Raw genomic sequence first — 56,074 nt, 5'->3', positions numbered from 1 at the left:
CTTCGCCGGAGAGGTGCGCCACGATGTAGCCCTCGGGATCCACCACCACCAAGGTGGGCCAGGCGCGCGCCGAATAGGCCTGCCACGTGATCAGTTCCGGGTCGTCCAGGACGGGGTGGGTGATTTCGTAGCGCTCCACGGCGGCGGCGAGGGCCACGGGATCGGCCTCATGTTCAAACTTCGGCGAATGTACACCCACCGTGACCAGCACGTCCTTGTATTCCTGTTCCAGCGGCCGCAGCTCGTCCAGCACGTGCAGGCAGTTGATGCAGCAGAACGTCCAGAAATCGAGGATCACAATTTTGCCGCGCAGCTTCTCCAGGTCCAAGTCTGCGCCTCCGGTGTTCAGCCAGCCACGGCCCTCCAGTTCGGAGGCGCGGATGCGGACGGTCGAGGCGGTGTTTGTTGCGGACTCCACTAGTGCTTTTCTCCTTGTGAACCGGATGGTGAATCAGGCTGCGTGGCGGTCGCCTGGACGGCCCCGCTGGCAGCGGGCGGCTTGCCGTTGTGCAGGTGCGGCAGGGGCGGCCCGCTGTGTGCCGGATCCGTCGTGGCATCGCGTGCCGCCAGCTGGGCAAACATGTCATTGTAAGCGTTGAGGTCCGCGTAGTTATTCCGGACGGCGGCACGGTCCTTGCGCTTGGTTTCCCGGGCGTCCGACTTCGCCCACATGTAGGCGACGCCCATGGCGATGGCCAGGGTGGGGATCTCCCCGACGCCCCAGGCGATGCCCCCGGCCGTTTGCTGGTCGACCAGGGCGGAGTCGCCCCAGGGGCGGCCCATGTTGCCGAAGTATTCGCCGGAGAGCAGGTTGGTGGCCATCATCAAGGACACCCCGAAGAACGCGTGGAACGCCATGGTGGCCAGCAGCAGGAGGAGCCGCATCGCGTAGGGGAAGCGGAACGGGAGGGGGTCCGTGCCGATCATGCTCATGATGAAGATGTAGCCGGTCAGCGTGAAGTGCACAATCATCAGCTCATGGCCCACATGGTAGCGCATGGCCAGGTTGAACAAGGGCGAGTAGTAGAAGATGATCAGGCTGCCGGCGAAGTTGGCTGCCGCAAACAGCGGGTGCGTGATCAGCTGCGAGAAGCGGGAGTGCACCAGCACCAGGATCCACTCGCGGATGCCTCGGCTGCCGTCCCGACGCGGGGTCAGGGCCTGCAGCGCCAGGGACACGGGCGAGCCCAGCGCCAGAAATAGCGGGGCGATGACCATCAGCGACATGTGCTCCACCATGTGGGCGCTGAAGAGGACCTGGCCGTAGACGGCAGTGCCGCCGGAGGTGATGTAGACCAGTGAAAGCAGCCCCGTGAACCAGGAGACGGTGCGCAGCACCGACCATTTGTCGCCGCGGCGGCGCAGCTTGACCAGGCCGGAGAGGTAGGCGGCGCCGGCGGCGACGGCGAAGGCCACCCACAGCCAGTCCATCCGCCACTCGGTGAACCAGCGGGCGAAGGTCAACTCGGGGGGCAGGGGGTAGTCCGTGAGAATTTGGGCAGGGGTCAGCGCCGCCTGCACCAGCTCCCGGGACTGCGGCGGTGCCGAGCGGCTCAGGCCCACGGCGATGCCGCTCGTGACTCCCATGATCAGGAGCTCACCAAAGACCAGCTGCCAGAGCAGGCGGCGGGTGCGTGCCGCCGTCGTACTTTTTTGGCCCCCCGCCAGGCGCGGAATGATCCAGGTGCGGTGCATCCAGCCGATCACGCCCAGCACGATGGTGGCGGCGGACTTGGCCAGGATCAATTGGCCATAGGTGGAGTGGAAGAGGTCGTGCCAGTTGGTGATGCGGATGGCGGCGTTGACCACTCCGGAGCCGGCCACGCCGGCAAAGGCAAAGATGGCCAGGGCGGAGAAGCGCTGCAGCGTTTGGGCGGTGATGGAGCCCAGCACTCCTGAAACGACCACGAGGACAACGATTCCTCCGACCCACAGCGAGACGCTGGTGATATGCAGGAAGAGCGAGTTCACGGCGCCAACGTGGTCGGCGCTGGAGGCGGAGTGGCCGATCAGGGCCTGCGGCACGAAGGAAAGCATGGCCACGACGAGGGGCACGGCCAGGGCGCTGATATTCCTCAGGCCGAACACCATGGTGGTGGTGACGGCGGCGCAGATGACCACCATGAGCCAGGCCTGTCCCACGGGCAGCTCCGTCATGTAGAACACCAGCTGGTTGGTGTAATCGCTGCTGCCCGACACGGCCAGACCGGAAATGCTGGAATAGGTCAGCACCAGGACGGCGATGGCCGCCACGGTCCACACCCCGCCAGCCACCGCGGCCAGCGTCATGACCCTCGTGAAGGCGGGGTGCTCTGGGGCATGGGCGTGACTGGCCGAGTCAAGCTTTTGCTTGCCGGTACGGGGGCGGCGCGGCTTGGCGTCCTTGGGCAGAATGACAATGGCAAAGACGAGTGCCCCAACCACCGTGGCCAATGCCATGTTGTGGATGGTGGTGGCCAGGGGCAGGCCCCAGCGGGTGAAGGACCCGGGATCACCCAGCTGTTGCACCCCGGCGGCGCCGGTCCACAGGAGGGCACCCACGACGCCGGCCACGGCGGCTGCGAGGCCCAGCCACCACCAGGGGCCGCGCACGCCGCCGGCGAAGGTGTCCTGCCGGACGGCACGTGGCGCGGTGGTGTCCGGGCGAGGGCTGGCGGCGGGGGCTGATTCTACGGGTGGCACCCTTCCATTGTCTTGCACCATGCCGCGATAGGGCGAATCGGGGAGTTCCCAGATTGGATTGCGCGCCACGCAGGGACGGTTCCCTGGCCGAGCCGGGCCCACGGCCGCAGGGCTCCGGGGTCGCGGGGAGCGCGGTTGGGAACCAGGCTCCGGCTTAAACAGCGGAGGCGGCCGGCAGGTGCCGGCCGCCTCCGCTGCGAAGCGTGGTGACTACTTCTTGTTGGAGACCGCAGCCTTCAGCTTGGAGCCGGCGGACAGCTTGACGCTGTGGCCCGCGGCAATCTGGATGGTCTCGCCGGTCTGCGGGTTGCGGCCGGTGCGAGCTGCACGGTCGGTGCGCTCGATGGAGAGCCAGCCCGGGATGGTGATCTTTTCGCCGGCGGCAACGGAGCTCTCGAACACCGAGAACAGTGCGTCCAGGACGCCGTTCACTGCGGTCTGGCTCGTCTCAGCCTTTGCAGCAACTTCAGCTACCAGTTCGCTACGATTCTTAGCCATGTTTGTCCTCCTGGACGTCAAGATTGTTAATTCCACGCGGTTGCGTGTCAACCACTGCTAGCGAACTTACCAGTTCTTCCGCGGGATTCCGGCAATTTTGGGCGTTTTTCGCGGATTTTTGGGCCGATTGGCCCGGATTTGGCTGTGGTTTTCGCTCTCAGCCGAGCGGCGGGGCCTCCGCGTCGACTGAAAACCGCCCAGACGGGGCCAACTCGCGAGAAAGGTGGGAAGGGCGAGTTCTCGCGACTTCGCCCCGTGTCGCTTGCCGGCGGGATGGGACCACCTGTTCGCCCGTCCCCCACAAACCGGAAAGGGCACCAAAAAAAAGGGCGGCGACCCGAAGGTCGCCGCCCTAATTACAGCCGGGAATTACCAGCTGGACTTCTTGATGCCGGGCAGCTCGCCGGCGTGCGCCATCTTGCGGAAGCGGACACGGGAGATGCCGAACTTCTGGAGCGTTCCACGCGGACGGCCGTCGATGGCGTCGCGGTTGCGGACGCGCACGGGCGATGCGTTGCGGGGGAGCTTCTGCAGGCCCAGGCGGGCAGCTTCGCGCTCTTCCGGGGTGGAAGCGGGGTTAACGAGGGCCTTCTTCAGTTCGAGCCGCTTCTCAGCGTAACGCTCGACGATGACCTTGCGCTTCTCGTTCTTGGCGATCATGGACTTCTTGGCCATAGTCTTAGCGCTCCTCTCGGAATTCAACGTGCTGACGGATCTTGGGATCGTACTTCTTCAGGACCAGGCGGTCCGGGGTGTTGCGGCGGTTCTTGCGGGTCACATACGTGAAACCGGTACCTGCCGTGCTCTTGAGCTTGATGATGGGACGTACGTCCTTGTCCTTTGCCATTAGAGCTTCACCCCTCGTGCCAGAATCTGTGCAACAACGGCGTCAATTCCGCGTACATCGATGACCTTGATCCCCTTGGCAGATACCTGCAGGGTGACGTTGCGTCGCAGGGACGGAACCCAGTAGCGCTTCTTCTGGATGTTCGGATCGAACCGGCGCTTGTTGCGGCGGTGCGAGTGCGAAATGCTATGCCCAAAGCCCGGCTCGGCTCCGGTCACCTGGCAGTGTGCTGCCATGATCACTCCTAGTAAATGTATGGAAACGGTCCGCTGGTGCGAGCCGTGCGGTTAGGCAGCGTCCGCCCTTGGACAGCATGGCCCCCAGCCATCTTTTTCAAGCTGATGGGAACCGGTTGCTGGTCCGGCAAATACTTCGAGTGCACGCAACTTGAGCCCCTAACTACCGGCCCACGGGAGGATATTCACCGTAAACCGGAGCAATTGCACACGCTCCGCGCCACCTAGCGCCTACCTAGTCTAGATGCTGGCCGCCGTTAATGGCTAATCGCCCATATCACGGACCACCTCAAGAGGGAAGTTTCGCGCGAACCGCGTCGCCCCCCCCACAGGCCACCTCCTCGCGTTGGGTGCCGGCTGGCAGCCAACCCTCCCGGATTGCCTGAACCGCGGCAGCGCGGTCCCGCGGCAGCCAAAAGTCGGGCCAGCGCAACCCTTGGCCCGGCCAGCCGACATTTTCGGTCCGGCCGGTCACGTACAGCCCAAGGTCAGGCCGCAGCCCCTCCGGAGGCGGACATTTCAGGCCCGGCCACGCCCCAGGCGGCCGGAAGGCAGCCGCTGGAGTCCCGGCGTCGTGCGGTCCCGTCGTGCGGTCCCAAGGGGCGCCCACGGCGCCTCAGTTCCGGACCGCCGGCGAACGCAGCACCGGCCAGCGCGCGGAAAGCTTGTCCCCGGAGGACACGCCGCGCAGCCGGCGCCCGATCCACGGGCCCACGTATTCCTTGGTCCAGGCGGCGTTGTCCTTGAGGGTTTCGGCCGTCGTCCGGACAGGGACGGGCGGCAGTTCGGGCACGGGGATGCGGACCGTCTCGCCCAGTCGCTCCAGGACCCTGTTCGCCATGTTGATGTGGCCAGGGGTGGACATGTGCATGCGGTCCACGCCCCACAGCCGCCAGTCGTTGTATTCGCGGAAGCGCCAGTAGTCCACTATTTCCGCGCCGCGCACCTCCGCCGCCTCGCGCAGCAGCTCGTTGTACACGGCCGTGCGGCCGCGGATGCCGGCAAAGACCTTCGAGCTGCTGGCGTCAAAGCCCGTGAAGACGAGCACGCGGGCACCCGTGTCCGTCAGCTTGGCCAAGCCCAGGGAATAGGCGGCCAGCATGGCGTCGATGTCCACCTTGGGGCGCAGGATGTCGTTGATGCCGGCGTAGATGGTGACGAGCGTGGGGTTCATGGCCACGGCGGCGTCCACCTGTCCGCTGAGGATCTGCTTCATCATCTTGCCGCGGATGGCCAGGTTGGCGTACCCGAACGATTCCTCCGCGTGGGCCATGGCCAGCTGCTCGGCCGTGCGGTCGGCCCAGCCGCGGACCTGGTTGGGCAGCCCCGGCGCGGTGTCGCCCAGCCCCTCGGTGAACGAGTCGCCCAGCGCCACGTACCGTTGTGAAAATTCCACGCCTGTCTCCTTGTTGCGCCTTCGTTAATTAGGCTAATCCTATGTCCGAGACCCCATGCCGCCGGCAGTGAGCGCGCCCGCTTCGATCTGGGCGGCCCAATACCGCAGCGCCACCGTGGGATTCTTTGGCCTGGCCTTCATGGTGGCCTATTCGTCGGCCGCCATCACAACGGCCATGCCGCGCGCCGCCAACGAACTCCACGGCCTCCCCCTTTACGGCCTGGCCTTCGGCGTCACGATGGCCACGTCGGTGGTGTCGATGACCCTTGCAGCCCTGTGGATTGACCGGGCCGGCCCGCAAAAGCCGCTGCTGACCGGGGTCGCCATTTACGTGGCGGGACTGGCACTGGCCGCCGCGGCGCCCACCATGGAATGGCTGGTCGCGGCCCGCGCCGTGCAGGGCCTGGGCACCGGGCTCGACGGCGTCGCCCTCTACGTGGCCATCGCCCGGGTGTTCCCGGCCCACCTCCGTCCCAAAATGTTCGGGGCGCTGGCCGCCGCCTGGCTGCTGCCCTCCATTGTGGGGCCCGCACTGAGCGGGGTCATCACCGACCACTTTGGCTGGCGCTGGGTGTTCGCCACCGTCCCCCTCCTGGCAGCCGCGGCGGCCGCCGTGATTTACCGGGGCACCCAGGGCACCGGGATGAACCAGGGGACGGTTCCGCCGGGCGGCCTTGATCCCGGATCCCGACCCGTTCGATCAGCGGAAGGGGCTCGCCCGCCGAAGCTGTGGCGGGCTCCTGCCTGGGCGGTCGCGGCCTCCGTCTCCGTCCTGGCCCTGGGCGACGCCAGCGCACGCACCCAAGGATGGTGGCCGGTGGAACTGGGGGCCGCCGTCGTACTGCTGTGTGTTGCGGTCGGCAAGCTGCTGCCGCGGGGCACGTGGCGGATGGTGCGCGGGCTGCCGTCGCTGGTCCTGATGCGGGGACTGATGGGCACGGCGTTCACCATTGCGGACGTTTACCTGCCCCTGTACATGATCGACCAGCGGGGACTGCCTGCGTGGCTGGCCGGGCTGTCGCTGACGGTGGGGGGCGTGACGTGGGCCCTCGGCGCCTGGCTTGCGGCGCGGGGGATGGCGCCGGCGCGGCAGTCGCTGCGCCTCGGCGCGGCGTTCATGCTGGCGGGGATGGCTGTGTCCGCGCTGGTCCTGGTGCCGGGCTGGCCCGTGTGGATCGCCTGGGCGGGTTGGGCCTCCGCCGGGCTCGGCATCGGCATGGCGTACCCCACGCAGTCCGTGTTGGTGCTCCAGGATTCGGCGCCGCACGAGCAGGGCGCCAACTCCTCGGCCCTGCAGCTGAGTGAAACACTGACGACGGCGGCCGCCCTCGCCGTGGTGGGCGCCGTCTTCGCCGCGCTGCTGGGCCTGGGCGGTGCCGGCTATGTCATGGCGTTTGGGGCGGGCATCCTGCTGGCCGCCGGGGCGCTGCTGGTGTCGCGCCGGGCGGCATAGCGGGTGTCGTCGGGCCCGCCAGCCCGGTTTAGCGGTAGCACTGGGCGTAGCCGTTACAACTGGGTTGGCAACGCCCAATCTGTGGCTGACCCCAGCTGAAACGTCAACGGTCCGGTCAGTTGACGCCATCCTGCCCGATGTCGGGGGATCCCCAGCTCCCGGCCTCCTACGCGGCCGGCTCCAGTTGCTCGTCCGCCGCCAGGAGGGCTGCGTAGGCTCCCCCGGCGTCCCGCAGCCGGGCCGGCGTGCCGCGTTCCACCAGTTCGCCGCCGGCCAGGACAGCCAGCTGGTCCGCATCCTCGATCGTGGAGAGCCGGTGGGCAATGGTCAGCGTGGTGCGTCCGACGGCGAGGTGGTCCAGCGCCGCCTGCACCTGCGCCTCCGTGGTGTTGTCCAGCGCGGAGGTGGCCTCGTCAAGGATGAGCACGCGCGGGTTGCGCAGGATGGTCCGGGCAATGGCCAGGCGCTGCTGCTCGCCGCCGGAGAAGCGGTGGCCGCGGGCGCCCACCAGCGTGTCCAGGCCATCAGGCAGCCCTGCCACGAGGTCGGCTATCCGTGCCGCACCCAGAGCCTGCCAGAGTTCCGCGTCGCCGGCGTCCGGTGCTGCGAGCTGCAGGTTTTCGCGGATCGACGCGTGGATCAGGTACGTCTCCTGGGACACCACGCCGACTATCCGGGCGAGAACCTCGGGGGCAATGTCCCTGACATCCACGCCGTCTATGGTGACCCGGCCGGCGGTGGTGTCATGCAGCCGAGGCAGCAGCGCGCCCAATGTCGACTTTCCGGAGCCCGTGGGGCCAACCACGGCCGTGGCGGACCCGGCGGGAAGCGCAAGGTCGATGCCGCGCAAAACATCCGGGCCGCCGTCGTAGGCAAAATGGACGTTTTCAAAGCGGACCTCGCCGCGGACGGCGGCCGGGTCCAGTGGGACGGGGCGGGCGGGGGCGGTGATGTCCGGGACCAGGTCGAGGTATTCAAAGATGCGGCTGAACAGCGCCATGGCCGTGACCCACTGGACGCCGAGGTTCAGCAGGCCCATGATGGGGCGGAAGATGGCGGCCTGCAGCGCCGTGAACGCCACGATCGTGCCGATGCTCATGGTGCTTCCGGGCAGCCCGCCGGCGAAGTAAATCAGCGCCGGGATGGCCGAGAAGATGATGCCCATGGTGGCCATCCGCCAGCGGCCGGCCAACTGCGAGCGCAGTTCCAGGCCGATGAGCCGCTGGGAGCTTTCGGTGTAGCGGGCGGCGTCGCGGCCGGTGGTGCCGAGGGTTTTGGCCAGGCGCACGCCGGAGACGCTCAGGCCCTCCTCCACGTAGGTGTTCATGGTGGCGAGCTCGGCCTGCATGGAGGAGGTGACGTCGCGCCGCAGCAGGGCCACGCGGCGGGAGAACCAGACGGCCGGCGGGATGACGATCAGCGACATCAGGGAGAGCCGGGGCGAAAGCGCCACCATGGCCACGGCCGTGCCAACCGCCGTGGTCAGGTTCGACGCGACGCCGGTGGCCGTGGACGTGATGACCGACTGCATGCCGGAAATGTCGTTGTTCAGGCGCGATTGCACCTCGCCGCTGCGGGTTGTGGTGAAGAACGCGAGCGACTGCCTTTGCAGATGCATGAACAGCCGGGTGCGCAGCGTGTGCATGATTTCCTGGCCCATGGCGGTGGCCATCCACGTCTGGACCACGCCAATCGCAGCGGTGGCGGCGGCGACGGCGATCATGGCGCCGGCCAGCCAGCCAAGCAGCGGCAGGTTCCTGTCCGGCAGGGCCGAGTCGATGATGCCGCGGACCAGGAACGGCTGGGCCAGGCTGATGACGCTCGATGCGGTAATGAGTAGTACGACGACGGTGATGGTCACCTTGTGCGGGGCAAACAATGCCGCGATGCGCTTGAGGCTTACGGGATGTGCCTTGATTTGTTTCTTGTCTGCGGGGTTGACGCGGCCGGGGCCGCGGTCACCGCGTGAAGGGGTTGCGGCGGGTCGGCCTTGGCTGCCGTGGGAGGAAGTCTTCATCTCCGTCATGGGCTGCACCTCCAGAAGGTGTGCGGGGTGCGGGAGTCGCATCAATCAATACAGAGGTTACCTCACTATGTGGTTGCCAGTCAACTTCGGTAGACTGTTGTCATGACACGTCCCCGCGACACTTCTGCAGATCTCGGCGAGCTGTTCCACGGCGCCTTCCGGGGGCTGCGGCGCACCTGGGCCGAACAGCTGGCCCCGTGGGAACTGACCCCGCACCAGTGGCGGGCGCTCATGACACTCATGCGCGCCTGTGCCCCGGGCGGGGGCGCCCCCGACGTGGCGGGTGTCCGCCTGAAGGACCTGTCAGAGCGCCTGCGCATTGCCCCGCGCTCGGCCACCGAGGTGGTGGACCAGCTGGAGTCCAAGGGCCTGGTGCGGCGAGGCCCCGATCCGACCGACCGTCGCGCCACCCTGGTGGTGGCCACGGCAGCCGGCCGGCAGCTTTTTGCCGACATCTCGGCCGGGCGCCGCGACAGCGCCAACGAGTACTTCGCCCGGCTGTCGGCGGACGATCGCGCCGAGCTGGCCAGGATCCTGGGCCTGCTCGGCAGCTAGCGCCCCAGGTCCGTGAGGGCGCCCGAGTGCCGGCATGGGGGCCCGCCAACGATCAGCGCATGCGTGGCGGGCAGCGACGGGGCGGTGGCGGGTCAGGCCTGCGGGATCCCGGCGATATTGACCATCCAGGGGATGCCGAAGGCGTCGACGCACATGCCGAAGGTGTCGCCCCACGGGGCCTTGGCCAGCGGCACGGTGACCGTGCCGGCGGCGGAGAGCTTGTCCCAGTAGCCGCGGAGTTCGCCCTCATCCTCGCCGGTGAGCGAGACCTGGTGGTTGGTGCCGGGCTTGAATTCCATGTGGCTGGGCGTGTCCGCACCCATAAGGGAGAGGCCACCGTCGGTGAGCAGCGCGCCGTGCATGATCTGGTCCAGCTCGGAGTCCTCCACCCCGCCGCCGGATTCGCGGAACGTGCTCAGCGACAGCTCGCCGCCGAATACGGTCTGGTAAAACTCCATGGCCTCCTTCGCGTTGCCGCGGAAGCCAAGGTAAGGGTTAAGGCGTGTGGTCATGCCGGCTCTCCTTCAAAGATGACGGGTGGAGAGAATTATGCCCCCAATAAAACCAGCTCTCAATAGCTGCACGGCAATCCTGCAATTTCGCGATGGTCACACAGCCATTCGGACCCGGTTGCATCAGGAAGGCAGGGCCTGGTCCGTTCGCCACGCAGACAGGCCGTCTCCGGGCCTGTATTCCGTGGCTTCCCACAGGACCGCGGCGGCCAGCGGTCCACATGAAAGCCCCAGTCCGCGCGTGCTCACGGCGCCGGGGTGCGCAGGATCCAGTGGTTGGCGTCCATGCCGCGCATGAGCTTGCGGCCGATCCGGGCCAGGTCGGCCACATCCCTCTCGTCGAGCCGGTCAAAGACCAGTTTTCTGACGGATTCCACGTGGACTGGCGCGATTTTTCCCACCAGCGCCAAGCCCTCGCCCGTGATGGTGGTCGAGGTGACGCGGGCGTCGTCGGCATGGATGGCGCGTTTCACCAGGCCGCGGGCCTGCAGCTTCTTCGCCACATGGGACAGCCGTGACAGCGAGGCACTGGTCCGTGCCGCCAGTTCGCTCATGGGCAGCGCACCGGTGGGCGCCTCGGAGAGCATGGCCAATACATTGTAGTCAAACAGTGACAGCTTGGCCGCCTGCTGCAGCGGCGCTTCGAGCGCCCCCGGCAGCAGGGTGGTGGTGGACAGCAGCGCCAGCCATGCGGCGCGCTCGTCAGCGCTCAGCCAGCGCGGCCCCGGTTCACTCATGGGCACCATCTTTCCATGGTTGCCCGGCGCCGGGCGGCACCGGGCCGCTTTTTACTTGACACGTCAACTAAATGCAACTATATTTAGTTGCAGCTTCAAGTAAACACTTCCAGCGAACCCCCTTGGAAAGTAGGATCACCATGAGCACCATCACCATTGTTGGCACCGGAAACATGGCCCGCGGCATCGCCGCACGCGCCCTCGCAGCCGGGCGGAACGTGGAAGTCCTCAACCGCGACGCCCAAAAGGCCCAGGCCTTCGCCGCGGAGCTGGGCGGCAACGTCACCGCCGGCACCGTCGGCCAGCCTCCCGCGGGGGAGATTGTCGCGTTGGCCGTGCCGTTCGAGGCAGCCAAGGAAGTGGTGTCCGCCTACGGAGACGGTCTGGCCGGCAAGACCGTCATCGACATCACCAACCCGGTGAACTTCGAGACGTTTGACTCGCTGGTCGTTGCCCCGGGCACATCCGCCGCCGAGGAAATCGCAGCCCTGACCCCGGCAAACGTGGTCAAGGCCTTCAACACGACCTTCGCGGGTGCACTGGCCGCAGGCGAAACCAGCGGGCAGGCCCTGGACGTGTTCATCGCCGCCGACAACGCCGACGCGGCCGCGGCCGTCTCCTCGCTGGTGTCCGACGGCGGCATGCGCCCCATCGTTGCCGGGCCGCTCAAGCGGGCCCGCGAACTCGAAGGCTTCCAATTCCTGGTCATGACCCTGCAGGCCAACCCGGCCTTCGAGACGTTCAACTGGAACACGGGCCTGAAGATCGTCGACTAATCCTCACGCCCCCGGGTTTCGACAGGCTCAACCACCGGAACCATCCGGGTTTCGACAGGCTCAACCACCGGAACCATCCGGGTTTCGACAGGCTCAACCACCGGAACCATCCGGACCCGTTACGCGTCAACCGGCCTGGTGGGCGGGGTCCCGTCACCAAACGGGCGCCCGCCGAGCACTTCGCGCCCGTGCGGGGTCGTCCAGCCGGACTCGTCCGGGCCCTTGGGGACGATCTGCGTGGGGTTCAGGTCCTCGTGGACGATGTAGTAGTGCGCCTTGATCTGCTCGAAGTTGACGGTGTCGCCAAATCCCGGGGTCTGGTACAGATCGCGGGCGTAGGCCCACAGCGCCGGCATTTCAATGAGCTTGTTGCGGTTGCACTTGAAGTGCCCGTGGTAGACGGCGTCGAAGCGGACCAGCGTGGTGAACAGGCGGACGTCCGCCTCGGTGATGGTGTCCCCCACCAGGTAGCGCTGCGTCGCCAGGCGTTCCTCCAGCCAGTCCAGCGCCGTGAACAGGCGGTCGTAGGCGGCGTCGTACGCTTCCTGGCTGCCCGCAAAGCCGCAGCGGTAAACGCCGTTGTTGACCTCCGTGAAGACGCGCGCGTTGACGGTGTCGATCTCTTCCCGCAGCGCCTCCGGGTACAACGCCGGCGCGCCGTCGCGGTGAAAGGCACCCCATTCGGTGGAGAAGTCCAGGGTGATTTGCGGGAAGTTGTTGGTCACCACGGCTCCGGACGGGACGTCCACCACGGCGGGGACGGTGATGCCGCGCGGATAGTTGGGCGTGCGCTTGAAGTAGGCGTCCTGCAGGCGGGGAATGCCCAGCACGGGGTCCAGGCCGCCCGGGTCAAGGTCGAAGGTCCAGCTCCGTGCGTCGTGCGTGGGCCCGCACACCCCAATCGAGATGGCGTCCTCGAGCCCCAGCAGCCGGCGCACAATGGTGGAGCGGTGCGCCCAGGGGCACGCCCGCGCCACCACCAGCCGGTACCGCCCGGCCTCCACGGGGTAGCCGTCCGCGGCGTTGCGCGTGATCCGCGTTTCGATGTAGTTGGTGTCGCGGGTGTATTCACTGCCCGTAACGTACGCTCCCCTGGTGCTGAATTCCGTGTTTGCGGAGTGCTGAATGTCCATGAGGCAAGCCTATGCCCACCGCGCCCCGCCGTCCGCGGTCAGCGAAACCGGCCCGCGGCAATCCGCCGATTTTGCTCCCGCCGGCCCATGCCTTGCTTTACTCGGCAAAATCACCCCACCTATGATCAAAGGCAGCAGGTGATTGTCACCAACAGTGAGGACCCGCAAATGGTCGTGCCGGACGTTTCACCAACCGCCGACACCAGTACCGCCCCCGCCGCCCAGCCAAACGGCCGGGCCGGCTCGGCCGCGATCGAGTTCACCAATGTCGTGAAGAGCTACCAGGCGGGCCAGCCCGCCGTCGGAAACCTGAACCTGAACATCGACGCCGGGAAGATCACAGTCTTTGTGGGCCCGTCCGGCTGCGGGAAGACCACATCGCTGCGCATGATCAACCGCATGGTGGAGCCCACCTCCGGCACCATCACGGTGGGCGGGCGCGATGTCAGCTCCATTGCGGCCCCCGCGCTGCGCCGTTCCATGGGGTATGTGATGCAGTCGGCGGGGCTGCTGCCCCACCGCACCGTGGTGGACAACATCACCACCGTGCTGCGCCTGAACCGGGTGCCGCGCGCCCGTGCCCGTGCCCGCGCCGCCGAGCTGCTGGACACGGTGGGCCTGTCCGCCGCCATGGGCCGGCGCTACCCCAACCAGCTTTCCGGCGGCCAGCAGCAGCGCGTGGGTGTGGCCAGGGCGCTGGCCGCGGACCCGCCCGTGCTCCTGATGGACGAGCCGTTCAGCGCCGTGGACCCCGTGGTCCGGGCCGAGCTGCAGCAGGAACTGCTGAGGCTGCAGCGCGACCTCGCCAAGACCATCGTGTTCGTCACTCACGACATCGACGAGGCAACGCTCCTCGGCGACAAGGTGGCCGTTTTCGCCACCGGCGGGCGCGTGGCCCAATATGCCGCACCGGAGGAGATCCTGCGCGCCCCCGTGGACGACTTCGTGGCGGCCTTTGTGGGCCGGGACCGCGGCTTCCGGCACCTCTCCTTCCACGCCGGCACCGGCGTCGCCGTCCACGCCGCGCCACTGGCACCCATGGGTGCAGCGGCGCCGGATGAGGGTGCGGCCGCCGCGGGGTCTGGCTGGCGTCTTGCCGTCGACGCCGGGAACCGCCCCCTGGGCTGGCTGCCGCCCGGCAGCGCGGCACCCCTGCTGCCCGGCGGCTCCCTCTTCCACGCCGGCGACTCCCTGCGCAACGCGCTCGACGCCGCGCTGTCCTCCCCGTCCGGCCTGGGCGTTGCCGTGGACGACGACGGAATGGTCACCGGGGTGGTCAGGGCACCCGAGGTGCTGGCCGCCATCGATGCCGCCCGGATTTCCTTCAATGCAGCGAACACAGCCACTGCAGCGACCACAACACCCACCGCCACCTCAGCCGAAGGCCGGCCCTGATGCAGTGGTTTCTGGCCAATCTGCCGCAGGTCCTCTCCCTCACCGGCTCGCATCTGGTGCAGGCAGTGGTCCCCTTGGCGCTGAGCGTGGTCATCGCCATTCCCCTGGCCCAGCTGGCACGGCTGAACAAGGCCCTGGGCGCCTTCATCCTGTCCGCGGGTTCGCTGCTGTACACCATCCCGTCCCTGGCCCTGTTTGTGATCCTGCCGGGACTGCTGGGCACCAAGATCCTGGACTTCACCAACATCATTGTGGCCCTGACCATTTACGCCGTGGCCCTGCTGGTCCGTTCCACGCTGGACGCGCTTAATTCGGTGGACGACGGCATCCGCCAGGCGGCCACGGCCATGGGCTTCAAGCCCGTCCAGCGCTTCCTCGCCGTGGACCTGCCCCTGTCCGTGCCGGTGCTGTTTGCCGGGTTGCGCGTCATCTCCGTCAGCAACATTTCCCTCGTCACGGTGGGCGCGCTGCTGGGCATCCCCAGCCTGGGCTTCTTCTTCACGGACGGGCTGCAGCGCAACTTCCCCACCGAGATCGTGGTGGGCATCGTGGGGACCCTGGTGCTGGCAGTGGTGATGGACGCGCTGCTCGTGCTGCTCCAGCGGCTGCTGACGCCGTGGCTGCACACGCCGAAGCTGGCGGGGGTGCCCGCATGAGCCTGCCCGCCACCAGCTATTCGGCCACCAACCCGTTCGGCCAGGGCCTGCAGTGGCTCCAGGACGGAGCGAACTGGCAGGGGGCCATGGGCATCCCGCAGCGCGTTGCCGAGCATCTGGGCTATTCCGGCCTGGTGCTGCTGATCTCGCTCGCCATAGCGGTCCCCATCGGGCTGTACGTGGGGCACACGGGCCGGGGACGCGTCGTCGTGGTTTCCCTCTCGGGAGTGCTGCGCGCCCTGCCCACCCTGGGGATCATGACCCTGTTCGCGCTCATGGCCACCTCCACCCTGTCGCTGATGCCCGCGGTGTGGGCGCTGGTGCTGCTTGCCGTCCCGCCGATTTTGACGGGCACATACGCGGGGATTTCGGCCGTGGAGCCTGAAATTGTCGACTCCGCCCGCAGCATGGGCATGACGGAATGGCAGGTGCTGTTCGGGGTCGAGGTGCCCAACGGGCTGGCCGTCATGCTCGGCGGCCTTCGCTCGGCCGTGCTGCAGGTGGTGGCCACAGTGGCCGTCGTGGCGTTCATCAGCCTTGGCGGGCTGGGCCGCTTCATCATTGACGGGCTGGCCGTGCAGGACTACGGTCAAGTGCTGGGCGGGGCCGTGGTGATCGCGGCCCTGGCGATCGTCATTGACGGTCTGCTGGCCCTGCTGCAGCGCGTTGCCGTTTCACCCGGCCTCCACGAGGCCGGGCACGTTCCGGCCGACACCCCCACAGCCATCGCAGAAACCGCCACCACAGGAGGAAAACCATGACGCACATTTCCCATCCCGCCCGCAGGGCCGTATTGGGTGCAGCCGCGGGGCTGTCCGTCCTGCTGGCGGCCACGGCCTGCGGCGGCAGCCCCCTGGCCGCCACCAGCTCGTCCGGCGGCACGGGCGCGGCAGGCTCCGTGGTGGTGGGTTCGGCCAACTTCCCGGAGAGCGCCACCATTGCCGAGATCTATGCCGGCGCGCTCAACGCGGCCGGCGTCAGTGCCACCACCAAGCTGAACATCGGCGCCCGCGAAGTCTATGTCAAGGCCGTGGAGGACGGCTCGATCGACGTGGTCCCGGACTACACCGGCAACCTCCTGGGCTACCTGGACCCCAAGACCACGGCCACCACGCCCGGCGAGGTGGTGGCGGCGCTGCCCAAGGCGATGCCCTCCGGGCTGTCCGTCCTCAATGCCGCCGCGGCGGAGGACAAGGACGCCATGGTGGTCACGGCGGAGACGGCGGCCAAGTACAGCCTCAAGAGCCTTGAGGACCTGGCCAAGGTCTGCAACAAGCTGACGCTCGGCGCCCCGCCGGAATTCCAGACGCGCCCCTACGGGCTGGCCGGGCTCAAGGCGAAGTACAACTGCGTCCCGGCGAAGTTCACCCCGATCAGCGACGGCGGCGGGCCCTTGACGGTCAAGGCGCTGCTCAACAACGACGTCCAGGTGGCGGACATTTTCACCACCTCCCCCGCGATCCCGGAAAACAAGCTCGTGGTGCTGACCGACCCGAAGAACAACTGGCTGGCCCAGCAGGTGGTGCCGCTGGTCAAGACGGACAAGGTCACCGACGCGGCCAAAGCGGCCCTGGACCGGGTCTCCGCCCTCCTCACCACCGAGGACCTCATCGCGTTGAACACCGAGGTCAGCGGCGCCCAAAAGATGGATCCGAAGGATGCCGCGGCCGCCTGGCTGAAGGACAAGGGCATCATAAAATAAGGAGTTGCCATGACTGGCCCCGTTGAGACCGTTGATGTTGTTGTTGTCGGCATGGGGCCCGGCGGCGAGGCCGTGGCCGGGGAACTGGCCGCGGCCAGCCTGTCCGTGGTGGGCGTCGAATCCCGGCTGGTGGGCGGGGAATGCCCCTATTACGGCTGCGTCCCGTCCAAGATGCTGATCCGCGCCGCCGACGCCCTGGCCGAGGCGCGGCGGGTGCCCGGGCTGGCCGGGGACTCCTCGGTGGCGCCGGACTTTTCCGTGGCCGCCCGGCGCATCCGCGAGGAGGCCACCGACAACTGGGACGATGCCGCCGCCGCCAAGCGCTTCACCGGCAAGGGCGGCCGCCTGGTCCGGGGCACCGGCCGGCTGTCCGGGCCGCGGCAGGTCACCGTCGCCGGGAACGACGGCGGCGAGGCCACCTTCTCGGCCCGCCTCGCCGTGGTGCTCAATCCCGGCACGAATCCGGCCGTGCCGCCCGTTCCCGGACTGGCCGGCACGCCGTTTTGGACCAATCGGGAGGCCCTGCGGGCGGAGGAGGCGCCGGAGTCGCTCATCGTGCTGGGCGGCGGACCCATCGGTGCGGAGCTGGCGCAGGCCTTTGCCCGCTTTGGCACCCGCGTCACGGTGGTGGCGCGCGGCCCGCGCCTGGTCCCGCGTGAGGAGCCGGAGGCCTCCGAACTGCTCGCGGAGGTTTTCCGCGGCGAGGGGATCGACGTGCTGCTGAACACCAACACCACGGCCGTCTCCCACTCCCCCGAGGCTTTCACGCTGGAGCTTTCCACCGACACGGACGACGCCGGCCCGCACCTGTCGCGGCTGTCCGCGGCGAAGCTGCTGGTCGCCACGGGACGCTCCTCCACGCTGGGCGCGCTCACACTGGACGCGGGCGGCATTGCCTGGGACGGCAGGAATCCGCCTGCCGTGGACGGCCACCTCCAGCTGTCGGACGGCCTCTACCTCATCGGCGACGCCGCCGGCGCCGGGGCGTTCACGCACCTGTCGATGTACCACGCGAACATTGTTGCCGGGCACATCCTGGCCCGGCACGGCGCCGAGGGCGACGCTGCGGACTCGGACCGGGGCACGGCCGACTCCCACGCCGTCCCCCGCGTGACGTTCACGGACCCGGAAATCGGCGCCGTCGGCATGACGGAACGGCAGGCCCGGGACTCCGGGCTGACCGTGCGGACGGGGTTCACGGACCTGGCCGGCTCCACCCGCGGCTGGATCCACCAGGCCGTGGGCTTCATCAAGCTCGTGGAAGACTCGGGCAGCGGCACCCTGGTGGGCGCGGCCGCCGTGGGGCCGTCAGGCGGGGAAGTGCTGTCCATGCTGACCCTGGCCGTGCACGCCCGCATGCCCGTCGCGACGCTGAAAAGGATGATCTACGCCTACCCCACGTTCCACCGGGCCGTTGAATCCGCCCTCGCCGACCTCCACTGAGCGTTGAGGTTGGAGATCACCCCCCCTCAGCGCGAAGCGATCACCGCCCGGCGCACCTCGGCGCTGAGCTGCATGCCGCGGCCGGCCGTTCCGCCCTCCTCGTTCCATGCCGGGACGTAGCCAAAGCCAACCCCGTACAGGGGGTCGGCAAAGCCCAAAGCCGCGTTGGCGCCGTCGTGCCCAAAGGCCTGCGCACTGCCAAAGTCCATGCGCGGGTGCGGCTTCATGAAGGTGACGGCGAACGCGCTGGTGTCGCAAAACACCCTGTCCAGGCCCCAGACCTGTTCCTGCGCCATGATGGCAAGAGTTTCCGGCGTCAGGTAAGGGGGCAGCCCGTCCACTCCCGTGATGGCGCCGGCATAGACGCGGGCCAGGCCGTCGGCCGAGCCGACGCCCGCACCGCTGCAGCTGCCCGCCGCCCGGACGCTGCGAATGTTGGGCAGCCCCAGCAGGTTGCCGGCCTGGACGTTGCCGGCCATGCCCGCGATGGAGTGCGGGTCCAGGAAGCCGGCCCCCGGTTCGTCGGCGAAGCGGACGGGGCGGAAGCGGGGCTCCTCGGACTCGGGCAGGCCCAGGAACATGTCCGCGGCGTAGGGCTCGCGGATGCGCCGGTTGTACACGTCCTGCAGCCGTTCCCCGGTGGCCCGGCGGCACAACTCCTCCAGGAACACGCCCATGGTCAGGGCATGGTAGCCGAACGTGCCGCTGCCCGGGCGCCACAGCGGCGCCATGCCCGCAAGCCGGTCCGCCACGGCGGGCAGGTCGTTGTATTCCTCCATGGCAAAGCCGCCCTGCACGCCCACCAGGCCGGCCTGGTGGGAGAGCAACTGCCTGACCGTGATGCCGCCCTTTCCGTGGCGGGCAAATTCGGGCCAGTAGGAGGTGACGGCGGCGTCGACGTCGATGAGCCCGTCCTGGACCAGCAGGCTGAAGGCCAGCGCCGCCACGCCCTTCGAGCAGGAAAAAACGCCCGTCAGGGAGTCCGGCGACGATTCCGGGCCGCCCGCCAGGTCCACCACCTTCACGCCGTCGCGGTAGACGGCCAGCTGGGCGCTGTAGGCGGCATCGGCGTCGAGCATGGACTCAAAAAGGGCCCGGACGGGGGCGAATTCTTCGGTGGCAAGGTTCATGGAACCACTCTATTGAAGAACCGGGGCACCTCCCGACTGGTTCAGCTGCCGCCACTAGACTGAAGGCCCATGTACCGCCCGCGCCGTCCTTGGAAGGTAAGCCGCAAATGCATGACAAGCACACCTTGATTGAGAACCGCCTCAAGCGGGTCCTGGCGGAGCGGATCATGCCTGCCATCCACACGCCCGTGGCCCAGCTGGCCTTGACGGCGTGGCATGTTGAAGGCGGTGCGGGCGAGCCCGTTGCCCCCGCGGTTGCGCTGGAGGTCGCCAAAAACATCGGAGCCGTGCACGACGCCGGCGCCTCCTTCGCGCCGTTTGCCGTCGGCCAGGCGTGGGGCCCGGCGTGGGGCACCAGCTGGATCCATGTCACCGGCACGGTCCCGCCACAGGCCGCCGGGCACCAGGTGGAACTGGTAGTCGACCTGGGTTTCAGCCAGTCGTGGCCGGGCTTCCAGGCCGAAGGGCTCGTTTACCGCCCGGACGGCACCGCGGTCAAGGCCCTGAACCCCCTGAACACCTGGATCCCGGTGGCGGGGACGGCGCGCGGCGGCGAGGAAGTCGACCTCTTCGTCGAGGCGGCCGCCAACCCCTTCGTGTTCACCGACAACCCCTTCATGCCCACCGAATTGGGCGAAAAATCCACTGCCGGCCCGGAACCGCGCTACACCATGGCCCGGGCCGACATCAACATTTTCAACAGCGACGTCTGGGAACTGGTGCAGGACCTGGAGGTGCTGGAGCAGCTGGCGGCCGAACTGGAACTGGACAACCCGCGGCGCTGGGACATCCTCTACGCCCTGGAGCGCGCGCTCGACGCCGTTTCCCTCACGGACGTTCCCGGAACCGCGCCAGCCGCACGGTCCGCACTGAAGCAGGTGCTGGCCCGGCCGGCCCATGCCAGCGCCCACCAGCTCAGCGCCATCGGCCACGCACACATCGACTCGGCCTGGCTGTGGCCCGTGCGCGAAACGGTGCGGAAGGTGGCGCGCACGGCGTCGAACGTGGTGAACCTGCTGGCGGACCACCCGGAACTGAAGTACGCCATGTCCTCCGCCCAGCAGTACGAGTGGCTCAAGGAACAGCGCCCCGGGGTCTACGCGCGGGTCAAGGACGCCGTGGCGGAGGGCCGGTTCATCCCGGTGGGCGGCATGTGGGTCGAATCCGACACCAACATGGTCGGTTCGGAAGCCATGGCCCGCCAGTTCAGCTACGGACAGCGATTCTTCCGCGACAACTTCGGCATCCAGTGCGGGGAGGTGTGGCTGCCTGACTCCTTTGGCTACTCCGCCGCCCTGCCCCAAATTGTGAAGCTGGCCGGCGCCAAATGGTTCCTGACCCAGAAGATCTCCTGGAACACCGCCAACAAGTTCCCGCACCACACCTTCAACTGGGAGGGCATTGACGGCACCCGGGTGTTTACGCACTTCCCGCCCGTGGACACGTACAACTCCCAACTCTCCGGTGCCGAGCTGGCGCACGCCGTGCGGAACTTCCGCGACAAGGGCGCCGCGAAGCATTCGCTGGTGCCGTTTGGCTGGGGCGACGGCGGCGGGGGCCCCACGCGCGAGATGCTGGCGCGGGCACGCCGCACCAAAAACCTGGAGGGTTCGGCGCAGGTCACGATTGCCTCGCCGGCGGAATTCTTCACCGCGGCGGAAGCCGAGTACCCCAACGCGCCGGTCTGGAAGGGCGAACTGTACCTGGAGCTGCACCGCGGCACCTACACCTCCCAGGCGCTGACCAAGCAGGGCAACCGGCGCAGCGAGCACCTGCTGCGCGAGGCCGAACTGTGGAGCGCCACCGCCGCCGTGCGCGGCCTGCTCGACTACCCGTACGCCGAGCTGGACAGGCTCTGGAAGCTGGTCCTCCTCAACCAGTTCCACGACATCCTGCCCGGCTCCGCCATCGCCTGGGTGCACCGCGAGGCGGCGGAGCAGTACGCCCGGATTGCGCAGGCCCTCGAGGAGATCATCAGCCCGGCGCTGCTCGCGTTGGCGCCCCCGGCACCGGACCTCCAGCCGGGCGCGGAGGCGGACCCCCAACCGCCCCCCGACCCCGCAAGTCCGGCCGGGGATCGTTCGCGCAGGGAGCGGGATCCCGCCAGCTGCACGCTCTTCAACGCCTCGCCCTACCCGCGCCGCGGCATTGCCCCCCTCAGCGCCGGCGTCCCGGCGCCAGCCGCGGGAGACGTGACGGTGGAGCGGGACGGTGCGGACGTCGTCGTGCACAACGGGCTCATCACCGTCCGCTTCGGCGCCGACGGAGTGATCGGCTCGATCCTGGACGTGGCCGCGAACCGCGAGCTGGTGCCGCCCGGGCAGGGCGCCAACCTGCTGCAGCTGCACGCGGACTTCCCCAACATGTGGGACGCGTGGGACATTGACGAGTTCTACAAGAACACCGTCACGGACATCCGAGGACTGGATTCGCTCGAGGTCGCGCAGCTGGGGACCCAGTTTGAGATCACCATCAAGCGATCATTCCGCAATTCGCATATATCCCAACGCGTACGCATCTCCCCGGACTCCAAGACCATCCTCGTCTACAACGACGTTGACTGGCATGAGCAGGAGACACTGCTCAAGGCCGCATTCCCCCTTGACGTGCACGCGGATCACGCGCGGTTCGAGACGCAGTACGGGCACATTCAGCGCCCCACGCATGAGAACACCTCGTGGGACAACGCCCGCTTTGAGGTGTGCGCGCACCGCTGGGTGCATGTGGGCGAACCCGGTTTCGGCGCGGCGGTTGTCAATGACTCCACCTACGGGCACGATGTTTCCCGCCACCCCGGGCGCAACGGGTCCAGCTTCACCACCGTTCGGCTGTCCCTGCTGCGCGGGCCGCGCTTCCCCGATCCGGCGACGGACCAGGGCCGGCATTCCTTCACTTACGGGCTCGTGGTGGGGTGCGATGTGCAGGAGGCCGTGGCCGCCGGCTACGCGCTGAACCTGCCGTGGCGCGGCGTGCCGGCCGACGGCACGGCGGTCGAGCCCCTTGTCAGCACCGACACCCAGGCCGCGCTGATTGAATGCGTCAAATTGGCCGACGACCGCAGCGGCGACGTCATCGTGCGCCTCTATGAGCCGCTGGGCGCCCGGGCATCGGTGGACCTGCGGGCTTCCTTTGCCGTGGCGTCCGTGGCGGAAAACAACCTCCTGGAGCAGCAGTACGACGCCGGATCGCTCACCTTCGCGGACGGGCGCATCAGCGTGGCGCTGCGCCCCTTCCAAATCCTCACACTGCGGTTGACGCCGGCAGCCTGACCCGGCGGTCGAGCGCGTCGGGACCCGGGATTTCGACAAGCCCGATCACCGGTGGTCGAGCAGCGAGCCCCGCGAGCGCGTCGAGACCCGTCCATTCCAGCACCGCCCGCCACAGCAGGGCACGTCATGGCACGGCTGAGACCGCGGTGTTCCCTTCCGCGTCAACATCGACCCTGAACTGCCGCCCGTTGGCCCACAGGCCCTCGACGCTGAAGGGGCCGAACGGCGTCGGCACCATGGCTGCCGCAGTGGGCGGCTGACCTTCGCCCCGCGGTTCCAGCCCCAGCGTCGCCAGCAGGATTGGAACGGTAGACGCGGCGGCCCAGGCCTGCGGTCGGCACGACGAGGGGTATGGCACGGGTCCGCCATCGTCCCCCGAGTGGCCCGAGAACAGCTCGGGCAGCCGGTAGCCAAAGCGCTCAGCTGCGTCCACCAGCCCGAAGGCGACGCGGGCGGCCTCCTCGACGTGGCCCGCCGCTGCCAGTCCGGCCAGAATCAGCGCGGAATCATGTGTCCAGACAGAGCCGCAGTGGTAGCGCAGCGGCCAGTAGCCGCCATTGTTGCTGTCCAGGGTGCGGATGCCGAAGCCGGAGAACAGGCTCGGGTGCATCAGGCGCGCGGCCACGACGTCGCCTTCCTCCTTGGAGAGGATCCCCGTCCCGAGCAGGTGGCCCATGTTGCTGGCCACCCCGTCCACCGGGCGCTTGTCCGCGTCAAGGGCGATGGCGGGATAGGTCCCCAGTCCGTCCCTGCACCAAAATTCGGCGCGGAACCTCCCGGACAGGACAGCGGCCCAGTCCCGCCAATCGTCCGCGCCCGGACGGCCGAACGCCTCCAGCAGGGCTGCCCCGTCGAGGGCTGCCCGGTACGCGTAGCCCTGCACCTCGGCCAGGGCGATGGGCCCGCGGGCCAGGGACCCGTCCTGCCAGCGGATGGAATCCGCCGAGTCCTTCCAGCCCTGGTTCGCCAGGCCGTGGCCGGTGGTGTCGAGGTATTCCAGGAAACCGTCGCCGTCAGGGTCTGACCAATCGCGCAGCCAGCCAAGGGCGGCCTCAAGGTTTCCCATCAGCGCCCGCACCGCTTCGTCCGGCATGCCCCATTTCCAGGCGTCGTGCAGCAGGCTGATCCACAACAGGGTCGCATCCACGGTGCCGTAATAGACGGGCGGGAGGCGGAGCCCTTCGTTGTGGGAGTTGGCCGGCAGCACCAATTCGCCGCGGCGGAGTTCGTGCAGGATCTTCCCGGGCTGCTCGGCAGTTTCCGGGTTGTTTTCAATTCCCTGCCGTGCTGCCAGGGTGCGGAGCGTCCCGGCGGCCAGCCCCGGGTCCACAGGCAACATCATGCGGGCGGCAATGATCGAATCGCGCCCGAACAAGGTAAAGAACCACGGCGCTCCGGCAGCGAGGAAGGAGTCGTCGGGCCGCCCAATGGTGGACATCCGGAGCCCGGCCAGGTCTTGCTGGGCCTGGGCGGCCAAGGCCGCCAGACGTGGATCCCGCGCGCTGACCCGCAGGGGCTGCGGCCCGGGGGTCCCGATCCCGCCGGCTTTCCCGTCCGTTTCGGCGACCCGGGCGGCGCCCCCACCGTGGGCGGCCGTCACCGGCGACTGCCCGTCCACGGCGTCGACGGACCACCCCACCTGCGCCCGGCCCCGGGGAGGGACGGTGACATCCCAGCGGAAGTCCAGGCCGCCGTCGTCCGCCGAGGCAACAGCCCCACGGGCCTCGAACGCCGCCGTCACCGCGCCGGAGGAGGCCACCCATCGATCGTCACTGCGGACGGGCGCAAGGGGATTCCGTGGACCGCCGGACTTGACAGCCGTCATGGGTGAAAAGTCGACTCCGATCCGCAGCACGACGGAAACCGTCACCTCGTCGGGGAGGTCGGAAAGGAGCAAAATCTCCTCCGCAACACGCGAGGCCCCGACCGTCCGGCGCCGCGCCAGCAAGAGCAGCGGGTCCGCATAGGCCCCGCCCACGGCGCGCACCACGGAATCAAACACCGGCCCGGCGGAACCGAGCGGTTCCGGCTCCTCGCCATTGACGGTCACCACGGCCTCACCGACCACCCGGGTGTCGGCGACGTAAATGCCCTGCGCCCCGTGCGCGCGGATCTGCCCGTCCTGCCCGGACCAGGCCTGCATCGGTGCGGAGAGCAGCATGCTCAAGTCATGGAGAAAGGGTTGGCGCGCGGACATGGTGCCTCCTGGGATCGGGCCTTCGGTGACTGTTCCTCCTCCATCCTGCCGTTAACGGCTGCGAAAGCACATGGCCCCGGCCGACCATTGCCGCCCCACCTACCGCCGAGTAGCATCGAGGCAAGAGCGATTCTTGAGCTCCGCATGCCGGTGCCCACGTCGGCGCCGGCGGAATCGAGGTAGTCATGAGCACACACGTTGACGGCCCTGCGGTCGCGTCCACGGCACGCGTCACGGCCGAGGACGCGCGCAATGCGGCGGAAGCGGCCCGGGAAACCACGTGGGAGCGGCCCAGCTTTGCCAAGGGGCTGTACCTGGGCGACTTTGACCTCGGCCTGATCCACCCGCATCCGCAAGCCCCGGACGACGACGTGGCGCGCGGCGACGCCTTTCTGGCGGAGCTTCAGGCCTATGCCCGCACCCTGGACCCGGGCATCATTGAACGGGACGCGCTCATCCCGGACGAATACCTTGCCGGGCTCGCCGGGCTGGGCGTCTTTGGCATGAAGATCCCGCGCGAATACGGCGGGCTGGGACTGAACCTGACCTACTACGGCCGCGCCCTGGCCATCCTCGGCACGGTCCACCCCTCCTTCGGCGCCCTGGTCTCCGCCCACCAGTCCATCGGCGTGCCGGAGCCCGTGAAGGTCTTCGGCACGGAAGCCCAAAAGCAAAAGTACCTGCCCCGCTGTGCGGCCGGCGCCGTCACCGCCTTCCTGCTCACCGAGCCCGACGTCGGATCCGACCCCGCGCGCATGGCCTGCGCCGCCGTGCCCACCAGCGACGGCTCCGAGTACATCCTGGATGGCGTCAAGCTCTGGACCACCAACGGCGTCATCGCCGAGCTGGTGGTGGTCATGGCCGTGGTGCCGTCGCGGGGGCTGGATGGGAACGGCCGGAAGACTGGAGGCATTACCGCGTTCGTGGTCGAGGCCGACTCCCCCGGCATCACGGTGGAGCACCGCAACAAGTTCATGGGGCTGCGCGGCATTGAAAACGGCGTCACCCGATTCCATCAGGTCCGCGTGCCGGCGGAGAACCGGTTGGGCCGGGAAGGGCAGGGGCTGAAGATCGCCTTGACCACGCTGAACACCGGCCGGCTGTCCATCCCCGCAATGGCCGCCGGCGCCGGCAAGTGGTCGTTGAAGATCGCCCGCGAATGGTCCAATGCGCGCACCCAGTGGGGCCACCCGGTGGGGCAGCACGAGTCCGTGGGCAAGAAGCTGGCGTTCATGGCCGCCACCACCTTCGCCCTGGAAGCCGTGTTCGAACTGTCCGCCGCATTGGCCGACGCCGGCATGAAGGACGTGCGGATCGAGGCCGCCCTGGCCAAGCTGTGGTCCTCGGAAATGTCCTACCGGTGCGCCGACGAGCTGGTGCAGGTGCGCGGCGGCCGCGGCTATGAAACGGCCGAATCCCTCGCGGCCCGCGGCGAGCGCGCCGTCCCGGCGGAACAGCTGCTGCGCGACCTGCGCATCAACAGGATCTTCGAGGGCTCCACGGAAATCATGCACCTGCTGATCGCCCGCGAGGCCGTGGACGCGCACCTGGCCGCCGCCGGCGACCTGGCCTCCACCACGGCGACGCTCCAGCAAAAGGGCAAGGCCGCCGTCGCGGCCAGCGGCTTCTACGCCAAGTGGCTCCCGCAGCTGGTGGTGGGCAAGGGCCTGGACCCGCGTTCCTACCACGAGTTCGGACCCCTCGCCAAGCACCTGCGGTACGTGGAGCGCGAATCCCGCAAGTTGGCCCGCCAAACGTTTTACGGCATGGGCCGCTGGCAAGGCCGGCTGGAATACAAGCAGGCGTTCCTGGGCCGGATTGTGGACATCGGCGCCGAGCTCTTCGCGATTGCCGCATGCTGCAGCCGGGTGGAGATGCTCCGGCTCAAGGACCCCGCCCAGGGCCGGTCCGCCCTCCAGCTCGCCGACGCGTTTGCCGGCCAGTCCCGGCTGCGGATCGAGGCGCTGTTCGGCGAGCTCTGGCACAACACGGACGACGCCGACTCCTCCCTCTCTGCCTCCCTCCTGGCCGGCGACCATGCGTGGCTTGAGGAAGGGATCATCGACGTGTCCGAAGGCACCGGCCCGTGGATTGCCGACGCGACGCCCGGCCCGGCCACGCGGGAGAACCTGCACCGCAAATACCGGTAAGGTAACGGCCCCGGCGGGAGCATCACATCTTGATGTCATTCAGGCGGCGCGCCGGGCGCCGGAATCGCCGTGAACATCCCACGCCTACCCTAGGAAAGTACACAGCTTGTGGACGATATGGGGTATTGCCGTGGACTTTACGCACCTGAACTACTATCTGTTGGTCTACTCCGGGACCGTGGCGCTCGGCCTGCTGATGCTCGCCCTCATGGTCCTCTCCTTCCTGGCCGTGATGTCCGTGGTGGCCGTGGCCTACGGGCTTGCGGGGGCGGCACGCCGCATCACCCGTGCGGCCGTGACGGCCAGGCCGGTGGTCAGCCCCGTCCCGGCTCTGCTGCGGCACTCGAGCAGGCCCGTCGTCGTCCTGGCGCCGCGGACGCCGCCGGCGCCGCACGAAGCCGGGGCGAACGGCGCAGGGCACCAGGCAGCACTGAACAAGGCAGCACCCAGCAAGGCAGCCTGAAACCATAAAACCCCCGCGGCCTCTCGGCGGCGGGGGTTTCGTTTAGGCCCGGGCGGCCGCGGACAATCAGTCGTCGGTCTTGACGATGTACACGTCGCACGGGGCGTTGTGGGACACGGCGTTGGCCACCGAACCCAGCACGCGCTTGAGGCCCTGCATGCGGACGTTGCCCACCACGATGAGGTCGGCCTTGAGCTTGGCGGCCTCCTCGAGGAGGACGTCGGCCGGCTTGCCCAGAGCGGAGGTGTACTCGGTCTTCACGCCGCTGATCTTCAATTCCTCGGCAACGCGCTGCGCCACGCGCTCGGCCTCGTCAGCGGTGGACAGAAACCATTCGTCATTGCCGATCTCGACCTTTTCGGTCTTGTCCTCACCGAAGGCCGTCACCACGCGCAGCGTGGAGCCCAGGGACTTGGCCAGGTTGGCAGCCACGCGGGCAGCCTTCATGGACGTTGAGTTGCCGTCGACACCGACGATGATAATTCCCGCCATTTTCATACATCCTTCGCTTGGGATCGCGCACATGCGCTGCTAGTGACTACCTTAGCCACAGAATGCAGCATTTACGCCGGAACGTGGGGGAACTAACCGGGCGTTTTGTGGCTGCCGCTGGTGGCTGGGCCCACGCCCGCAGGGTTCCCTAGCCGAGGAACGAGGTCAGGGTGCGGGTGGGGAGCGCGACATCCGCCAGCAACTCCAGCACGTGGCGGTACCCAGCCCCCGTGGCGCGCGTCATGCCGAGCTCGCAGGTGCGGTTGCAGGATGCGTGCGCGGTGGCCCCCATCGCCGCGACGTCCGCCGCCTGCGCGGAGGTGGCCGCCGCCGTCAGCTCCGGGTGCAGCATGCCGCGGTCCCCGGCAAAGCCGCAGCAGCCCCAATGGTCCGGAATCCGAACAGCGTCCGCCACGGCGCCGGCCACCGTTTCCAGCGACGCGTTCAGCCCCAGGCGCGTCGAGGAGCAGGTGGGGTGCAGCGCCAGCGAATCCATGCGCGTCCAGGACTCCCCCAGCGCCGGCAGGATCCGCTCCGCCGTGAATTCCACCGCGTCCACCACCCGCAGGGACCGCTGCCCCGGCGCCGAAACCTCGGCTTCGATGGTGTGGATGAGCCCCTCGGTGCAGCTGGAGGCGTCGGCAATGATGTCCAGTTCGCCGTCGCGCGTGGCGCCGCGCAGCAGTTTCAGCGTCCGGGCACGCATCTCCGCCAGCCCGGCCTCCATCCCCTTGGACGACCACGGCGTGCCGCAGCAGCTGCCGTCGATCCCCTCCGGCACCAGGAGCTCCAGCCCGGCCCGTTCACACAGCTGCTCAAAACTGGCCTGCACGCCCGGCGAGGAGTCGGCGGCCGGGCCGAACATGGCGTTCACACAGGCGGGGAAATACACGGCCGCCGGTTCGCCGGAGGGGGCGGGCCGGCGTCGTGCGCGGCCTCCGCCCGGCAGCTCGGCCGAATACAGCGGCAGCGTGTCCGCGCCGAGGACCTTCCGTCCCAGGCTGTTTGCCGGAAGCACGACGTCGGCCGGCACCTTTGCGGCCAGCGTCAGTGCCAGCCCCGCCCCGCGGGTGACGGCGCCCCAGTGCCTGGCAGCCGTCTCCCAGACCCCGTTTTCGAGACTTCCGGCAGCGTCGCGGCGCAGGTGCTTGACCAGGTTGCCGGTGTTGATGTCCACGGGGCAGGCCGTCTGGCACATGCCGTCCACGGCGCAGGTGTCCACGGCGTCGTAGTTGTAGTCGGCCTCCAGCGCGTTGGCCAGTGCCAGGTCGCCGTCGGCGCGGGCGGCCTCGATCGCGCGCAGGGTCACGATCCGCTGGCGCGGCGTGAGCGTGATGTCCTTGCTGGGGCAGACGGGCTCGCAGTAGCCGCAGGAGACGCAGCGGTCCACCTCGGCGTCCACGGCCGGCGGGGCTGCCTTGATGTGGCGCAGGTGGGCCGTGGGGTCGTCGTCGAGCAGGACGCCGGGGTTGAGCATGCCGGCGGGATCGAAGAGCTCCTTGATGCGTCGCATGACGGCGTAGAGTTCGTCGCCGTACTGGCGGCGGACGAACGGGGCCATGACGCGCCCCGTGCCGTGCTCGGCCTTGAGCGAGCCCCCCTCCCCGAGGACCACGTCCACCATGTCCTCCGTGAACGCGGCGTAGCGCTCCAGCTGGTCCCTGCCTTCGAAACCGTCCGTCAGCATGAAATGGATGTTGCCGTCCTTGGCGTGGCCAAAGATCACCGAATTTTCGTAGCCGTACTTCTCAAACAGCGTGCCCAGCGCCACGCAGGTGCGGCCCAGCACGGGAACGGGAACCACCACGTCCTCCAGCAGCGCCGTGGTGCCGCGCGGGCGCGCGCCGGCAACGGATGCATACAGGCCCTTCCGGAGGTGCCACAGCCCGGCACGGGCGGCCGCGTCCGTGCTGAAACCGGCCGGGGCAGCCAGGCCCAGCGTCCCGGCCAGTGCCGCGGCCCTGGCGCCCAGTTCCGCCAGCTCCCGGGCATCGCCGGTCTGGTATTCCACGAGCAGTGCGGCGTGCTGTTCCACCTGCAACCCGCGCACGACGCCGGGCACCCGGGCGAGTTTCTGGCCCACCTTCAGCGAGGTGGAATCCATGAGCTCGACGGCGGCGGCGCCGCTGGCGACAATTTCGGGGAGCGCGGCATTGGCGGCTTCCAGGTCCTTGAAAACCAGCAGCCCGGAGGCGGCGTGGGCCAGGCGGGGCACGGTGCGGAACACGGCCTCGGCCACAAAGCCAAGCGTTCCCTCGCTGCCGACAATCAGGTGCGCCAGGATCTCGGCCGGGCTGTCAAAGTCCAGCAGCGAGTTGAGCCCGTAGCCCATGGTGTTCTTCATGGAGAACTGGTGCTCGATGATCTTTCGGGCCCCGGGGCTGGCAAGGACCCGGGCGCGGAGTTCCAGCAGCCCGGCAAAAATGTCGGGTTCCAGCGAGCGCAGGCGGGCGTCGGCGTCGTCCGCCCCGGTGTCAATGAGGGTGCCCCCGGGCAGTACGACTGTTAGGGATTCCAGGGTCCGATAGGTGTTGTCCGTGGTGCCGCAGGCCATCCCGGAGGAGTTGTTCGCCACGACGCCGCCGATGGTGCAGGCCACCTCGCTGGCGGGGTCGGGGCCGAACTTTCGCCCGAAGCGGAGGAGGCGCGCGTTCAGGTCCCGCACCGTGGCGCCGGGCTGGACGCGGACGCGGGCGCCGCCGTCGAGCACCTCGATGCCGCGGAAGTTCTTGCGCACGTCCACCAGCAGGCCGTCCGTGACGGCCTGGCCGCTGAGACTGGTACCGCCGGAGCGCAACGTCAGCGGGAGGCGGTGCGTGGCGCTGGCCCTCAGCAGGCCGGCCACCTCTTGGGCATTGGCGGGCACAGCCACGGCCTGCGGCAGGAGGTGGAAGTGGGAGGCATCGTGGGCGTAGGCGTGCAGGTCCAGGGGGCGCGTCTTTGTTTGCTCCGGGCGGGCCATGGCGGCGCGGATCCGCGTCAAGTCCGGCGTTTGTTCCTCTGCCGCAAGGGGTTTCTGCGAAGTCATGCCGGCTTCCCTTCATCGTGGCGAATGTCCACAGTCTCACGGCATTCCCGGGCTGGCGCAACGGGACGGTCTTCCTGGCTGGCATGGTCAGGGGCTTCATCGGGCCGGCGCTGGCAGGGCCGCGGCCAAACAGCCATCGTTATCCACAGATTGCGCTCCGCGGCCGAGGAACAGCCGGTCCATGGCAAGAAACTGGCGTGATGGATGCATGGGAACCAGCCGTCACCACCATCCAGCACACGTGGCGGGAACGGCCGGGCATGCCCACGTTCGGGCCGGACCACACCATCCGCAACGAGGCCGGCTGGCACCAGGCCCGGATCAACAAGGCCAGGATCAACAAGGAGGATATGGAGGACAGCGCCCGGCCGGGGCCTGCATCGTGGCTCTACGCGGCGAAGCCGTCGGCGATCCCCAAGACCTCGTCGAGGATCTCCAGCCCCTCCTTTGTCTCCTCGACGCTGGTGTTGCACGGCGGGACGACGTGGATGCGGTTGAAATTCGCGAACGGCAGCAGCCCGCGGGACTTGCAGGCCGCAATGAGCTGGTTCATTTCCGGACTGGAGGATCCGTAGGGGGCCAGCGGTTCGCGGGTTTGGCGGTCCTTGACGAGTTCGATGGCCCAAAAGACTCCCGTCCCCCGCACCTCGCCGACGGCGGGGTGCCGCTTGGCGAAGCCGGCCAGTGCCGGGCCGATGACGTCGGTGCCGAGCCTGGCGGCGTGGTCCACCATGCCCTCAGTCTCCATGGCAGTGATGGTGGCGACGGCCGCTGCGGTGGCGAGCGGGTGCCCGGAGTAGGTCAGCCCGCCCGGATAGACGCGCTTGCCAAAGGTGGCGGCGATCTCCGGGCAAATGGCGACCCCACCCAGGGGCACGTACCCGGAATTGACGCCCTTGGCGAACGTCATCAGGTCCGGGACAACGTTGAAGTGCTCCACGGCGAACCACTTGCCCGTGCGGCCAAAACCGGTCATGACCTCATCGGCGATGAACACGATGCCGTACTTTGTGCACAGCTCCCGCACGCCCTGCATGTACCCTGCCGGCGGGACGTAGATGCCCGCCGAACCGGGGATGGATTCCAAGACCAGGGCCGCGATCGTTGCCGGTCCTTCGAAGCCGATGAGCTGTTCGAGATGTTCCAGGGCGCGCTGGCTTTCTTCCTCTTCGGTGGTGGAGTGGAAGCTGGTCCGGTACAGGTAGGGCGGAAAGAAGTGGACGGTGCCGGTGCTGGCGGTGTCATTGGCCCAACGCCGGGGGTCCCCCGTCATGTTCACGGCCAGCTGCGTCCCGCCGTGGTAGGACCGGTAGGCCGAGAGGACCTTCGCCCGGCCGGTGTGCAGCCGGGCCATCCGCACGGCGTGTTCGTTCGCGTCGGCGCCGCCGTTGGTGAAGAAGATCCTGTCCAGCTCACCGGGCGTGCGCCCGGCGATGAGCCGTGCGGCCTCGGACCGGGCCTCGTTGACATGGCTGGGCGCGATGGTGCACAGTTTCGCGGCCTGTGCCGCGATGGCCGCGACCACGGCCGGGTGCTGGTGGCCGATGTTCGTGTTCACCAGCTGCGAGGAGAAGTCGAGGTATTTATTGCCGTCACCGTCCCAGACGTGCGATCCCTGGGCGGCCGAGATGACCATCGGATCCAGCAGCTCCTGGGCCGACCAGGAATGGAACACGTGCTTGCGGTCCAGCTCGTACGCCCGGCTGGCTGCTGCAGTGTCGATGCAGGGGGACGCGCCGGCGCGGGGTCCGTTGTCAATGATGGAAGTCATGTCCATGTTCCTTCGTCAGAAACTGTCGAAAAATGATGATGTGTCAGGCGTTCTGGGGAAAGCCGAGGTTGGTGCCCACCATCCCGGCCTCGACCTCGTCCTGGAAGCGGCGGCCCGCCCCGCCGTCGTTGGTGGAGATCGCGGTGCCGTTGCCAAACAGGTTTGGGGCCGGGGAAAAAGCTGGCGGCGAGGGCCCGCGGGAAGAACCACATGGGCACCATGGCCGGAAAGTTGAACGGGCTGATGACCGCCACCAGGTCCGGGGACTGGCGCACGGAATGGGGGTCCACCTTCGTGGACGCGTTCTCCGTGCAGCTGCCGTTGATCCAGTGCCCACTGGTCTTCAATCCTTCTCCTGGTGGTGTTGTGGTCGTGTTCGCGACGGTGCTTGTTCCAAGTCGCTCCGCCAGGCCCCTGCGCCATAACTGGCACACTGTAAGCATTTTTTCGATGGGACTTACACTGTGTAAATACTGCCAACGCTCCGCTCCATCCTCGACCTCGCCGTGGTGCACGACGCCGGGCCCTCGCTCCTGGGTGGCCGTGCGGCGCTGGACGCGCCCGTGCGCTGGGTGCACGTGAGTGAACTGCTGGATGTGACCGGCCTGCTCTCCGGCGGCGAGCTGGTGCTGACCACCGGTCTGGAGCTGGAAAAGGAACCCGGCCGCACGGCGTCGTACATCCACTCACTGGAAGCGGCAGGTGCGGCGGGGCTCATCGTGGAACTGGCGGGGCCCCGCGCCCGCACCCTTGCCGCCCTGCGAACGGCGGCCCAGCACACGGCACTGCCCGTGATCACGCTCGAGCACCGGGTGCGCTTCGTGGCGATCACCGAAACCGTGCACCGCATGATCGTCGCCGAACAGCTCGAACGGGTCGAACGGGCCCGCGACATCCACGAGGCGTTCACCCTGCTGAGCCTGGAAAGCGCCGGAATGCAGGAGGTGGTGGAGCAGGCGGCGGCGATGATCGGCGCCGCCGTCGTCCTCGAAGACCTCCAACACCTCGTGCTGGCCCACGCCGCATGGCAGCTGCCCACGGCAGAACTTCTGGGCAATTGGGAGCGGCGCTCCCGCACCACCCCCTGCCCGGACCGTCCGCGCCGGCCCCGAGCAGTGGCTGCAGGTCCCGGTCGGCGTGCGCAGCCAGCTCTGGGGACGGCTCGTGGTCCCCACCGCCGCAGCGGATGACAAGATGGCCGCCATGGTCTTGGAACGTGCCGCGCAGACCCTCGCCATCAACCGCCTGGCCGAGCGGGACAGGCGCGAGCTGTCCCAGCAGGCGCAGGCGGGCCTGCTCAACGCGCTCCGCAATCCGCGCGGGCTCGGTGAGCCCGAGGCCCTGGCGCGTGCCGGGTCGCTGGGCCTCAGGCATGCCCCGTTCTACATCCCCGTGGTGTTCCGCGGGGCCGCCCACGATCACGGCAGGACAGGCACTGCCGGCACCAAAACTGCTGCCGACGACCCGCTCGCGGGCCAGCAGGAGGAACGGGAGCTGCTCGAGCTGCTGTCCCGAGCCTTGAAATCCATGTCAGGCAGCGCCTTGACGGCGAGCATCCAATCCGGCTCGGTCGGCATGGTCCTCGCCCTGCCGGCGAGGCACCTCGAGGAGCCGGCCCTGGCACGGATGACTGACTCGCTGGCCGCGCACGCAGGCGGGGGGTCCGCGCACTGGACAATCGGCGTCGGGCGCGTCCGCGGAACACTGCTCGAAGCTGCGGCGGGAATCGACGAGGCCTCACACGTGGCCGAAACGGCCGCCACCCTGCGTGCACCCCGCCGGCCGTTCTACCGCGCCACGGACGTCCGGCTCCGGGGCCTGCTGGCACTGCTGCGCAACGATCCCCGTGTTCAGCAGTTCGCCGAGTCCGAGCTCGCCGGCGTCCTCGACGCCGAGGCGCAGGGTCGGTCTGGGCTCCTTGACCTGCTTGGCCGCTACCTTGAATCAGGCGGCAACAAGGCGGCCCTGGCCCGGACCGACTACCTCAGCCGGCCCACACTCTACAATCGGCTCGCGAAGCTGGAGGAGCTGCTCGCTGTCGACCTGAACGACGCCGAATCCCGGACCTCGCTGCACGTGGCGCTGCTGCTGCACCGGCTGCGCGGGGATTCGAGCGCGTGACATCACGGGCCCCAGGGGCACACCACCGCGCCCGGGTTCAGCTGCGCCACCGTCACCCACGGCCCGCTGGAACGTGACGCGCAACCCCTGGCACCGGCGGCTCCTTCGGCGGAGCGGGCGCCGCCCTCCCATCGCCGGGCGGACCCTTCGGCGTTTAGGCTGGCACCATGACCTTCACCACGGCAGACCTCTTTGACGAGCACGGCGCCGCGATGGCCTCCGTCTCGCTGCAGTTCCGCAACTTTGGCACCCGCACCGAATTCAGCGGCCCCGCCCGCACCGTCCGCTGCTTCCAGGACAACGCCCTGGTCAAGTCCTTGCTGGCGACGCCCGGCAGCGGCGCGGTGCTGGTGGTTGACGGCGGCGGTTCGCTCGAGACCGCGCTCATGGGGGACATGATTGCCCAGTCCGCCATGGACAACGGCTGGTCCGGCGTGATCATCAACGGCGCCATCCGCGACAGCGTGGCGGTCAACACGCTGCCGCTGGGCGTGAAGGCCCTCGGCACCAACCCGGCCAAGAGCGCCAAGGAAGGGACCGGCGGGGTGGACGTGCCCGTGCAGCTGGGGTCCACCACCATCTGGCCCGGCGCCATGGTCTACGCGGATGCGGACGGCATCCTGGTCGAACGCCGCAACCCGGCCGGCGGCAGCCAGGCCACCACAGACCGGGCCACGACGGGCTAGACCAGCCGCGGCGCCTTGGCCAGATTCGCCGTGAGTTCGGCAGCGTTCTGGGGCACCACGTACGCAGGGCGGTCACGCTCCACGCGCCAGCTCTCGGACAGCGGCCCAATTTTCACGGTGTCAAAGCCGAACTCCTCGTAGAGCCGGACCACCAGGTCCGCCGCATCCGCATGGTCGCTCGCGGTGGCCAGGGCCCGGCGGTTTGCCGTGCCGGCGGGCGTACCGGCGGTGGTGATTTCTGCTGCCTGTATGTGGTTGAAGCCCTTCGCGACCTTCGAGTCCTTGAGGTGCTCCTGCAACAAACCCGACGTGGTGGCCTCGCCGTTGTCCAGCGCCGGAACGTGGCCGTCGCGCTCCCAGTAGTAGTTGTTGGTGTCAATGACCACCTTGCCGGCCAGCGGTTCGGCCGGAATGTCCAGGTAGCTCCTGAAGGGGACCGCGACCACCGCGACGTCCGCCGCCGCCGCTGCGTCCCGTGCCGTGGCCGCCCGGGCCCGCGGGCCCAGTTCCTCCACCAGCCCGGCAAGCGTCTCCGGCCCGCGCGAGTTGCTGATGACCACGTCATAGCCAAGCTGCACGGCCTTGCGCGCAATCTGGCTGCCGATGTTCCCTGCTCCGATGATTCCCAGTGTTGTCATGTCCACGTCAGCGATGGGTCCGTGGCAAAAATTCCGCATGTTGCGCCATGTTGCGCGGCGACGCCGCTCGACGCCCCCGGCCCATGGTGCGCGTCAGCGGAAGTTTGTCTCCCCGAGGAGCGGGGCCAGCTGCGCCTTCTTTTCCGCGGAAATGCGCAGCACGGTGCCGGAGCCCTCATGGAAGAACGCAATGGTCGTTTCGGCGACGGCGCACTTGATGCCCGTGACGGGGTCAAAAATGGCGTAGGCCACCGTGAGGCTCGCCCCCTTCACTGCGCTGATCCACACCTCGATCCGGGCCGGAACGTTGCGGTAGTTCAGCGGCACCAGGTACCTCACCCGGTGCTCGACCACCAGGGCCTGCGTGCCCGCCGGAAGGTCCGAAAAGATGGGCAGGTCCACGTCGACCCCCGGCAGCCCCGTCCCGGCCGGCGGCCCAAAGGCATGGATGCGGGCTTCCTCCAGGATGCGCAGCAGTTCCACGTTGTTGATGTGCCCGTACGCGTCCATGTCTCCCCAGCGCATGGGGACGTTCACGGTGAGCCGGGTGCCGCCGTCGTGCCTTGGATCCTTAGCCATGGGCCTACGCTATCGCGCCGGGGAGGTTTCCCGCGGATGCGACTTTGCCGGCCCGGGGCCCTACTGTGGAGCGTGCAGATTTTCCTCCACGCGTTGAGGGATCCACCCGCGCCGAAAGGAAATGTCATGATGGGACCCCACCATGCCGCCTGCGGGGCCGCCGCCTGGCTGGCCCTGACCACCCGTTTCCATCTGGACACCAGCGGTGCCGCCGCGGTGCTGCCGTTCCTGCCGGACGGGTTCGACGCCGGACTGGGGCTTTTGCACGTCGGCGCGGCCGGGGTGCTGGCCGGCACCATCGTCACGGCGGGCGCGGCGCTGCTGCCCGACGCCGACCACCGCAACGCGACCATCGCCCATTCGCTCCCGCCGGTGTCCAATGCCCTGTGCGTCCAGGTGGGCCGCCTGTCCGGCGGGCACCGGCACGGGACCCACTCGCTGTTGGGGATGGCCGTTTTTGTGTTCATCTCCATGCTGGCGGGCATGTGGACGGCCCGGCTGGAGCCCTTCGGCCTAATTTTTCCGGGCGCCGGCGTTTTAACGGTGCTGCTGGCGTCGTTCGCGGCCAAGGCGCTGAAGTTCATCCCGGACACCATGCGCAGGTTCCCGTGGGTCCTGGGCATCCTGGTGGGTGCCTTCATCACGTTCTTTGCCCCGCAGGACCAGTTCTGGTTTCCGCTGGCCGTGGGGCTGGGCGCCGCCGTGCACATTGCCGGGGACATGCTGACAACCGGCGGCTGCAACCTGCTGTGGCCGCTGCGGATCCGGCCTCCGCGGCTGGTGCGGAAACTGCCGCTGGTCCACTCCTTGTGGAAGCGCAACGGCAGGGTGGCGCTTCCGGTCCTTGGCAACGCCGGTTCCTGGCGCGAATGGGTGCTGCTGGTCCCGCTCAGCGGCTATGTGGTGCTGGCGATCGTGGGCACCGCGGCGCGCTGGCTGGGCTGACCCCCGGACCCAGCAAATTGTTAGGAAACGCCCAGTTCCGTTGACTAGCATGACAGCATGCCCGCCGTCCCTCCGCCTCGCCGCCGCGTGGAATTTCTTTTGGTTCCCTTCGTTGCGGCCGTGTGCATGGCGTTCATCATTGGCGCCATCGTGATGGACAAGGACACGGGCGGCTGCCCCCCGGCATCCTGGCACAACCACGTGGCACTGACGTTGGCGGGAAACCAGGCCACGGCGGCCCGGGTCGATGCCGTCACCGCCTGCGCCGGCGCCAAGTGCGTTCCCCTGACCCCAACCTTTGCCAAGAACGCCCCCGGCGGCGCGGCCCTGCTGGCCAGGCAGCCGAACGGGTCCTGGCTGCTCAATGTCGGGACGCAACCGTCGTCGTCCATGACCTTCAGGGCCTTTGACGCCGCCGGAAACGTGCTGGGCCAGCAGTCCGCCACCTTGAATTGGACCAGGGTGGGCGGCAATGAAAAGTGCGGCGGGCCCATGGGCGCCCTGAAGGTGGCCCTGAGCCTGCCGTGACAGCCGGACGTGACAGCCGGACGTGACAGCCGGACTCGGTCAGCGGCTGAGGAAATACACCAGCACTCCCGCGGCCCAGGTTCCTGCCGCGAGGGACGCAAAGCCAAATTCGGCCAGCATGCCCAGGCCGGTGGCCTTCAGCGCCGCCAGGGATGAGGAAACGGCGGGCCCCAGCGCCCTGTGGCGTGCCAGTTCCGAGACCAGCAGACCCAGCGCAAAGCCAAGGAGCAGGCCCACCACCGGAACCACAAGGAAGCCAACCACGCCCAGGAGCAGGCCGGCCACCATGGATCGTCCCGGAATCCTTCGCTCCTTCATGGCCCGACCCGTCAGCACGGCGCTGGAGAGCATTCCGGCAACCACCAACAGCGCGCCGGCGGCAAACACCACCCAGCCCACCGGCCGCCCTACCGCCAGGGCCCACCCCAGCAGGCTCACGCCAATGAGCAGGCTGCCGGGCAGCACCGGGATGACCACCCCCGCAACCCCGACCAGGATGGCGAGGCCGCAGATGACCGTCCAAATGAGCTGTGCGTCCATGCGCCCAATCCTGCCAGACCCCGGGCGGCGGATGCCCTGCACCGGGCCGACGGCCTAGACTTTCAAGGGTGACGGCAACGAAGGACAGCGGGACCTCCCCCCGCGTGACCCTCTCCGGGGCACCAGGAACGACGGCGGCGCCTCCCGCCGCGCGTGGCGCTGCCCGGGGCCGCCTGGCCGCTGCCGGGCTCCTTGGCGCGGGTGCGTTTGCCATCTACACGAGCTATTCATGGCTGCAGTGGACGAGCTTTGCCATCCGGTCCTGGGACCTGGGGATCTTCACGCAGCTGGCCAGGGACTACGCCCATTTCCAGGCGCCCATCGTCACCATCAAGGGCCAGGGCTTCAACCTCCTCGGCGACCACTTCCACCCGATCCTGGTGGTGCTCGGCCCCATCTACGGCCTCTTTCCCAGCGCCTTCACGCTGCTGGTGGTGCAAAACCTGCTGTTCGCCGTGTCCGTTGCGGTCGTGGCCAACCTGGCGTTCAAGCGGCTGGGACGGATCCCCGGGGGCTGCCTTGGCATCGCGTACGGGCTGAGCTGGGGCCTGCAGTCGGCCGTCGATTCGCAGTTCCACGAGATCGCCTTTGCCGTCCCGTTTCTGGCGTTGTCGCTGTGTGCGCTGCTCGACGAAAAGTGGCGGCAGGCCTGGATCTGGGCGGCCCTGCTGGTGTTCGTCAAGGAGGACCTGGGCCTGACGGTCCTGGTGCTGGGCCTGGTCATGGCGCACCGCTCGCGCAGGCCGGCCGGGCTGTGGCTGGCGGCATGGGGCGTGGCCTGGTTTGTCCTGGCCACGCAGGTTCTCCTGCCGGCCATGAACCACGGGTCTCCGTGGGCGTACCGGAGCCAACTGGACGTGGCGGGCTTCCTGGGGGACCCGGCGTCGTTGTTCCAAAAGGACAAGGTGGCCACGGTGCTGCTGCTGGCAGCCGTCACGGCGGGGCTCGCCCTGTTCTCGCCGCTGGCGCTCCTGGTGCTGCCCACGCTGGCGTGGCGTTTCCTCGGCGAGCTGCCCTCTTACTGGGGGCAGGACTGGCAATACAGCGCCGTGCTGATGCCGGTGGTCTTTTGCGCAGCCCTCGACGCGCTGTCCCGCCGCAAGGTGCTCGATTCGGCGCGGTTCCGGCTGCTTTCCGCAGCGGCGATGGCCCTGGTGGCCGTTGCGCTGAGCGGCCATTTCGCGTTTGGCAAGCTCGCCAACCCGGCCCGGGATTTTTCCACCGCGGGCAATGCGGCAGCGGTGAGTGCGTTGGCCGCCGTCCCCAGTGCCGTCACCGTGGAGACGGACATCAGCCTCATGAGCTACCTGGTGGACCGCGACGAGGTGTACTGGGTCGGCAACAAAAATCCTGCCCCGGACTATGTGCTGATGGATGTTTCCGGCCGTCCCGGCACGGCCGACACCACCACCGCCACGGAAGCCGAGTCCCGGTTCCCCGGCAACCGCTACACCACAGTCCACGCGGACGGCCACTTCCAGGTTGCCAAGCGGGTGGCCAAGTAACAGGACGGACCTGCCGGCGCCCGGACAGTAGACTTTGAAAGGCCCTGCCGCCACCCAGGCGCACCGGCCTGTGACGGCAACTTCCAGCGACGACGAAAACGGATGGCACATGCTTGAGGCGGGGGCAATATTTCTGGCGGGCTTTTGGGCCGGCATGATCAATGTTGTCGTGGGATCCGGGACGCTCGTGACGTTCCCGGTCCTGCTGCTGTTTGGCTTCCCGCCCCTGACCGCCAACATCTCCAACAACATTGGCCTGGTGGCCGGCGGGCTGTCCGGCACGTGGGGCTACCGCAAGGAACTGGCGCCCAACAAGGACATGATCAAGCGGCTGCTCCCGGCGTCGGCCGTTGGCGGCCTGGTGGGCGCGCTGCTGCTGCTGGTCCTGCCGGCGCAGGCGTTCAGCACCATCGTCCCCGTGCTGATCATCATCGGCATCCTCATGGTGGCGTTTGGCCCGCCGCTGCAGCGGCTGCTGGCCGCGCGGCGATACACGGGACCCGCCGACGGACCCGCGCGCAGCAGTGTGGGCCTGATCGCGGCGATCTTTGTGCTGGGCATGTACGGTGGCTACTTCGGCGCCGCCCAGGGCATCCTGATCGTCGGGCTGATGAGCATCATGACCACCGTGGCGCTGCAGCAGGTCAACGCCGTGAAGAATGTGTTGACCACTGCCGTCAACGGCATCGCCGCCCTCACGTTCATGGTGGTGGCCTGGCACTACATCGACTGGAAGGTCACGGCCCTCATTGCGGTGGGTGCGCTGCTGGGCGGCATGGTGGGCGCCAAGTTCGGCCGGAAGCTGCCTCCCCTGGCGCTGCGGGCCACGATCATTGTGGTGGGCACGGCCGCGCTGGTCAAGATGGTGTTCTTCTCCTGACGGGCCGGGCGGGGGCCAGCGGGCCACGGGCCAGGTGCGGGCTCAGTCCACACCCTTGATCTTCACGACGAACACCGCCCCCAGCAGGCCGATCACGGCGGCCACCACGTACAGCGTCACGTAGCCGCCGAAAACGGTGACCAGCGGCAGGGCGATGACGGGCGCGATGACCTGCGGCAGCGAGTTCGCCACATTGATCACGCCCAGGTCCTTGCCGCGGCTGGCGGCCGACGGCAACACCTGGGTCAGCAGGGCAAAGTCCACGGCCAGGTAGGCCCCGTAGCCGATGCCCAGCACGGCGGCACCTAGCAGGGCGCCGGTCCAGGTGGGTGCAAACGCCAGGATGAGGGCGGCCAGGGCAATGATGGCCGAGGAGGCGATGACAAAGGGCTTCCGTTTGCCCACCCTGTCCGTCCACCGGCCCCCGATGACGGCGGTGACCAGCGTCAGCACGGCGTACAGGCCGGTCAGGACCAGCACGCCAAATTCCGGGTTGTCGAAGCCCACGGCGTCGCGGAGAAAGAACAGCAGGTACAGGGTCACCAGGTGGTTGCCCACGTTGACCAGGAAGCGCGTGAGCCACGCCCAGCCGAAGTCCGGGTAGCGCCGGGGCGAGATCCAAAAGCCGGCAAGGAACGCCGCCCAGGCAAATGGCGGCCTGCTGGCGGCCGGCAGCACCCGGTCATTGGAAAGGAACAGGTAGGGCACCATCCCGGCCACCAGCGCCGCGGCGCACAGGACGTAGCCGAGGGCAAAGTTCCCGGCGACGACGGCGCCAACGGCGGCTCCCAGCAGGATTCCCACGACTGTTCCCATGGAGGCCAGCCCGCCGATGGTGCCGCGCTGGCGCACGGGCACCTGGTCCGGCACGGCGGCCGTGATGGCGGCCAGGGCCCCGTTGCAGCCCAGCTGCACCAGGCACCACAGCAGCATCATGGCGGCGACGCCCGGGGCCACGGCCAGGCCCAGCAGGCCAATCGTGCCCAGCAGCGCGCCGATGAACACCCAGGGCACGCGCCTGCCCAGGCGGGAGACGGTCCTGTCGCTGAAGGTGCCAAACAAGGGGTTGGCCACGAGGGACACGGCGGCTCCCGCCCCGGTGACCAGGGCCAGGATGCCTTCCTTGTCGGCCTCGCTGAAATGGATCGCCTGCTGGCCCAGCAGGACCTGGATGGGGCCGAAGAAGGCCGTATTGATGCCGACGTTGACCAGAACCACTGACATGGTCCAGCGCTTCCGGACGTTCTCGGTGGGCTCGGACAGGGCCAATCCCGCGGGCCCCGCACCCCCCTGCGACCCGGCGTTGTTCTCCGTCACCATGCCCCCATTGTTCGCCGCTGCTTCAAACGTGCCCCGGCAGGGGCAGATTCTAGGCTCAGCATACTTTGTCGGGCGGCTACGCGACCTGCCCGCGGACCTGTTCAATGATGCGCAGCGCGGCCACGGAGCCGGCGGGGTCCACGGGGACCGGCCCGCCCTGCAACACGGCCTGGGCCAGCAACTCGTAGAAAGCCGTGAAGTTTCCGCGCTCCGTGGGCACGGGCACCTGCGCCCCGTCGCGGCCCAGCATCCCCCAGTTGCCCTCAGGGTCCACGCCGTAGGCGGGGTCGCCGGGACGGATCCCCGCCACCAGCTGGGCCTCCTGCTGGTCCGGCACGTGCTTGACGAAGGCCGCCTCGGACCCCAGGACACGCAGCCGGGGCCCGAGCTGGGCCACGTTGAGGTTCATCCACAGGTGCGACACCACGCCGCCGGCATGTTCCAGCGCAACGAAGGCGTCGTCGTCGGCCTTCTCCTCGGGACGGCGCGCGGCCGCCTCGCCGTAAACGCGCACGGGCGGGCCAAAGAGCTGCAGCGCCTGGTCGATCAGGTGCGTGCCGAGGTCGAACAGGATCCCGCCGCCGTCCGCCGCCGTGGCCTGGGCCTTCCACTCCTTCGTGATGTCCTGCTGCCAGCGCTCCAGCCGCGATTCAAAGCGGCGAACCTGCCCCAGCGACCCCTCGGCGAGGAGTTTTTTCAGCGTCAGGTATTCCCCGTCCCAGCGCCGGTTTTGGTAGGTCGTCAGCACCAGGCCCCTTTCGCCGGCGAGCGCGATGAGCTCCTCCCCCTCCGCGCTCGTGACGGTGAAGGGCTTGTCAACCACGACGGCGCACCCGCCTTCCAGCGCCTCCCGCGCCAGTGCCGCGTGGCTGGCGGGCGGGGTGGCCACCACCACGAGGTCGACGCCGCTGCCTGCCGCGGACCAGTCCCTGCGTCCCACCACGCGGGCCTGCGGGTAGGCGGCACGCGCCGCCGCCTGCCGGGCGGGGTCGCCGGTGACGATCACGTCGAGGCTGAAGGCGTCCAGGGCGGCGAGGAACGGAGCATGGAATACGCTCCCGGCCAGACCGAATCCCAGCAGGGCGGTGCTGATCCTTTGTGTCATGGCTCATACCTTACCCGGCGCGGGGGCGCCCCAAAAAAGTACCCCTGCATGCACATCTCCGGTCAGCCCCGGCGGCTTTCCACCGGCTTTGGCGGACGCTCTTCCGCATGGCGCCGCCGTCCGTGGCGCCGTCCGTGGCGCCGCCGTTCAAGACGCCGGGCGGCAAGCCCCTGGCACTGGGCGCCGCCGGCTCCCACTGATAGCGTGGCTGGCATGAGTGCGGATGCGCCGAAAGTGACCGGCCTGGGCGCCGGCGAGCGGGCTGCCCTGGCCAAGACACTGGCCGGGAGCCGGGACGTCACGGTTTTTGTGGACGGCACGGCTCACCGGCTGGCACCCGGGGCACGGGACGCCGTCGTCGACCTCCTGGCCCGGCTGGCCCGCGGCGAGGCGGTGACAGTTTCCAGCGTGGCGGAACTGCTCACCACCTCCCAGGCTGCCAAGCTGGCCGGGATCTCCCACACGTTCCTGCGCAACATGACCGACCGCGGGGAGATCCCGGTCCAGTACCGCGGCTCGCACCGCCGCATCCGCCGCGACGACATCCTGGCGTGGCTGGCGGCACAGCAGTCCGCCTAGACCGGGGCCGGGCGGCTCAACCCTCCAACACGAGCAGCTGCGCCTTGTCCGCGTCCCAGCCCACGTGCACCGTGGCGCCCGCCGGTTGCCCGGCCGCCCCGCCGTTGGAACTGAGCTCGCGCAGTTGCAGCTCGCGTCCGCCGGCCATGATCCTGTGCCGGATCGTGGCGCCCAGGTTGGTGGAGGACACCAGTTCGCCCGTGCCGGAATTTTCCCGGCCCGGCGCCACGCGGAACGTCAAGTGCTCGGGCCGGATGGACACGGCGTATTTGTCCCCCCGGGCACCACGGTCGCGAACCCGCCCGGCGCCCAGCCCGCCCAGGTCCACCACGGCCTCGCCGCCCTCGCGGCTGATGACGGTGGCGGGGATGAGGTTGGTGTCGCCAAGGAAGCTGGCCACCCAATCCGTCACCGGATGGTTGTAAACCTCTTCCGGCGGGCCGGACTGCACAATTCTCCCGTCCTTCATCACCACAATCCGGTCCGACATGGCCATGGCCTCGTCCTGGTCGTGGGTGACAAAGAGGACCGAGATGCCCAGCGACTTTTGCAGCGCCTTGATCTCCTCCTGCATGTGCTCGCGGAGGCGCTTGTCCAGTGCGGCCATGGGCTCGTCGAGCAGCAGGGCCGCGGGATTGAAGACCAGCGCCCGGGCCAGGGCCACGCGCTGCTGCTGGCCGCCCGAGAGCTGCCGGGGCTTGCGGCCGCCCAGCCCGGCCAGCCCCACCCGGTCGAGGGCGTCGTCGGCCCGGCGGCGCGACTCGGCCTTCGGCACCCGGCGCATCCGCAGCGCGAATTCCACGTTTTCGCGGGCGCTCATGTGCGGGAACAGTGCGTAGTTTTGGAACACCACGCCGAGGTTGCGCTCGCGCGGCGGCAGCGAGTCGACGGGGGCGCCGTCGATCATGACGGAGCCCGAGGTGTGCTCCTCAAAGCCCGCCACCATCATCATGGTGGTGGTCTTGCCGGAGCCGCTGGGGCCCAGGAGGGTGACGAACTCGCCGGGTTGGATGGAAAGGTCAAGCCTGTCGACGGCGACCACCTCGCCATAGGTCTTGCGCACCTGGCGGAGCTCGATCGCCCCCTTGCGGGCCGTGGCGGTGCCTGGCTGTCGGGCGGTTGGGGCAATGGTGGGGGTGCTCATGGGAATCCTTTGCAATTGAATCTAGGCGGCCAGTGGCATCATGCGGGCCGTGGAGCGGCGCTTGAGCACGTAGACAACCTGGATGAGCAGGCCGATCGTGGCCACGGTGACCAGGAGGGCGGAGGAGACCGCGATCTTGGGCGTGAGGTTGAACTGGATGTCGGTGAACATCTTCACGGGGAGCGTTGTGGCCCCGGGCGACTGCATGAACAGCGACATAACGGTCTCGTCGATCGAGACGGAGAAGGCAAACAACGCTCCGGAGATGAGACCCGGCAGGATCACCGGCATGTGGACGTGGCGGAACACCGAAAGCGTTCCGGCACCGAGGCTCTGGGCCGAACGGACCAGAGCCGGGTTGAGGCCGGCCAGGCTGGCGCGGGTGGTCAGGTACACATAGGGCGTGGCGATGACTGCGTGGGCCAGGCCGATCGGGACGATGCTGCCCACCAGCCCCACCGAGATGAAGAACTGGTAGAAGGCGAGCGCCAGCACCACCGTCGGGACAATCATGGGCGCCAACACCAGCCCCACCACGGCCTGCTGTCCGGGGAACTTCCGGCCATGCAGCCCGATGGCGGCGCTGGCCCCGAACACAACGCCAAGCACGACGGCGATCGCGGCGGCCTGCATGCTCGCGGACAGCGCCGACGTCCAGGCCGGATCCGCAAAGAAGCCCTGCACGGCGGCGAGGGAAATGCCGTCGGGCGGGAAGGTGATGTACCGGCTGTTGTTCAGGGCCACGGGCACCACGATCAACGTGGGAACCACGAGGAAGGCGAAAACCGGAAGCGAAAGCAGGGACAGCGGCTTCCGCCGGATGCCGGCCCTGGGGGCGCTAAAGCGTTTCATGTTGGCCTCCGGCCTTGAGGACCCGCTGGTAAACGGCGGCGATGATGCTCACCAGGACGGTCAGGATGACGGCCAGCGCGGCGGCACCCGGGAAGTCGGTGAGCTGGCGGGCGTAGTAGTCGATCTCGTTGGCGATCATCATGTCCCCCGGCCCGCCCATGACCACGGGCGTGATGAAGAAGCCGGTGCTGATGATGAACACGAGCAGGCCTGCGGCTGAGATGCCGGGGGCGCTCAGCGGCAGCGTGATGCGGCGGAAGACCGCCGCTTCCCTGGCGCCGAGGGACCTGGCCGCCAGCGCCAGCCGGCCGTCGATGGCGGCCAGGGAGGAGAAGATGGGGAACACCGCGTAGGGCAGCAGGCAGTGGACCATGCCAACAATGACGGCAAAGCGGTTGTGCAGCAGCGGCAGCGGCGCATTGATCAGGCCAATGTTGTGCAGGAAGCCGTTGACCAGGCCGTTGTCCTGCAGCAGCACGGCCCAGGCGAAGTTCTTCACCAGGATGCCGGTCCAGAACGGCAGCAGGACCACGGCGAACAGGATGACGCGCATGACGGTGCCGCTGCGCCAGAGCACCAGGGCGATGACGTAGCCGAGGACCACGGTGACGGCCGTGGACGTCAGGGCGATGCTCAGGGTGTTGACCAGGGAGCGGGTGACCAGCGGGTCTGCCAGGACCCGGGCATAGGCCCCGCCGGTGAAGCTGGAGCCGATGAGTTTTCCCAGCGGGGTCAGGAACAGCAGCACGTCGAAGACCACCACCGGTGCCAGCAGCAGGAGCCAGCCTGCACGGCGGCGGCGCTTCGGTGGTGCGCCGGAGGGTGGGCCGCCGGCGCCTGGGCGGGCCCTTGCAAGGGTTGCCTGGGCCATCTCAGCTGGCCTGCCACAGCTTGAACTTTTGCTCGGTCTGCTTGAGGTTCTGGGCCCACCACTTGTCGTCGCGGAGCAGGATCTTCTCCGCAAGCTTGGGGCTGGTGGGCAGCGAGTCGGCAATCTCCTTCGGCAGCTTGGACAGTGCCGGGGTGTTGGCAAGGGTCAGGTTGGTGACCTTGTCGAACGCGGCGCCGGCCTCGGCGTCGTTGGACATGAAGTTCATGAGCTTGAAGGCCGCCTCCTTGTTCTTCGCGCCCTTGGGCACCACGAAGTAGTCCCCGGCCAGGACGGCGTTTTGCGGGGTGAAGTTCAGCTTGGCGCCATCGGCCCGGGCAGCGTTGATGCGGTTGTTGAAGCTCGTGGACAGGGCCACCTCGCCGGAGGTCAGCTGCTGGATGGGCTCCTGGTTGGTCGAGTGGTACAGGAGCTTGTCCTTGCCCGGATGCTGGCCGAGCACACGCAGGGCACGGTCCACATCCAGCGGATAGATCTTCTCGAACGGCACGCCGTCCGCCAGCAGCGCCGCTTCCAGCACGGAACTGTCGGACAGCTGGTTGTAGATCGAGCGCTTCGTGCTGAAGCGGTTCTGGTCGAAGAATTGCGCCCAGTCGGAGGGCGCCTTGCCGTCCGGTATGACCCTCTCGTCCCAGGCCATCACGAACAGGAAGCTGAGGTACTTGATGCCATAGTCGGCCTTGGCATAGCCCGGCAGGCCCTTGTCACTGATGATGTTGTAGTCGAACTTCTCCAGCAGCCCTTCCGCCACGGCGGTCTCGTACTCGGGCGCCGTGATCTCCACCAGGTCCCACTGCACGTCGCCGGACTGCACCTGCGCCTTGAGCCCGGCGAGGCTCGTGTTGGCCAACAGCGTCGGCTTGATGCCGGATTGCTTGGCAAAGGGATTGAGGATGGTTTGCGTCAACTGGTCGTTGTACGAGCCCCCGTAGGAGGTGACCGTGACGGTGGAGTTTGCGGGGGCACTGCTGGAGGACTTGGTGCTGCAGCCGGACAGAGCCAGGCCGGCCAGCGGGGCGAAGGCCGCCGCCTTGAGCAGGGACCGGCGGTTGTACACGGGTGAAAAGTTGTTTGACATGGCGAAAACTTGCCTCTCGGGCGTCGGCTGGGCATGGGCGTGCTTGGCAACTGATGAGGATCATGGCTCTTGTTGGCGCTTCGTCACGGGCGGATTGCACCCCTTGGCGATTCACGCAGCATGGGGCGAATCGATGCTTGAACCGGAATCCAGCTTTTCGGTGCCGTAACTGTAAGCCCAAAGTTTTCAAAGAGTCAACGGTTGTATTTTATTAAGAAACAGATTATCTTTGTGACACGGCTCACTAGCCCTAAAGGAGGCCCGTCCGGGCGTCACAAACGTTGACTGGCGCGAACCCTCGCCTTAGAATATTTTCATCTGACAAAATTCATATTTCATATTATGAAAACACAATGTCGTGATGTCCGAGAAGCCAACCTGGGAGCACCATGCCTGCACAACTTTCCGCCGGAACGCCGGCCCCGAATTTTTCCCTGCCCAACGCCGCCGGCGAGCAGGTCTCGCTGGCCGACTACGCAGGCCGCCAGGTGGTGGTCTACTTCTACCCGAAGGCCGCCACGCCAGGCTGCACCACGGAGGCCTGCGACTTCCGCGACAGCCTGTCCGCCCTCAATGGCGCAGGCGTTGAGGTCGTGGGCATTTCCACCGACCCCCAGAAGGACCTCGCGAAGTTCTCCGAGGACTTCGGACTGAACTTCCCGCTGCTTTCGGACCTCAACCACGAGGTTGCCGAGGCGTGGGGCGCCTGGGGCGAGAAGAAGGTCAACGGCACCACGTTGATCGGCACGCTGCGCTCCACCGTGGTGGTCAACGCCGACGGCACCGTCCACTCCGCCGAATATAACGTGGCCGCGGATGGCCACGTCGCACGCCTGCGCAGCAGCCTGGGGCTGTAACCAACGAGGGATTCCGCCGATCCTGCGCTTCGCCGCGCCCCAACGGTGCGCCACTTGCCAAGTGGCGCACCGTTCGTGCTTAACCGTGCCCAGCTTCAAAGTTCCGGTGCGCGCCATTGACAACCCCCTGTGTGATGCTGTTCACTATTGCATATGCTGAAATAACAGTTCCACGATACGAGAATTTGATTCGTATAGCCTACGCCGTGGATGCCAGCATTTGAGTTACAAGGACAGCAAACATGTTGCTGCAACAATTCAACGAAGCGGACAGGGCGCAGCTGGACGCAACGCTTCGTCCGTGCGTGGACAACCAGCGGTGGATCGATGAGATTGCCGCGGCCCGCCCCTTCACCACCCTGGACCAGCTGTTCAGCCAGGCGCTAAATGCCGCAAGTCCGTTCACCCCCGCGGAGGTTGCCGCCGCCATGGCGCACCATCCGCGGATCGGCGAGCGGGCGGCCGGCAACAGCGCGGAGGCAACGCTTTCGCGCAGGGAACAGTCCGGCGTCGACCCTTCCAATACGGAACTGGCGCGGGCCCTTGCCGACGGCAACCGGGCCTACGAGGAAAAGTTCGGCCAGGTGTTCCTCATCCGGGCCGCCGGCCGGACCCCGCAGGAAATCCTCGCCGTGCTGCAGAAGCGCCTGGGCAACACCCCCGAGCAAGAAGCCCCGATCGTGGCCCAACAGCTGCGCGAAATAGCCGTGCTGCGCCTCAAAGGAGTGATGAGCCAATGAGCTCCCTGATAACCACCCACATTCTGGATACCGCAGCGGGGCAGCCCGCGGCAGGTGTCGCCGTCGAGCTTTACGCCCGCGACGGCGGGGCATGGCACCAGATTGCGACGGGCACCACTGATGCCGACGGGCGGGTGAAAGATCTTGGCCCCGAGACGCTGCCGGGCGGCGATTACCGCCTCCGCTTCGACACGGGCGCCTACTTCGCCGGCATCAACACGGACACCTTCTTCCCGGAGGTCGCCCTGACATTCACGGTCACGGAGGGCCAGGCGCACTACCACGTGCCCCTGCTGCTGAGCCCGTACGCCTACTCAACCTACAGAGGAAACTAATCATGAACACCAACAGCAACATCATCCTGGGGGCCAACCAGTACGGCAAGGCCGAGGTCCGCCTCGTCAAGATCACCCGCGACACGGAGCGCCACAGCATCGAGGACCTCAACGTCACCTCGCAGCTGCGCGGCGATTTCGCGGCCGCCCACCTTGAGGGCGACAACGCCCACGTGGTGGCCACCGACACCCAGAAGAACACCATCTACTCGCTCGCCCGCGACGGCGTCGGCTCCCCCGAGGCGTTCCTGCAGCGCCTCGCCGCGCACTTCACCGGCTCCTTCGACTGGGTCACGGGCGGGCGCTGGGCCGCGGAGTCCTATGCCTGGGACCGGATCCAGGCCAACGGCACCGGCCACAACCACTCGTTCGTGCGCAACGGCCAGGAGGTGCGCACCGCCGTCGTCGTCAAGGACGGGGACGCCACCCACGTCATCGGCGGGCTGAAGGACCTCACGGTGCTCAAGTCCACCGAGTCCGGGTTCGTGGGCTACCCGAAGGACAAGTACACCACCCTGGCCGAGACCACCGACCGCGTCATGTCCACCGACGTCGCCGCCCGCTGGCGCTACAACCCGGCCGCCACCGCCACGCTGGACTTCAACAAGACGTACGACGACGTCAAGGCCCTCCTGCTCGAAGGCTTCACCGAGGGCTACTCCCACGCACTGCAGCAGACCCTGTTTGACATGGGCAAGAAGGTCATGGACGCGCACGAGGAAATTGACGAGATCAAGTTTTCCATGCCCAACAAGCACCACTTCGTGGTGGACCTGAGCCCGTTTGGCCAGGACAATCCCGGCGAGGTGCTCTTCGCCGCGGACCGCCCGTACGGCCTGATCGAGGCCACCGTGGTCCGCGAAAACGGCAGCGACGCCGGCAACGCCTGGGATGGCATGGCCGGATTCTGCTGAACCCGGCAGCTTGAACCACCAGTAGCACCGGGTGGGCGGGGACCAGTCCCCGCCCACCCACCAGACGCACCCAAGGAGTGCGCAGCGCTCTTAACAGAGGTAAGCAGACAAGGAGGTCCGCTATGACCAGAAAGACTAATTCGGCCAACCGCACAGCACCGTTGCGGCCGGAAGATGAGAAACTCGGCATCGGGGCAAGTTTTGCCTACGGTTTCCAACACGTTTTGACCATGTACGGCGGCATCATCGCCGTACCGTTGATCATCGGCCAGGCCTCCGGCCTGGCCTCGGCAGACATAGGCCTGCTGATCGCCGCCTGCCTCTTCATGGGCGGGCTGGCAACCCTGCTGCAGACCCTGGGCGTCCCGTTCTTCGGCTCGCAGCTTCCGCTGGTCCAGGGCACATCCTTCGCCGGCGTGGCAACCATGCTGGCCATCCTCAACGGCGGCGGCGGAATCCAGTCGATCTTCGGAGCGGTCATTGTCGCCTCACTGATCGGCCTGCTGATCACCCCCATCTTCCAGCGCATCATCAAGTTCTTCCCCCCGGTGGTTACCGGCACGGTCATCGCCGTCATCGGCCTGACGCTGATGCCGACGGCGGCCGGCTGGGCCATGGGCGGCAACCCCAAGGCACCCGACTTCGGCAGTCCGGCCAACATTGGCCTGGCCGGCCTGACCCTGGTCATCGTGCTGCTGCTCAGCAAGATCGGCAGCGGCACCATCTCCCGGCTGTCCATCCTGCTGGCCATGATCATTGGCACCATCGTGGCCGTGTTCATGGGCAAGGCCGACTTCTCCAAGGTCGGAACCGGACCAATCTTCGCCTTCCCCTCACCGTTCCACTTCGGCATGCCGACATTCCAGGCCGCGGGCATCATTTCGATGGTCATTGTCATCCTGGTGACGCTGGTGGAAACGTCGGCGGACATCCTCGCCGTCTCCGAGATCATTGGCACCAAGGTGGATTCGCGCCGGCTGGGCAACGGACTGCGCGCGGACATGATCTCCAGCGCCGTTGCGCCGGTCTTTGGCTCCTTCCCCCAGACCGCGTTCGCCCAGAACGTCGGCCTGGTCGCCATCACGGGCATCAAGAGCCGTTTCGCGGTCACCGCAAGCGGGGTGATTCTGCTGGTGCTTGGCCTGTTGCCCGTCATGGGCCGCGTGGTCGCTGCAGTTCCGACCGCGGTCCTCGGCGGGGCTGGCATCGTGCTGTTCGGCACGGTGGCGGCCAGCGGTATCCGCACCCTGTCCACGGTCAGCTACAAGAACAACATGAACCTGGTCATCGTTGCCACCTCGATTGGTTTCGGTGTCATCCCGATCGTCCAGCCCACCTTCTACAGCCAGTTCCCGGCCTGGTTCAGCACCATCTTCGACTCCGGCATCAGCTCCGCCGCCGTCATGGCGATCGTGTTGAACCTGCTGTTCAACCACCTCAGGCGCGGCAACCCGGACAATCCGTCCGTGTTTGCCGCAGGCACCGAACGGCGGATCGCCCCCGAGGTGCTGGGCAGCCTGCAGCACGGCGACCGCTGCGAGGAAGGAAAATTGATCGACGCGAACGGCTTGGAGGTTCCGCTGCTGGAGCCGGACCCGCAGCACTGATGTCCTGGCCAGTATTTCCTGGCCCAGTACGACGCCGGCACGCGCCTTTGGGAGGCGGGCGCCGGCGTCGTTCTGGTTGGCCTGGGGCGGCTTGCGGGCGGCTGGTGCCTTCAGCCGCGGCCGATGAACGGCATGCCCGCCGCCGTGATGACCAGGGAGCCGATGTTCGCCGAGTCCGGCAGCTGGGCCATCATCAGCACGGTGCGGGCCGCGTCCGCCACGGGGAAGGTGGGCTCGACGAGCCGGCTCCCGTCCGCCTGCAGGGCTCCGGTGGCAACATCCAGGGTGGCCATGATGTCCGTGGCGGTGTTGCCGATGTCGATCTGTCCGCAGCTGATGCCAAAGGGCCGCCCGTCCAGCTCGATCGACTTGGTCAGCCCCGTGACGGCGTGCTTGGTTACCGTGTAGGCGACGGACCTGGGCCGCGGCGAATGGGCTGAAATGGAGCCGTTGTTGATGATCCGGCCGCCCTGCGGTTGCTGCGTCTTCATCACGCGGACGGCCGCGGCCGCGCAGAGCATGGAGCCGGTGAGGTTCACGGCCAGCACGGCGTCCCAGTCCTCCAGGGAGATCTCATCCACGGCGGCCGCCGGGCCAAAGGTGCCGGCGTTGTTAAACAGCACGTCCACCCGGCCAAACCGGTCCACGGCGGCGCGGAAGAGCTGCTCGACGTCGTCCGGCCGGGTCACGTCGGTGGGCACGGCCAGCGCGTTTGCGTGCCCGGCGGCGGTTTCGCGCAACTCCGCCCCGCGCCGGCCGGCCAGGACCACACCGAATCCGGCGCGCAGGAATTCCTGGGCAACGGCGCGGCCGATCCCCGAGCCGGCGCCGGTGACCACCGCCATCTTCCCCATTTCACCCTGGTCTGCGGGGGTGTGCCGAACCATGGCGTCCTCCTTGTTTATGTGGATTTCATCTTGGCGGAAATTCCGGGCATGCGGAAGCGGGCCCGGCGTCAATCGCCCGGGCCCGCCCGCTTTCAATCCCGGCCTATGCGCCGGGCCCCGTGATGGGCCAGCCGGTCACCTTCTTGGGCCGTGGCGGTGCATAGGTGCGCACCTTGGACGTGGAAAGGCCCAGGCGCACCAGCGATTCGGCAATCGTGACGGCGGCCGCCACCCCATCCACCACGGGCACACCGGTGCGTTCCCTGACCTTGTCGTTCAACCCCGCCATGCCGCCGCAGCCCAGGACGATCACCTCGGCACGGTCCTGCGTGACGGCCAGTTCGGACTCGCGGACTATGGACTCCACGGCCCGGCCGGGGTCCTCCTCGAGTTCCAGGACGGCAAGGCCGCTGGCCCGCACCGAGGCGCAACGGGCGTCCAGCCCTGCCAGTTTGAGGCGGTCCTCGATGAGGGGGACGGCTCGGTCAAGGGTGGTCACCACCGAATACTTGTAGCCGAGGAACATGGCCGTGCTGGCCGCCGCCTCCGTGATGTCCACCACCGGGACGTCGAGGAGTTCCTGCAGGCCCTCCCGGCCGTGCTCGCCGTAGCCGGCCTGGATGACGGCGTCGAATGGCTCCGGATAGTTGGAGATGGCATCCATGACGGCCACCGCGGCAAGGTAGCTTTCAAAGTTCCCCTCGCAGGATTCGGCGCCGAAGCGCGGGGTGATGGGGATGATCTCCGTGCCGGGTGCCGCCACGCTGCGGGCCTGGGCCGCGATGGAGTCCGTCATGGACGTTGTGGTGTTTACATTCGCCACGAGGATGCGCATGGCAGTCCCTTCTTCCTGGCTTTGCTGGTGGGTGCTGGCTGGCCTGGTGCCGGTCAGTGGGTGCTGGCGACGGCGATCGGCTCGCCGGACGCCTCGGTGAAGCTTTGGCTGCGGTCCGAGATCCAGTAATAGGTTATGGCCGCGATGCCTGCCCCGAAGAACCAGGAGAAGGAGGACAGCTCGTGAAATGTGGGAATGAACGCGATGAGCAGTGCCACCACACCGGCTGGAATCAGGGCGATGATCGCCTTGGGATTGACGCCCCGGCGGTAGTGGTAGCTGCCGTTCTCGTCAGTGGTGTAGAGGTGGGGGACATTGACCTTGCCCCGGCGCAGCAGCCAGTAGTCGGCCATGATGACGCCGAACAGCGGGCCGAGCAGCCCTCCGAGCCCGCCGAGGAAGTACACGATCACCACGGGGTTGTTGTACAGGTTCCAAGGCAGGATCACCAGTCCGATGCTGGCGCTGATGATGGCGGCCCGGCGGAAGTTCAGGTGCCGCGGGAAGAGGTTGGTGAGCGCGTAGACCGGTGCCACGACGTTTGCCATCAGGTTCACAGCCACCGTGAGGATCAGCAGCGCCAGGCAGGCGACCACCAGCAGGAACGTGTTGGGAATGAGGTGGACCACGTCGGCAGGGCTCTCAATGATGGCGCCGTTGATCTTGAACTGCGCCCCGGCCATGACCACCACGATCGCCCCGAACAGGAGCATGTTGATCGGGATGCCCCAGAAGTTACCGCGCACAATCGACTTTTCGCTCTTGGCGGAGCGGGTGAAGTCGCAGAAGTTAAGGACGAAGGTTCCGTAGATGGCCACCCACAGGGCGCCGCCGCCAAAGATGGTGCGCCACATTTCACCGCCGGTCAGTGCATGGTTGGTGGTCCAGGCGATCGAGCCGCCGGCACGCATGAACATCCAGACGGCGATCGTGGCCATGGTGATCAGGATAATCGGTCCCGCGAAGGCCTCGTACTTGCGGATCATGTCCATGCCGTAGCTGACAATGATGACCTGGACGATCCAGAGGGCAATGAACGTCAGCCAGCCGAGCGCCGACAGGCCCAGGATCAGGCTCTTGTCCAGCTCGTGCAGGGATGGGAAGACGGCGACGAGCATGACGCGGAAGACCACCGAGGCCAGGAACGTCTGCACGCCAAACCAGACAATGGCGACGCCGCCGCGCAACAGTGAAGACACCTGGGCGCCCTTGATGCCGAAGCTGATGCGGCTCATGACGGGGAACGGCACGCCCGTCCGCACACCCATGAAGCCGGAAAAGTTGAGCAGGCCGAAGAGCAGCACGGCGCCGATGCCGAGGGCCAGCAGGATCTGCCAGCCGCCCAGGCCAAGCGCGAACAGGCCGATCGCAAAGGCGTAGTTGCCGAGGCTGTGGACGTCGTTGGCCCAGAGCGTGAAGATGCTGTACGAGGACCACCGGCGCCCTTTCCTTTGGGTCGGGGCAAGGTCCTGGTTAAAGAGGGTGGCACTGAGCGTGTAGCCCTCGGGGGTTTCATAGGGCACGCGCTCCGTTGCGTGTGCCTCTGCTGGCAGGGTGGTGGTCATGGCCGGCACCGTTGCCGGTTCAAGATCATTGGGTATCCGAGCGTTCATGCCTTGCTCCGCTGTTCGTTTTTCTCACGTCACTATTTCTCGCATCGTGAAAACCAATTATTGAATAGTGAAAAGAACTTTATGACGTGGTTCACAGCATGTCAAGTGCTCCGGATCACACGCCGGAAGCCGTCACGGTCGGCCAGCCAGCTTGATTCGTGGTCACGGGACGGATATTCTCAACATACAAGATTCAAATCTCGCTTTACGAAAATGCTTCGTTCAGCGCGTCCCTCCCGGTGCCAAGGCCTCCATTCAACGTCGCACGTTGGCCAGAGGCAGGAACCGTCGCCACACAGCGCGCACGGTGCTACGGACGGCTTCAAACAGACAGGTTGACATGCTTCTTC

51 protein-coding genes and 1 pseudogene (1 of these 52 cut by a window edge) are annotated in these 56,074 nt (G+C 67.8%); 24 read left to right on the top strand and 28 right to left on the bottom strand.

Annotated elements, in window-relative coordinates; all coding sequences use genetic code 11:
- The 7 genes from G6034_RS15630 to G6034_RS15600 all read right to left on the bottom strand — a co-directional run.
- Positions 1-418 carry the beginning of a thioredoxin-like domain-containing protein gene (locus tag G6034_RS15630; RefSeq protein WP_176636036.1) on the bottom strand. The gene continues 1,529 nt to the left of window position 1, outside the view, so the window shows 418 of its 1,947 coding nt (coding positions 1-418); the start codon lies at positions 416-418; the stop codon falls past the left edge of the window.
- On the bottom strand, positions 418-2,682 hold the full coding sequence (locus G6034_RS15625) for a bifunctional copper resistance protein CopD/cytochrome c oxidase assembly protein (RefSeq protein ID WP_425485536.1): 2,265 nt from the start codon (positions 2,680-2,682) through the stop codon (positions 418-420). Before G6034_RS15625 ends, G6034_RS15630 begins: the two co-directional genes overlap by 1 nt.
- A gap of 210 nt (positions 2,683-2,892) precedes the next feature.
- A complete protein-coding gene (locus tag G6034_RS15620) occupies positions 2,893-3,180 on the bottom strand; it encodes an HU family DNA-binding protein (RefSeq protein WP_110502511.1) in 288 nt (95 codons plus the stop codon).
- Between the two features lie 369 nt (positions 3,181-3,549).
- Entirely contained in the window at positions 3,550-3,855 is a 306-nt protein-coding gene (gene rpsN, locus G6034_RS15615; RefSeq protein ID WP_176636034.1) for a 30S ribosomal protein S14, read from the bottom strand.
- Positions 3,856-3,859: 4 nt separating this feature from the next.
- The gene (rpmG, locus tag G6034_RS15610) at positions 3,860-4,027 is read right to left on the bottom strand and encodes a 50S ribosomal protein L33 (protein ID WP_044574616.1); all 168 of its coding nucleotides are present in this window, start codon (positions 4,025-4,027) and stop codon (positions 3,860-3,862) included.
- On the bottom strand, positions 4,027-4,263 hold the full coding sequence (rpmB, locus tag G6034_RS15605) for a 50S ribosomal protein L28 (protein ID WP_113716244.1): 237 nt from the start codon (positions 4,261-4,263) through the stop codon (positions 4,027-4,029). The genes rpmG and rpmB overlap by 1 nt, the downstream gene beginning before the upstream one ends.
- A gap of 616 nt (positions 4,264-4,879) precedes the next feature.
- Positions 4,880-5,659, bottom strand: a complete 780-nt coding sequence (locus G6034_RS15600; RefSeq protein ID WP_176636033.1) for a GDSL-type esterase/lipase family protein — start codon at positions 5,657-5,659, stop codon at positions 4,880-4,882.
- 67 nt (positions 5,660-5,726) lie between these two features.
- Here G6034_RS15600 and G6034_RS15595 point away from each other — a divergent pair, with 67 nt between their 5' ends.
- Positions 5,727-7,112 carry an MFS transporter gene (locus tag G6034_RS15595; protein ID WP_176636032.1) on the top strand — a complete coding sequence of 462 codons (1,386 nt, stop codon included), beginning with the start codon at positions 5,727-5,729 and terminating at the stop codon, positions 7,110-7,112.
- Positions 7,113-7,278: 166 nt separating this feature from the next.
- Here G6034_RS15595 and G6034_RS15590 read toward each other — a convergent pair whose 3' ends face one another.
- A complete protein-coding gene (locus G6034_RS15590; RefSeq protein WP_218063967.1) occupies positions 7,279-9,129 on the bottom strand; it encodes an ABC transporter ATP-binding protein in 1,851 nt (616 codons plus the stop codon).
- Between the two features lie 111 nt (positions 9,130-9,240).
- Here G6034_RS15590 and G6034_RS15585 point away from each other — a divergent pair, with 111 nt between their 5' ends.
- Positions 9,241-9,693, top strand: coding sequence for a MarR family winged helix-turn-helix transcriptional regulator (locus G6034_RS15585; protein WP_176636030.1), 453 nt, complete (start codon positions 9,241-9,243; stop codon positions 9,691-9,693).
- 92 nt (positions 9,694-9,785) lie between these two features.
- Here G6034_RS15585 and G6034_RS15580 read toward each other — a convergent pair whose 3' ends face one another.
- Both G6034_RS15580 and G6034_RS15575 read right to left on the bottom strand, forming a co-directional pair.
- Complete coding sequence (locus tag G6034_RS15580) at positions 9,786-10,205, bottom strand: VOC family protein (RefSeq protein WP_176636029.1); 420 nt, start codon at positions 10,203-10,205, stop codon at positions 9,786-9,788.
- A 245-nt stretch (positions 10,206-10,450) separates the two neighbouring features.
- Entirely contained in the window at positions 10,451-10,951 is a 501-nt protein-coding gene (locus tag G6034_RS15575; protein WP_425485535.1) for a MarR family winged helix-turn-helix transcriptional regulator, read from the bottom strand.
- 131 nt (positions 10,952-11,082) lie between these two features.
- Between G6034_RS15575 and G6034_RS15570 the strand changes: the two genes are divergently transcribed.
- Positions 11,083-11,718, top strand: coding sequence for an NADPH-dependent F420 reductase (locus tag G6034_RS15570; protein ID WP_176636027.1), 636 nt, complete (start codon positions 11,083-11,085; stop codon positions 11,716-11,718).
- A 119-nt stretch (positions 11,719-11,837) separates the two neighbouring features.
- On the opposite strand, the gene G6034_RS15565 is transcribed toward G6034_RS15570, so the two are convergent.
- The gene (locus G6034_RS15565) at positions 11,838-12,851 is read right to left on the bottom strand and encodes a glutathione S-transferase family protein (protein ID WP_176636026.1); all 1,014 of its coding nucleotides are present in this window, start codon (positions 12,849-12,851) and stop codon (positions 11,838-11,840) included.
- 141 nt (positions 12,852-12,992) lie between these two features.
- On the opposite strand from G6034_RS15565, the gene G6034_RS15560 reads away from it, so the two are divergent.
- Genes G6034_RS15560 through G6034_RS15540 form a run of 5 tightly spaced genes read left to right on the top strand, consistent with a single transcriptional unit; the run spans position 12,993 to position 18,047 of the window.
- Entirely contained in the window at positions 12,993-14,246 is a 1,254-nt protein-coding gene (locus G6034_RS15560) for an ABC transporter ATP-binding protein (protein WP_425485537.1), read from the top strand.
- Positions 14,246-14,902: an ABC transporter permease gene (locus G6034_RS15555; protein WP_176636025.1), complete on the top strand. Its 657-nt coding sequence runs from the start codon at positions 14,246-14,248 to the stop codon at positions 14,900-14,902. The genes G6034_RS15560 and G6034_RS15555 overlap by 1 nt, the downstream gene beginning before the upstream one ends.
- Positions 14,899-15,663, top strand: coding sequence for an ABC transporter permease (locus tag G6034_RS15550; protein WP_176636024.1), 765 nt, complete (start codon positions 14,899-14,901; stop codon positions 15,661-15,663). Before G6034_RS15555 ends, G6034_RS15550 begins: the two co-directional genes overlap by 4 nt.
- Complete coding sequence (locus tag G6034_RS15545; RefSeq protein ID WP_176636023.1) at positions 15,660-16,604, top strand: ABC transporter substrate-binding protein; 945 nt, start codon at positions 15,660-15,662, stop codon at positions 16,602-16,604. The genes G6034_RS15550 and G6034_RS15545 overlap by 4 nt, the downstream gene beginning before the upstream one ends.
- Before the next feature lie 9 nt (positions 16,605-16,613).
- A complete protein-coding gene (locus G6034_RS15540; protein ID WP_176636022.1) occupies positions 16,614-18,047 on the top strand; it encodes a dihydrolipoyl dehydrogenase family protein in 1,434 nt (477 codons plus the stop codon).
- Positions 18,048-18,073: 26 nt separating this feature from the next.
- Here G6034_RS15540 and G6034_RS15535 read toward each other — a convergent pair whose 3' ends face one another.
- The gene (locus G6034_RS15535) at positions 18,074-19,177 is read right to left on the bottom strand and encodes a serine hydrolase domain-containing protein (protein ID WP_176636021.1); all 1,104 of its coding nucleotides are present in this window, start codon (positions 19,175-19,177) and stop codon (positions 18,074-18,076) included.
- Between the two features lie 107 nt (positions 19,178-19,284).
- Here G6034_RS15535 and G6034_RS15530 point away from each other — a divergent pair, with 107 nt between their 5' ends.
- Positions 19,285-22,446 carry an alpha-mannosidase gene (locus tag G6034_RS15530; protein ID WP_176636020.1) on the top strand — a complete coding sequence of 1,054 codons (3,162 nt, stop codon included), beginning with the start codon at positions 19,285-19,287 and terminating at the stop codon, positions 22,444-22,446.
- Positions 22,447-22,570: 124 nt separating this feature from the next.
- Here G6034_RS15530 and G6034_RS15525 read toward each other — a convergent pair whose 3' ends face one another.
- Positions 22,571-24,643, bottom strand: coding sequence for a glycogen debranching N-terminal domain-containing protein (locus G6034_RS15525; protein ID WP_176636019.1), 2,073 nt, complete (start codon positions 24,641-24,643; stop codon positions 22,571-22,573).
- A 185-nt stretch (positions 24,644-24,828) separates the two neighbouring features.
- On the opposite strand from G6034_RS15525, the gene G6034_RS15520 reads away from it, so the two are divergent.
- Together G6034_RS15520 and G6034_RS15515 are read left to right on the top strand one after the other, a co-directional pair.
- Positions 24,829-26,793, top strand: coding sequence for an acyl-CoA dehydrogenase family protein (locus G6034_RS15520; RefSeq protein WP_176636018.1), 1,965 nt, complete (start codon positions 24,829-24,831; stop codon positions 26,791-26,793).
- 130 nt (positions 26,794-26,923) lie between these two features.
- A complete protein-coding gene (locus G6034_RS15515) occupies positions 26,924-27,256 on the top strand; it encodes a hypothetical protein (RefSeq protein WP_176636017.1) in 333 nt (110 codons plus the stop codon).
- A 66-nt stretch (positions 27,257-27,322) separates the two neighbouring features.
- Here the strand turns inward: G6034_RS15515 and G6034_RS15510 are convergent, their stop codons facing one another.
- From G6034_RS15510 to G6034_RS15500, 3 genes are all read right to left on the bottom strand, one after another.
- A complete protein-coding gene (locus tag G6034_RS15510) occupies positions 27,323-27,748 on the bottom strand; it encodes a universal stress protein (protein WP_176636016.1) in 426 nt (141 codons plus the stop codon).
- Positions 27,749-27,896: 148 nt separating this feature from the next.
- Positions 27,897-30,776 carry an FAD-binding and (Fe-S)-binding domain-containing protein gene (locus G6034_RS15505; protein ID WP_176636015.1) on the bottom strand — a complete coding sequence of 960 codons (2,880 nt, stop codon included), beginning with the start codon at positions 30,774-30,776 and terminating at the stop codon, positions 27,897-27,899.
- 388 nt (positions 30,777-31,164) lie between these two features.
- A complete protein-coding gene (locus G6034_RS15500; RefSeq protein WP_176636014.1) occupies positions 31,165-32,547 on the bottom strand; it encodes an aspartate aminotransferase family protein in 1,383 nt (460 codons plus the stop codon).
- Positions 32,548-33,053: 506 nt separating this feature from the next.
- On the opposite strand from G6034_RS15500, the gene G6034_RS19925 reads away from it, so the two are divergent.
- The 3 genes from G6034_RS19925 to rraA all read left to right on the top strand — a co-directional run bounded on the left by G6034_RS19925 (position 33,054) and on the right by rraA (position 35,354).
- Positions 33,054-33,737 carry a PucR family transcriptional regulator ligand-binding domain-containing protein gene (locus tag G6034_RS19925; protein ID WP_343038099.1) on the top strand — a complete coding sequence of 228 codons (684 nt, stop codon included), beginning with the start codon at positions 33,054-33,056 and terminating at the stop codon, positions 33,735-33,737.
- Positions 33,685-34,668, top strand: coding sequence for a PucR family transcriptional regulator (locus tag G6034_RS19920; protein ID WP_343038098.1), 984 nt, complete (start codon positions 33,685-33,687; stop codon positions 34,666-34,668). Before G6034_RS19925 ends, G6034_RS19920 begins: the two co-directional genes overlap by 53 nt.
- 167 nt (positions 34,669-34,835) lie before the next feature.
- Positions 34,836-35,354, top strand: a complete 519-nt coding sequence (rraA, locus tag G6034_RS15490) for a ribonuclease E activity regulator RraA (protein ID WP_176636013.1) — start codon at positions 34,836-34,838, stop codon at positions 35,352-35,354.
- On the opposite strand, the pseudogene G6034_RS15485 reads toward rraA, so the two are convergent.
- Both G6034_RS15485 and G6034_RS15480 read right to left on the bottom strand, forming a co-directional pair.
- A pseudogene (locus G6034_RS15485) lies at positions 35,351-36,037 on the bottom strand (NADPH-dependent F420 reductase); the annotation flags it as partial. The gene rraA and the pseudogene G6034_RS15485 sit on opposite strands and share 4 nt — an antisense overlap.
- A gap of 48 nt (positions 36,038-36,085) precedes the next feature.
- On the bottom strand, positions 36,086-36,571 hold the full coding sequence (locus tag G6034_RS15480; protein WP_176636011.1) for an acyl-CoA thioesterase: 486 nt from the start codon (positions 36,569-36,571) through the stop codon (positions 36,086-36,088).
- A 126-nt stretch (positions 36,572-36,697) separates the two neighbouring features.
- Between G6034_RS15480 and G6034_RS15475 the strand changes: the two genes are divergently transcribed.
- Both G6034_RS15475 and G6034_RS15470 read left to right on the top strand, forming a co-directional pair.
- Positions 36,698-37,516: a metal-dependent hydrolase gene (locus tag G6034_RS15475; RefSeq protein WP_176636010.1), complete on the top strand. Its 819-nt coding sequence runs from the start codon at positions 36,698-36,700 to the stop codon at positions 37,514-37,516.
- A gap of 57 nt (positions 37,517-37,573) precedes the next feature.
- Positions 37,574-38,044, top strand: coding sequence for a hypothetical protein (locus G6034_RS15470; RefSeq protein WP_176636009.1), 471 nt, complete (start codon positions 37,574-37,576; stop codon positions 38,042-38,044).
- A gap of 39 nt (positions 38,045-38,083) precedes the next feature.
- Here G6034_RS15470 and G6034_RS15465 read toward each other — a convergent pair whose 3' ends face one another.
- Positions 38,084-38,584, bottom strand: coding sequence for a DUF456 domain-containing protein (locus tag G6034_RS15465; RefSeq protein WP_176636008.1), 501 nt, complete (start codon positions 38,582-38,584; stop codon positions 38,084-38,086).
- A gap of 68 nt (positions 38,585-38,652) precedes the next feature.
- On the opposite strand from G6034_RS15465, the gene G6034_RS15460 reads away from it, so the two are divergent.
- Entirely contained in the window at positions 38,653-40,089 is a 1,437-nt protein-coding gene (locus G6034_RS15460; RefSeq protein WP_176636007.1) for a DUF2079 domain-containing protein, read from the top strand.
- Positions 40,090-40,159: 70 nt separating this feature from the next.
- Positions 40,160-40,969: a sulfite exporter TauE/SafE family protein gene (locus tag G6034_RS15455; protein ID WP_343038097.1), complete on the top strand. Its 810-nt coding sequence runs from the start codon at positions 40,160-40,162 to the stop codon at positions 40,967-40,969.
- A gap of 42 nt (positions 40,970-41,011) precedes the next feature.
- Here G6034_RS15455 and G6034_RS15450 read toward each other — a convergent pair whose 3' ends face one another.
- Positions 41,012-42,289 (bottom strand): MFS transporter, encoded by a 1,278-nt coding sequence (locus G6034_RS15450; protein WP_176636006.1) that lies wholly within the window; start codon positions 42,287-42,289, stop codon positions 41,012-41,014.
- A 76-nt stretch (positions 42,290-42,365) separates the two neighbouring features.
- The gene (locus G6034_RS15445; protein ID WP_176636005.1) at positions 42,366-43,394 is read right to left on the bottom strand and encodes a Gfo/Idh/MocA family protein; all 1,029 of its coding nucleotides are present in this window, start codon (positions 43,392-43,394) and stop codon (positions 42,366-42,368) included.
- Between the two features lie 213 nt (positions 43,395-43,607).
- Here G6034_RS15445 and G6034_RS15440 point away from each other — a divergent pair, with 213 nt between their 5' ends.
- On the top strand, positions 43,608-43,973 hold the full coding sequence (locus G6034_RS15440) for a helix-turn-helix domain-containing protein (RefSeq protein WP_176636004.1): 366 nt from the start codon (positions 43,608-43,610) through the stop codon (positions 43,971-43,973).
- A gap of 16 nt (positions 43,974-43,989) precedes the next feature.
- Here G6034_RS15440 and G6034_RS15435 read toward each other — a convergent pair whose 3' ends face one another.
- From G6034_RS15435 to G6034_RS15420, 4 genes are read right to left on the bottom strand one after another with little or no spacing between them, the layout of a single operon-like run.
- Positions 43,990-45,117 carry an ABC transporter ATP-binding protein gene (locus tag G6034_RS15435; protein WP_176636003.1) on the bottom strand — a complete coding sequence of 376 codons (1,128 nt, stop codon included), beginning with the start codon at positions 45,115-45,117 and terminating at the stop codon, positions 43,990-43,992.
- Between the two features lie 21 nt (positions 45,118-45,138).
- A complete protein-coding gene (locus G6034_RS15430) occupies positions 45,139-45,969 on the bottom strand; it encodes an ABC transporter permease (protein WP_176636002.1) in 831 nt (276 codons plus the stop codon).
- On the bottom strand, positions 45,956-46,840 hold the full coding sequence (locus tag G6034_RS15425) for an ABC transporter permease (protein WP_176636001.1): 885 nt from the start codon (positions 46,838-46,840) through the stop codon (positions 45,956-45,958). Before G6034_RS15425 ends, G6034_RS15430 begins: the two co-directional genes overlap by 14 nt.
- A gap of 1 nt (position 46,841) precedes the next feature.
- Positions 46,842-47,936, bottom strand: a complete 1,095-nt coding sequence (locus G6034_RS15420) for an extracellular solute-binding protein (RefSeq protein WP_176636000.1) — start codon at positions 47,934-47,936, stop codon at positions 46,842-46,844.
- Positions 47,937-48,325: 389 nt separating this feature from the next.
- On the opposite strand from G6034_RS15420, the gene bcp reads away from it, so the two are divergent.
- The 5 genes from bcp (at position 48,326) to G6034_RS15395 (ending at position 52,389) form a co-directional block, all read left to right on the top strand.
- Entirely contained in the window at positions 48,326-48,793 is a 468-nt protein-coding gene (gene bcp / locus G6034_RS15415) for a thioredoxin-dependent thiol peroxidase (protein WP_176635999.1), read from the top strand.
- A 242-nt stretch (positions 48,794-49,035) separates the two neighbouring features.
- Positions 49,036-49,533 (top strand): 2-oxo-4-hydroxy-4-carboxy-5-ureidoimidazoline decarboxylase, encoded by a 498-nt coding sequence (gene uraD / locus G6034_RS15410; RefSeq protein WP_176635998.1) that lies wholly within the window; start codon positions 49,036-49,038, stop codon positions 49,531-49,533.
- On the top strand, positions 49,530-49,868 hold the full coding sequence (gene uraH / locus G6034_RS15405) for a hydroxyisourate hydrolase (RefSeq protein WP_176635997.1): 339 nt from the start codon (positions 49,530-49,532) through the stop codon (positions 49,866-49,868). The genes uraD and uraH overlap by 4 nt, the downstream gene beginning before the upstream one ends.
- A gap of 2 nt (positions 49,869-49,870) precedes the next feature.
- A complete protein-coding gene (gene pucL / locus G6034_RS15400) occupies positions 49,871-50,782 on the top strand; it encodes a factor-independent urate hydroxylase (RefSeq protein WP_176635996.1) in 912 nt (303 codons plus the stop codon).
- A gap of 122 nt (positions 50,783-50,904) precedes the next feature.
- Positions 50,905-52,389 (top strand): nucleobase:cation symporter-2 family protein, encoded by a 1,485-nt coding sequence (locus tag G6034_RS15395; RefSeq protein ID WP_176635995.1) that lies wholly within the window; start codon positions 50,905-50,907, stop codon positions 52,387-52,389.
- 110 nt (positions 52,390-52,499) lie between these two features.
- On the opposite strand, the gene G6034_RS15390 is transcribed toward G6034_RS15395, so the two are convergent.
- From G6034_RS15390 to G6034_RS15380, 3 genes are all read right to left on the bottom strand, one after another.
- On the bottom strand, positions 52,500-53,276 hold the full coding sequence (locus tag G6034_RS15390; protein WP_246296073.1) for an SDR family oxidoreductase: 777 nt from the start codon (positions 53,274-53,276) through the stop codon (positions 52,500-52,502).
- 103 nt (positions 53,277-53,379) lie between these two features.
- The gene (locus G6034_RS15385) at positions 53,380-54,111 is read right to left on the bottom strand and encodes an aspartate/glutamate racemase family protein (RefSeq protein WP_176635994.1); all 732 of its coding nucleotides are present in this window, start codon (positions 54,109-54,111) and stop codon (positions 53,380-53,382) included.
- Between the two features lie 53 nt (positions 54,112-54,164).
- Complete coding sequence (locus tag G6034_RS15380) at positions 54,165-55,724, bottom strand: NCS1 family nucleobase:cation symporter-1 (protein WP_218063966.1); 1,560 nt, start codon at positions 55,722-55,724, stop codon at positions 54,165-54,167.
- Between the last annotated feature and the right edge of the window lie 350 nt (positions 55,725-56,074).

The sequence above is a fragment of the Arthrobacter wenxiniae genome (assembly GCF_013376105.1).
Lineage (GTDB): Bacteria > Actinomycetota > Actinomycetes > Actinomycetales > Micrococcaceae > Specibacter > Specibacter wenxiniae.
This window is presented reverse-complemented; position numbering and strand designations above follow the sequence as displayed.

What these genes read in the sequence shown, in the direction of transcription:
- rraA (WP_176636013.1), top strand. Translation starts at nt 34,836, where the DNA reads ATGACCTTCACCACGGCAGACCTCTTTGACGAGCACGGCGCCGCGATG.
- G6034_RS15550 (WP_176636024.1), top strand. Translation starts at nt 14,899, where the DNA reads ATGAGCCTGCCCGCCACCAGCTATTCGGCCACCAACCCGTTCGGCCAG.
- G6034_RS15535 (WP_176636021.1), bottom strand. Translation starts at nt 19,177, where the DNA reads ATGAACCTTGCCACCGAAGAATTCGCCCCCGTCCGGGCCCTTTTTGAG.
- G6034_RS15475 (WP_176636010.1), top strand. Translation starts at nt 36,698, where the DNA reads ATGATGGGACCCCACCATGCCGCCTGCGGGGCCGCCGCCTGGCTGGCC.
- G6034_RS15570 (WP_176636027.1), top strand. Translation starts at nt 11,083, where the DNA reads ATGAGCACCATCACCATTGTTGGCACCGGAAACATGGCCCGCGGCATC.
- G6034_RS15390 (WP_246296073.1), bottom strand. Translation starts at nt 53,276, where the DNA reads ATGGTTCGGCACACCCCCGCAGACCAGGGTGAAATGGGGAAGATGGCG.
- G6034_RS15465 (WP_176636008.1), bottom strand. Translation starts at nt 38,584, where the DNA reads ATGGACGCACAGCTCATTTGGACGGTCATCTGCGGCCTCGCCATCCTG.
- G6034_RS15525 (WP_176636019.1), bottom strand. Translation starts at nt 24,643, where the DNA reads ATGTCCGCGCGCCAACCCTTTCTCCATGACTTGAGCATGCTGCTCTCC.
- G6034_RS15420 (WP_176636000.1), bottom strand. Translation starts at nt 47,936, where the DNA reads ATGTCAAACAACTTTTCACCCGTGTACAACCGCCGGTCCCTGCTCAAG.
- G6034_RS15435 (WP_176636003.1), bottom strand. Translation starts at nt 45,117, where the DNA reads ATGAGCACCCCCACCATTGCCCCAACCGCCCGACAGCCAGGCACCGCC.
- rpmG (WP_044574616.1), bottom strand. Translation starts at nt 4,027, where the DNA reads ATGGCAAAGGACAAGGACGTACGTCCCATCATCAAGCTCAAGAGCACG.
- G6034_RS15470 (WP_176636009.1), top strand. Translation starts at nt 37,574, where the DNA reads ATGCCCGCCGTCCCTCCGCCTCGCCGCCGCGTGGAATTTCTTTTGGTT.
- uraH (WP_176635997.1), top strand. Translation starts at nt 49,530, where the DNA reads ATGAGCTCCCTGATAACCACCCACATTCTGGATACCGCAGCGGGGCAG.
- G6034_RS15445 (WP_176636005.1), bottom strand. Translation starts at nt 43,394, where the DNA reads ATGACACAAAGGATCAGCACCGCCCTGCTGGGATTCGGTCTGGCCGGG.
- G6034_RS15450 (WP_176636006.1), bottom strand. Translation starts at nt 42,289, where the DNA reads ATGGTGACGGAGAACAACGCCGGGTCGCAGGGGGGTGCGGGGCCCGCG.
- uraD (WP_176635998.1), top strand. Translation starts at nt 49,036, where the DNA reads ATGTTGCTGCAACAATTCAACGAAGCGGACAGGGCGCAGCTGGACGCA.
- G6034_RS15540 (WP_176636022.1), top strand. Translation starts at nt 16,614, where the DNA reads ATGACTGGCCCCGTTGAGACCGTTGATGTTGTTGTTGTCGGCATGGGG.
- rpsN (WP_176636034.1), bottom strand. Translation starts at nt 3,855, where the DNA reads ATGGCCAAGAAGTCCATGATCGCCAAGAACGAGAAGCGCAAGGTCATC.
- G6034_RS15380 (WP_218063966.1), bottom strand. Translation starts at nt 55,724, where the DNA reads ATGAACGCTCGGATACCCAATGATCTTGAACCGGCAACGGTGCCGGCC.
- G6034_RS15425 (WP_176636001.1), bottom strand. Translation starts at nt 46,840, where the DNA reads ATGGCCCAGGCAACCCTTGCAAGGGCCCGCCCAGGCGCCGGCGGCCCA.
- G6034_RS15530 (WP_176636020.1), top strand. Translation starts at nt 19,285, where the DNA reads ATGCATGACAAGCACACCTTGATTGAGAACCGCCTCAAGCGGGTCCTG.
- G6034_RS15590 (WP_218063967.1), bottom strand. Translation starts at nt 9,129, where the DNA reads ATGAAGACTTCCTCCCACGGCAGCCAAGGCCGACCCGCCGCAACCCCT.
- G6034_RS15545 (WP_176636023.1), top strand. Translation starts at nt 15,660, where the DNA reads ATGACGCACATTTCCCATCCCGCCCGCAGGGCCGTATTGGGTGCAGCC.
- G6034_RS15430 (WP_176636002.1), bottom strand. Translation starts at nt 45,969, where the DNA reads ATGAAACGCTTTAGCGCCCCCAGGGCCGGCATCCGGCGGAAGCCGCTG.
- G6034_RS15575 (WP_425485535.1), bottom strand. Translation starts at nt 10,951, where the DNA reads ATGGTGCCCATGAGTGAACCGGGGCCGCGCTGGCTGAGCGCTGACGAG.
- bcp (WP_176635999.1), top strand. Translation starts at nt 48,326, where the DNA reads ATGCCTGCACAACTTTCCGCCGGAACGCCGGCCCCGAATTTTTCCCTG.
- G6034_RS15510 (WP_176636016.1), bottom strand. Translation starts at nt 27,748, where the DNA reads ATGGCGGGAATTATCATCGTCGGTGTCGACGGCAACTCAACGTCCATG.
- G6034_RS15395 (WP_176635995.1), top strand. Translation starts at nt 50,905, where the DNA reads ATGACCAGAAAGACTAATTCGGCCAACCGCACAGCACCGTTGCGGCCG.
- G6034_RS15555 (WP_176636025.1), top strand. Translation starts at nt 14,246, where the DNA reads ATGCAGTGGTTTCTGGCCAATCTGCCGCAGGTCCTCTCCCTCACCGGC.
- G6034_RS15480 (WP_176636011.1), bottom strand. Translation starts at nt 36,571, where the DNA reads ATGGCTAAGGATCCAAGGCACGACGGCGGCACCCGGCTCACCGTGAAC.
- G6034_RS15505 (WP_176636015.1), bottom strand. Translation starts at nt 30,776, where the DNA reads ATGACTTCGCAGAAACCCCTTGCGGCAGAGGAACAAACGCCGGACTTG.
- G6034_RS15620 (WP_110502511.1), bottom strand. Translation starts at nt 3,180, where the DNA reads ATGGCTAAGAATCGTAGCGAACTGGTAGCTGAAGTTGCTGCAAAGGCT.
- pucL (WP_176635996.1), top strand. Translation starts at nt 49,871, where the DNA reads ATGAACACCAACAGCAACATCATCCTGGGGGCCAACCAGTACGGCAAG.
- rpmB (WP_113716244.1), bottom strand. Translation starts at nt 4,263, where the DNA reads ATGGCAGCACACTGCCAGGTGACCGGAGCCGAGCCGGGCTTTGGGCAT.
- G6034_RS15500 (WP_176636014.1), bottom strand. Translation starts at nt 32,547, where the DNA reads ATGACTTCCATCATTGACAACGGACCCCGCGCCGGCGCGTCCCCCTGC.
- G6034_RS15385 (WP_176635994.1), bottom strand. Translation starts at nt 54,111, where the DNA reads ATGCGCATCCTCGTGGCGAATGTAAACACCACAACGTCCATGACGGAC.
- G6034_RS15440 (WP_176636004.1), top strand. Translation starts at nt 43,608, where the DNA reads ATGAGTGCGGATGCGCCGAAAGTGACCGGCCTGGGCGCCGGCGAGCGG.
- G6034_RS15520 (WP_176636018.1), top strand. Translation starts at nt 24,829, where the DNA reads ATGAGCACACACGTTGACGGCCCTGCGGTCGCGTCCACGGCACGCGTC.
- G6034_RS15585 (WP_176636030.1), top strand. Translation starts at nt 9,241, where the DNA reads ATGACACGTCCCCGCGACACTTCTGCAGATCTCGGCGAGCTGTTCCAC.
- G6034_RS15565 (WP_176636026.1), bottom strand. Translation starts at nt 12,851, where the DNA reads ATGGACATTCAGCACTCCGCAAACACGGAATTCAGCACCAGGGGAGCG.
- G6034_RS15580 (WP_176636029.1), bottom strand. Translation starts at nt 10,205, where the DNA reads ATGACCACACGCCTTAACCCTTACCTTGGCTTCCGCGGCAACGCGAAG.